Origin of the sequence: Streptomyces sp. NPDC051987 (assembly GCF_040680735.1) — a bacterium.
Classification (GTDB): domain Bacteria; phylum Actinomycetota; class Actinomycetes; order Streptomycetales; family Streptomycetaceae; genus Streptomyces.
Window position 1 is genome coordinate 48,104 of the sequence record NZ_JBFAXI010000023.1, and the last position, 57,002, is coordinate 105,105.

50 protein-coding genes and 1 pseudogene (1 of these 51 cut by a window edge) are annotated in these 57,002 nt (G+C 71.2%); 22 read left to right on the top strand and 29 right to left on the bottom strand.

Features of this window, described 5'->3' with window-relative positions; all coding sequences use genetic code 11:
* The first annotated feature begins 362 nt into the window (after positions 1–362).
* From AB0M11_RS15195 to AB0M11_RS15205, 3 genes are read left to right on the top strand one after another with little or no spacing between them, the layout of a single operon-like run.
* On the top strand, positions 363–749 hold the full coding sequence (locus AB0M11_RS15195; protein ID WP_365705340.1) for a hypothetical protein: 387 nt from the start codon (positions 363–365) through the stop codon (positions 747–749).
* 55 nt (positions 750–804) lie between these two features.
* Positions 805–2,445 (top strand): DUF262 domain-containing protein, encoded by a 1,641-nt coding sequence (locus AB0M11_RS15200; protein WP_365705342.1) that lies wholly within the window; start codon positions 805–807, stop codon positions 2,443–2,445.
* Positions 2,435–3,634 (top strand): type II toxin-antitoxin system HipA family toxin, encoded by a 1,200-nt coding sequence (locus AB0M11_RS15205; RefSeq protein WP_365705344.1) that lies wholly within the window; start codon positions 2,435–2,437, stop codon positions 3,632–3,634. Before AB0M11_RS15200 ends, AB0M11_RS15205 begins: the two co-directional genes overlap by 11 nt.
* An 88-nt stretch (positions 3,635–3,722) precedes the next feature.
* On the opposite strand, the gene AB0M11_RS15210 is transcribed toward AB0M11_RS15205, so the two are convergent.
* Positions 3,723–5,795 carry a carbohydrate-binding module family 20 domain-containing protein gene (locus AB0M11_RS15210; protein WP_365705346.1) on the bottom strand — a complete coding sequence of 691 codons (2,073 nt, stop codon included), beginning with the start codon at positions 5,793–5,795 and terminating at the stop codon, positions 3,723–3,725.
* 201 nt (positions 5,796–5,996) lie between these two features.
* Between AB0M11_RS15210 and pulA the strand changes: the two genes are divergently transcribed.
* The 3 genes from pulA (at position 5,997) to AB0M11_RS15225 (ending at position 13,665) form a co-directional block, all read left to right on the top strand.
* Complete coding sequence (gene pulA, locus AB0M11_RS15215) at positions 5,997–11,369, top strand: pullulanase-type alpha-1,6-glucosidase (protein WP_365705348.1); 5,373 nt, start codon at positions 5,997–5,999, stop codon at positions 11,367–11,369.
* Between the two features lie 79 nt (positions 11,370–11,448).
* On the top strand, positions 11,449–13,122 hold the full coding sequence (locus AB0M11_RS15220) for a fused response regulator/phosphatase (RefSeq protein WP_365705350.1): 1,674 nt from the start codon (positions 11,449–11,451) through the stop codon (positions 13,120–13,122).
* A gap of 186 nt (positions 13,123–13,308) precedes the next feature.
* A complete protein-coding gene (locus AB0M11_RS15225) occupies positions 13,309–13,665 on the top strand; it encodes an isomerase (RefSeq protein ID WP_365705352.1) in 357 nt (118 codons plus the stop codon).
* A 144-nt stretch (positions 13,666–13,809) separates the two neighbouring features.
* Here the strand turns inward: AB0M11_RS15225 and AB0M11_RS15230 are convergent, their stop codons facing one another.
* Both AB0M11_RS15230 and AB0M11_RS15235 read right to left on the bottom strand, forming a co-directional pair.
* A complete protein-coding gene (locus AB0M11_RS15230) occupies positions 13,810–14,499 on the bottom strand; it encodes a TetR/AcrR family transcriptional regulator (RefSeq protein WP_365705354.1) in 690 nt (229 codons plus the stop codon).
* A gap of 243 nt (positions 14,500–14,742) precedes the next feature.
* On the bottom strand, positions 14,743–16,668 hold the full coding sequence (locus AB0M11_RS15235; protein ID WP_365705356.1) for a hypothetical protein: 1,926 nt from the start codon (positions 16,666–16,668) through the stop codon (positions 14,743–14,745).
* Between the two features lie 154 nt (positions 16,669–16,822).
* On the opposite strand from AB0M11_RS15235, the gene AB0M11_RS15240 reads away from it, so the two are divergent.
* Positions 16,823–17,230: a hypothetical protein gene (locus AB0M11_RS15240; protein WP_365705358.1), complete on the top strand. Its 408-nt coding sequence runs from the start codon at positions 16,823–16,825 to the stop codon at positions 17,228–17,230.
* Between the two features lie 103 nt (positions 17,231–17,333).
* Here the strand turns inward: AB0M11_RS15240 and AB0M11_RS15245 are convergent, their stop codons facing one another.
* From AB0M11_RS15245 to AB0M11_RS15290, 10 genes and pseudogenes are all read right to left on the bottom strand, one after another.
* Positions 17,334–18,884 carry a DUF1996 domain-containing protein gene (locus tag AB0M11_RS15245; RefSeq protein ID WP_365705360.1) on the bottom strand — a complete coding sequence of 517 codons (1,551 nt, stop codon included), beginning with the start codon at positions 18,882–18,884 and terminating at the stop codon, positions 17,334–17,336.
* Positions 18,885–19,057: 173 nt separating this feature from the next.
* The gene (locus AB0M11_RS15250) at positions 19,058–19,708 is read right to left on the bottom strand and encodes a response regulator transcription factor (protein ID WP_365705362.1); all 651 of its coding nucleotides are present in this window, start codon (positions 19,706–19,708) and stop codon (positions 19,058–19,060) included.
* Positions 19,693–20,973 (bottom strand): histidine kinase, encoded by a 1,281-nt coding sequence (locus tag AB0M11_RS15255; protein ID WP_365705363.1) that lies wholly within the window; start codon positions 20,971–20,973, stop codon positions 19,693–19,695. The genes AB0M11_RS15250 and AB0M11_RS15255 overlap by 16 nt, the downstream gene beginning before the upstream one ends.
* A gap of 191 nt (positions 20,974–21,164) precedes the next feature.
* Positions 21,165–22,175, bottom strand: a complete 1,011-nt coding sequence (locus AB0M11_RS15260; protein ID WP_365705365.1) for an NAD-dependent epimerase/dehydratase family protein — start codon at positions 22,173–22,175, stop codon at positions 21,165–21,167.
* 276 nt (positions 22,176–22,451) lie between these two features.
* A complete protein-coding gene (locus AB0M11_RS15265; RefSeq protein WP_365705367.1) occupies positions 22,452–23,045 on the bottom strand; it encodes a winged helix-turn-helix domain-containing protein in 594 nt (197 codons plus the stop codon).
* Positions 23,046–23,374: 329 nt separating this feature from the next.
* Positions 23,375–23,737 (bottom strand): annotated as a pseudogene (locus AB0M11_RS15270) (hypothetical protein); the annotation flags it as partial.
* The gene (locus AB0M11_RS15275; RefSeq protein WP_365705369.1) at positions 23,719–23,853 is read right to left on the bottom strand and encodes a hypothetical protein; all 135 of its coding nucleotides are present in this window, start codon (positions 23,851–23,853) and stop codon (positions 23,719–23,721) included. The gene AB0M11_RS15275 and the pseudogene AB0M11_RS15270, both read right to left, overlap by 19 nt.
* A gap of 99 nt (positions 23,854–23,952) precedes the next feature.
* Positions 23,953–24,984 (bottom strand): glutamine synthetase, encoded by a 1,032-nt coding sequence (gene glnII, locus AB0M11_RS15280; RefSeq protein ID WP_365705371.1) that lies wholly within the window; start codon positions 24,982–24,984, stop codon positions 23,953–23,955.
* Between the two features lie 286 nt (positions 24,985–25,270).
* Positions 25,271–25,984 carry a hypothetical protein gene (locus tag AB0M11_RS15285; RefSeq protein WP_365705373.1) on the bottom strand — a complete coding sequence of 238 codons (714 nt, stop codon included), beginning with the start codon at positions 25,982–25,984 and terminating at the stop codon, positions 25,271–25,273.
* A 117-nt stretch (positions 25,985–26,101) separates the two neighbouring features.
* Positions 26,102–26,470 carry an arsenate reductase family protein gene (locus AB0M11_RS15290; protein ID WP_365705375.1) on the bottom strand — a complete coding sequence of 123 codons (369 nt, stop codon included), beginning with the start codon at positions 26,468–26,470 and terminating at the stop codon, positions 26,102–26,104.
* A gap of 230 nt (positions 26,471–26,700) precedes the next feature.
* On the opposite strand from AB0M11_RS15290, the gene AB0M11_RS15295 reads away from it, so the two are divergent.
* From AB0M11_RS15295 to AB0M11_RS15305, 3 genes are all read left to right on the top strand, one after another.
* The gene (locus AB0M11_RS15295) at positions 26,701–27,015 is read left to right on the top strand and encodes a hypothetical protein (protein WP_365705377.1); all 315 of its coding nucleotides are present in this window, start codon (positions 26,701–26,703) and stop codon (positions 27,013–27,015) included.
* A 280-nt stretch (positions 27,016–27,295) separates the two neighbouring features.
* Complete coding sequence (locus AB0M11_RS15300; RefSeq protein ID WP_365705379.1) at positions 27,296–28,636, top strand: DUF2252 domain-containing protein; 1,341 nt, start codon at positions 27,296–27,298, stop codon at positions 28,634–28,636.
* 197 nt (positions 28,637–28,833) lie between these two features.
* The gene (locus AB0M11_RS15305) at positions 28,834–29,118 is read left to right on the top strand and encodes a hypothetical protein (RefSeq protein WP_365705381.1); all 285 of its coding nucleotides are present in this window, start codon (positions 28,834–28,836) and stop codon (positions 29,116–29,118) included.
* A gap of 21 nt (positions 29,119–29,139) precedes the next feature.
* On the opposite strand, the gene AB0M11_RS15310 is transcribed toward AB0M11_RS15305, so the two are convergent.
* The 4 genes from AB0M11_RS15310 to glnA all read right to left on the bottom strand — a co-directional run bounded on the left by AB0M11_RS15310 (position 29,140) and on the right by glnA (position 32,568).
* Positions 29,140–29,724, bottom strand: a complete 585-nt coding sequence (locus AB0M11_RS15310) for a hypothetical protein (RefSeq protein WP_365705438.1) — start codon at positions 29,722–29,724, stop codon at positions 29,140–29,142.
* 2 nt (positions 29,725–29,726) lie between these two features.
* A complete protein-coding gene (htpX, locus tag AB0M11_RS15315; protein ID WP_365705383.1) occupies positions 29,727–30,647 on the bottom strand; it encodes a zinc metalloprotease HtpX in 921 nt (306 codons plus the stop codon).
* Between the two features lie 152 nt (positions 30,648–30,799).
* Entirely contained in the window at positions 30,800–31,057 is a 258-nt protein-coding gene (locus AB0M11_RS15320; protein WP_365705385.1) for a hypothetical protein, read from the bottom strand.
* 101 nt (positions 31,058–31,158) lie between these two features.
* Positions 31,159–32,568, bottom strand: a complete 1,410-nt coding sequence (gene glnA / locus AB0M11_RS15325; protein WP_365705387.1) for a type I glutamate--ammonia ligase — start codon at positions 32,566–32,568, stop codon at positions 31,159–31,161.
* Between the two features lie 211 nt (positions 32,569–32,779).
* On the opposite strand from glnA, the gene AB0M11_RS15330 reads away from it, so the two are divergent.
* Complete coding sequence (locus AB0M11_RS15330) at positions 32,780–33,247, top strand: RDD family protein (protein ID WP_365705389.1); 468 nt, start codon at positions 32,780–32,782, stop codon at positions 33,245–33,247.
* Between the two features lie 139 nt (positions 33,248–33,386).
* Here AB0M11_RS15330 and AB0M11_RS15335 read toward each other — a convergent pair whose 3' ends face one another.
* Positions 33,387–35,027: an FAD-dependent monooxygenase gene (locus AB0M11_RS15335; protein ID WP_365705391.1), complete on the bottom strand. Its 1,641-nt coding sequence runs from the start codon at positions 35,025–35,027 to the stop codon at positions 33,387–33,389.
* 213 nt (positions 35,028–35,240) lie between these two features.
* On the opposite strand from AB0M11_RS15335, the gene AB0M11_RS15340 reads away from it, so the two are divergent.
* Genes AB0M11_RS15340 through AB0M11_RS15370 form a run of 7 tightly spaced genes read left to right on the top strand, consistent with a single transcriptional unit; the run spans position 35,241 to position 40,409 of the window.
* Positions 35,241–36,311 (top strand): SchA/CurD-like domain-containing protein, encoded by a 1,071-nt coding sequence (locus AB0M11_RS15340; protein WP_365705393.1) that lies wholly within the window; start codon positions 35,241–35,243, stop codon positions 36,309–36,311.
* A gap of 39 nt (positions 36,312–36,350) precedes the next feature.
* Positions 36,351–36,764, top strand: a complete 414-nt coding sequence (locus AB0M11_RS15345) for a cupin domain-containing protein (protein ID WP_365705395.1) — start codon at positions 36,351–36,353, stop codon at positions 36,762–36,764.
* The gene (locus tag AB0M11_RS15350) at positions 36,761–38,029 is read left to right on the top strand and encodes a beta-ketoacyl-[acyl-carrier-protein] synthase family protein (protein ID WP_365705397.1); all 1,269 of its coding nucleotides are present in this window, start codon (positions 36,761–36,763) and stop codon (positions 38,027–38,029) included. The genes AB0M11_RS15345 and AB0M11_RS15350 overlap by 4 nt, the downstream gene beginning before the upstream one ends.
* Positions 38,026–39,270, top strand: coding sequence for a ketosynthase chain-length factor (locus AB0M11_RS15355; RefSeq protein WP_365705399.1), 1,245 nt, complete (start codon positions 38,026–38,028; stop codon positions 39,268–39,270). Before AB0M11_RS15350 ends, AB0M11_RS15355 begins: the two co-directional genes overlap by 4 nt.
* Before the next feature lie 43 nt (positions 39,271–39,313).
* Positions 39,314–39,565: an acyl carrier protein gene (locus AB0M11_RS15360; protein ID WP_089101200.1), complete on the top strand. Its 252-nt coding sequence runs from the start codon at positions 39,314–39,316 to the stop codon at positions 39,563–39,565.
* A gap of 1 nt (position 39,566) precedes the next feature.
* Complete coding sequence (locus tag AB0M11_RS15365; RefSeq protein ID WP_365705401.1) at positions 39,567–40,046, top strand: SRPBCC family protein; 480 nt, start codon at positions 39,567–39,569, stop codon at positions 40,044–40,046.
* 30 nt (positions 40,047–40,076) lie between these two features.
* Positions 40,077–40,409 carry a TcmI family type II polyketide cyclase gene (locus AB0M11_RS15370; RefSeq protein WP_365705403.1) on the top strand — a complete coding sequence of 111 codons (333 nt, stop codon included), beginning with the start codon at positions 40,077–40,079 and terminating at the stop codon, positions 40,407–40,409.
* 81 nt (positions 40,410–40,490) lie between these two features.
* Here the strand turns inward: AB0M11_RS15370 and AB0M11_RS15375 are convergent, their stop codons facing one another.
* The 6 genes from AB0M11_RS15375 to lipB all read right to left on the bottom strand — a co-directional run bounded on the left by AB0M11_RS15375 (position 40,491) and on the right by lipB (position 45,990).
* Entirely contained in the window at positions 40,491–41,555 is a 1,065-nt protein-coding gene (locus AB0M11_RS15375) for a methyltransferase (RefSeq protein WP_365705405.1), read from the bottom strand.
* Positions 41,556–41,596: 41 nt separating this feature from the next.
* The gene (locus AB0M11_RS15380) at positions 41,597–42,679 is read right to left on the bottom strand and encodes a right-handed parallel beta-helix repeat-containing protein (protein ID WP_365705407.1); all 1,083 of its coding nucleotides are present in this window, start codon (positions 42,677–42,679) and stop codon (positions 41,597–41,599) included.
* A gap of 198 nt (positions 42,680–42,877) precedes the next feature.
* Positions 42,878–43,579: a DUF4191 domain-containing protein gene (locus tag AB0M11_RS15385; RefSeq protein ID WP_365705409.1), complete on the bottom strand. Its 702-nt coding sequence runs from the start codon at positions 43,577–43,579 to the stop codon at positions 42,878–42,880.
* Positions 43,580–43,648: 69 nt separating this feature from the next.
* On the bottom strand, positions 43,649–43,846 hold the full coding sequence (locus AB0M11_RS15390) for a hypothetical protein (protein ID WP_181806529.1): 198 nt from the start codon (positions 43,844–43,846) through the stop codon (positions 43,649–43,651).
* Between the two features lie 247 nt (positions 43,847–44,093).
* A complete protein-coding gene (lipA, locus tag AB0M11_RS15395; protein WP_365705411.1) occupies positions 44,094–45,059 on the bottom strand; it encodes a lipoyl synthase in 966 nt (321 codons plus the stop codon).
* Between the two features lie 127 nt (positions 45,060–45,186).
* Positions 45,187–45,990, bottom strand: a complete 804-nt coding sequence (gene lipB, locus AB0M11_RS15400; RefSeq protein WP_365705413.1) for a lipoyl(octanoyl) transferase LipB — start codon at positions 45,988–45,990, stop codon at positions 45,187–45,189.
* A gap of 255 nt (positions 45,991–46,245) precedes the next feature.
* On the opposite strand from lipB, the gene AB0M11_RS15405 reads away from it, so the two are divergent.
* Positions 46,246–47,724, top strand: coding sequence for a regulator (locus AB0M11_RS15405; RefSeq protein ID WP_365705415.1), 1,479 nt, complete (start codon positions 46,246–46,248; stop codon positions 47,722–47,724).
* A 260-nt stretch (positions 47,725–47,984) separates the two neighbouring features.
* Here AB0M11_RS15405 and AB0M11_RS15410 read toward each other — a convergent pair whose 3' ends face one another.
* A complete protein-coding gene (locus AB0M11_RS15410; protein WP_365705418.1) occupies positions 47,985–49,346 on the bottom strand; it encodes an NAD(P)/FAD-dependent oxidoreductase in 1,362 nt (453 codons plus the stop codon).
* 160 nt (positions 49,347–49,506) lie between these two features.
* Positions 49,507–50,400, bottom strand: coding sequence for a TIGR01777 family oxidoreductase (locus AB0M11_RS15415; RefSeq protein WP_365705420.1), 894 nt, complete (start codon positions 50,398–50,400; stop codon positions 49,507–49,509).
* A gap of 72 nt (positions 50,401–50,472) precedes the next feature.
* Between AB0M11_RS15415 and AB0M11_RS15420 the strand changes: the two genes are divergently transcribed.
* Positions 50,473–50,961, top strand: coding sequence for a GNAT family N-acetyltransferase (locus tag AB0M11_RS15420; RefSeq protein WP_365705422.1), 489 nt, complete (start codon positions 50,473–50,475; stop codon positions 50,959–50,961).
* Between the two features lie 3 nt (positions 50,962–50,964).
* Here AB0M11_RS15420 and AB0M11_RS15425 read toward each other — a convergent pair whose 3' ends face one another.
* A complete protein-coding gene (locus AB0M11_RS15425) occupies positions 50,965–52,149 on the bottom strand; it encodes a MarP family serine protease (protein ID WP_365705424.1) in 1,185 nt (394 codons plus the stop codon).
* 190 nt (positions 52,150–52,339) lie between these two features.
* On the opposite strand from AB0M11_RS15425, the gene AB0M11_RS15430 reads away from it, so the two are divergent.
* Positions 52,340–53,161, top strand: a complete 822-nt coding sequence (locus AB0M11_RS15430; protein WP_365705426.1) for a peptidoglycan recognition protein — start codon at positions 52,340–52,342, stop codon at positions 53,159–53,161.
* Positions 53,162–53,263: 102 nt separating this feature from the next.
* Positions 53,264–53,524: a hypothetical protein gene (locus AB0M11_RS15435; RefSeq protein WP_365705428.1), complete on the top strand. Its 261-nt coding sequence runs from the start codon at positions 53,264–53,266 to the stop codon at positions 53,522–53,524.
* Positions 53,525–53,552: 28 nt separating this feature from the next.
* Here AB0M11_RS15435 and AB0M11_RS15440 read toward each other — a convergent pair whose 3' ends face one another.
* Together AB0M11_RS15440 and aceE are read right to left on the bottom strand one after the other, a co-directional pair.
* Positions 53,553–54,071 (bottom strand): DUF4240 domain-containing protein, encoded by a 519-nt coding sequence (locus AB0M11_RS15440; RefSeq protein WP_365705440.1) that lies wholly within the window; start codon positions 54,069–54,071, stop codon positions 53,553–53,555.
* 237 nt (positions 54,072–54,308) lie between these two features.
* A protein-coding gene (aceE, locus tag AB0M11_RS15445) for a pyruvate dehydrogenase (acetyl-transferring), homodimeric type (protein WP_365705430.1) crosses the window boundary here: on the bottom strand, positions 54,309–57,002 show its 3' portion. It continues 9 nt past the right edge of the window; the window shows 2,694 of its 2,703 coding nt (coding positions 10–2,703); its start codon lies beyond the right edge, outside the window — the gene reads right to left on this strand; it ends in the stop codon at positions 54,309–54,311.

Here is a 57,002-nt window from a genome sequence, read left to right on the forward strand (position 1 = left end):
GGGCGGGTGGGGGGGGGGGGGGGGGGGCAGGGTGGGGTGTCTTCGGGGTGCCCTGCCGGGTTTCGTGGCCCCCCCCGCCGCGCGGGGGGGGGGCCCCCCCCCCGGCCCCCGCGCCGGCTGTGTGTGCCGTACACAAAGTCAGATGCGGGATTCACTGGAAATGTTCGGAGCCGACTGTAGGAATATTTCTGCTCGGCCGCTGGGGTAGTGGGTGCGTTCAAGGGCAGAGGCTTGGCAGTGGTGCTCCCCTGAGCATGAGCGTTTCGCGTTGGGGCGCGCTCTTTTCGGTGGACATGTCTGACACTCGTCAGGTAGCTTCGACTGTGACAGTATTGCAAGTGAGAGTCGAGCCTGGAGGGTGAGTGACGCGCACCATCAGGGTTGATGACGAGGTCTTCGCCAAGCTCCAGGGACTGGCCGAACCCTTGGTCGACACACCGAACAGCACGCTGCGAAGACTTCTCGGCCTTGACGAACCCGCGTCGGGCGCCGCGGGTGGCGGACGCGGCGTGTTGAGTCCGATGCTGGCGGACGGCAGGCTGAGCGTGGGGCAGCGCTTGGTGTGGCGTCGACGCAACCTCGGCCAGGTGCATCAGGTGACCGTAACGGCCGACGGTGGCCTGCGTTTGGAGGACGGTGTCGTCCATGCCACCCCCTCGGCGGCCGCCACGGCGCTGGCCGGCAACCCGCAGAACGGGTGGAAGGTGTTCACTACCGAGAGTGGTACGCCGCTGGGGGACCTGCGGTGACCGCCTCCGCCCGAAGGCTGTCGGCCCGCGATCGGAATGCTCCAGGAGGTGGATCATGGCCGGAGTGACCCAGCCGAAGGTGAGCCGAGTCGCTCTGCCTGAACTCGTTACCTGGGCTCAGAGCGGTCGCATCCGGGTGCCGCAGTTCCAGCGGTCGTACCGTTGGGACGCGGAGGATGCCGAACGATTGTTCGATAGCGTTTTCCGTGGGTATCCGATCGGCAACCTCCTGATGTGGCGTAAGCCCGCACCTGCCGCCGAGATCTCCTTGGGGGAACTCCGGTTCAAGGCGCCTGAACGCTCCGACGCGTTGTGGGTCGTTGACGGTCAGCAGCGGCTCACCACGTTGATCGGTGCGCTCACCGCGTCTGAAAACACAGTGGACCGTCGCTTCCGCATCTTCTATGACCTGAGAGACAAGAAGTTCGTGTCCGCGACCCACTCGAAACAGCCGGCGGACCACTGGCTTCCTGTCTGGGTTGCGGGAGACAATCGACGTCTTCTGGCCTGGCAGCGCGAGCGAAACTGGCTGACCGACGAGGACTTCGATCTCTGCGACGCTGTCGCCACCGCCATCCGTACCTACGAGATCCCTACATACGAGATCGAGGGGGACGACGAGCAGGCGCTGCGGGAGATCTTCGACCGGATGAACACCTTCGGGAAGACGTTGAAGCGAGCGGAAATCTTCCAGGCCTTGCACTCTGCTCCTCTCGATGTCCAGCCGTCCAACCTCGAAGCCCTTCGCGAACGACTGCGTGCCCTGGAATTTGGTGACTTCACTTCCCAGATACTGATGCAGAGCGTTATGGCCCTGCGCGGCGGAAAGGTGGATCGTGACTTCCGGCAGGAGTTCAAGGACGACGAGGACTTGCACTCGGCTTTCTCTGCCACCGAGAAAGCCCTGCGCCTGGTTGTGGACTTCCTCAAGGGGGATGCGGGCATTCCTCACCTGAGGCTTCTGCCGTACGCGCTTTTCGTGCCTGTCCTGGCCCGTTTCACCCATCTCTTCGGCCGCCCCACGGGCCGGGCCGCCGAGCTTCTGCGCCGCTGGATCTGGCGCGGCTCGGCGGTCGGTGCGGCGCCGCAGGGCAACACCGTCGCGCTGCGGCGCAACGCGAGTGCGATTGAGAACGACCCCGTGGCCAGTGCGGCCAGGCTCCTTGAGCTTCTACCGCCAGGCGGTGACCAGTGGCAACCTGATCTCAGCCAGACTGCGCTGAACCGTGCGCAGGCAAAGATCAACGTGCTGGGGCTGTTGTCCGCCCACCCTGTACTGTTGATCGACGTCCCGGACATGGAGGGCAGCCTTCACCTCAAGGGCACACGGATCGAACGGACGCGGCTGCTCGCCGAGGTACTTGATTCAGGCAGCTCGCCACTGTCCCCCGTGGTCGGGCTCTCCGACCGGAGCGTCAGCAATCGGATGGTGCACCCCGGCCTGGCGGGATCCGAAGCCGCGCCGCTGTTCCCGTTCGCCCATCCGGAGGAGCTGCGCTCCCACTGTGTCGACGACCAGTGCATGAACTTCCTTCTCTCGGGCGATCTGGACGAGTTCCTGCGCCGCAGATCAGAAGTGGTCCGACAGGTGATCGCCGGCCACGTCCAGAAGATGGCCCTGTGGGGTTTCTCCGACGGCCCAGCGCCAGAGAACCTTTTCTCCGAAGATCTGTGGGGAGACCCTGATGCAGCCTGATGTGACCGCCTCGGTTTTCTTGAATGAACGGCAAGTCGGAATTCTCGGGTATCACAAGGGAAATACCTGGTTCGATTACACCGATCTCAGCCCTGACCACCCGGTGCTGGGTCAGGGTTTCGAGCAGGACCCGCTTAAGCGGCGTTCCGGTAGCGGCAGCGTGCCGGAATGGTTCGCTAACCTGCTTCCAGAGGTGGGCAGCGGGCTGCGGCAGTTGGTGGCCACTGAACTGGACAAGCGACGCCTTCATGACTTTGCGCTGCTGTGCCACCTCGGTGAAGACCTTCCCGGAGCGGTGCGTGTGGTTCCCGACGCTTCACTTGACGGGCTGCCCGATCATGAATCGGTGGATGAATGCAGCCACGACCACGCGCTACGTTTCTCGTTGGCCGGTGTGCAGCCTAAGTTCTCCATGCGCCACGAGGGCAAGGCCCTTGTACTCCCGGCCACCGGCAGTGGTGGTGACTGGATCGTCAAGCTGCCCGACCAGCGTTTCCCCGATGTGCCGGCCAATGAGTTCGCCATGCTGGAGTGGGCGCGTGCGGCCGGTATCGACGTGCCTGAGGCCCAGTTGGCCACGGGCCGCGATCTGCGTAATCTCCCGGAGGATGCCATCGAACCGGGCGCCTACGCCTTGGCGGTGCGCCGGTTCGACCGCACCGAGAGCGGACGGATCCACCAGGAGGACTTTGCGCAGGTTCGGGAAGTGTCGGCCGACTCGAAATACAGTAAGGCTACTTATGAAGGGATCGGCCGAGTAATCAGGGCCGTATGTCCGTCCGAGGACGCCCTCGAGTATGTGAAGCGCCTCGTCGCCATCATTGTCATGGGGAATGCGGACGCTCATCTAAAGAACTGGACTCTGCGCTATCCAAGCGGCAAGCGTGCCCGGCTCTCACCTGCCTACGACCTGGTCTGTGTCACTGCCTACCCGAAGACGAAGGCTGACCCGAACCTTGCGTTCCCCTTGGGCGGCACCGTCAGATCGGAACTGATCACGCCCGAGCACTTCCGGAAGCTTGCTGTGGCGCTTCGACTGTCCGAGAGTCAGGTGCTCGCCCTGGTCCAGGAAACGGTCGAGCGACTGGCTTCGTCATGGTTCATGGTGAAGCGGGAATGCCCTGTCCCGGGCTTTGTCGCCGACACCGTCGAACAGCGACTCAAAGACCTTCCCCTGGTGCACAGTTGATCCGTCCGGTCGTCCGTGCGCTGACGCGAGGAGGCCCGGTCGCCCCACCGCGCTCATGAGGGACCGGGCCTCGCTCGAGGGAGGGCTGTCACTTCCAGGTGTCGCTCGTCGTGTAGCCGGACGAGGTCCCCGTCGTGTACGACCGGTTCGTGCCCGACTCCCAGGTCACGTTCCCGGAGCTGTCCTTTTTGATGAATTTATAGGTGAATGTCGTGTTCTTCGGGACGATCACCAGCTTGCTCCATGTCGGGTACGACTCCGAGGACAGCGGGATCGCGTCGCCGGTGTTCCAGGAGCCGAGGGAGGCGAGGGAGCCGACGACGTAGACGTTGGTGCCGTAGGTGGTGGTGGCGTACTCGTTGAAGGTGACGTCGGTGGCGTCGGCGTTCGCCACGTTCCAGGAGTTGTCGAGGGAGACCGCCGACGTGGTGGTGGCCGCCGACCTGTTGGCGTTGGACTCCCAGGTCACGTTGCCCGAGCTGTCCTTCTTTATGTATTTGTACGTGAAGGACGTGTTGATCGGCACGTTCACCGCGCCCGACCAGATCGGGTATCCGGTGGACGAGAGCGGGACCGCCTTGGAGGTGTCCCAGGCGCCCAGCGCGTCGATGGAGCCGACCACGTAGACGGTGGTGCCGCTCGTGGTGGGCGCGTACTCGTCGAAGGTCGCGGTCACCGTGGAGGTGGCGCCGCCGCTGCCGCCGCCGTCGCAGCCGACCGTGCAGGTGTAGGAGGAGTTGTAGAAGGCGACGGCGTCCTTCGCAGGGATCGTGATGCTCGCGTTGCCGCCGGAGACGGTGACCGTGGAGGCGCCGCCGTCGATCACGTCGGAGTACGTGCCGTCGGCCATGCCCGTCGCGAAGGTGTAGGTGGCCGCCGACGAGCCGTTGTTGAGGGCGAAGAAGCCGGCGCCGCTCCGGCCGAAGCCGATGACGTTCGACGACATGGTCTGCCAGTCGGAGACGGCCGCGCTGCCGGCCGCGTTGTGCCAGGCGACCATGCCGACGACGGCGGTGTCGCGGTCGAGGCAGTTCCAGCCGTTCGAACAGTCCGTGTCGGTGACGAAGCCCGCGGAGTTCGGCGGGGCCTGGTCGCTCTGGGTCCACTGCCAGCTGGAGTAGACGGTCGGCGTCGACCACTTGTAGGCGAGCTGGAAGAGGTTGGCGAGCTTGTAGCTGTCGCCGTCCTTGTAGCTCATGTCCAGGCCGTTGCGCTCGGTGTCGTGGTTGGTCACGAAGGACACCGAGTTGGCGGCGGGCAGGATGCCGGACGAGGACAGGGACGACAGGTCGCTCACGTTGCCCTGGAAGGCCGACTTCATCCTGCTCGCGTAGGTGAAGTCCAGGACGTCACCGGAGCCGTAGTAGTCGCTGGGCTGCGGGGTCGACCCCGGGTAGACCTCGTCGAAGACGTACGGCGCCGCGCCGGAGGTCGTGGTGTTCAGCTTGGCGACGATGGCCGCCAGGTCGGTGGCCGGGATGTGCTTGGCCGAGTCGACGCGGAAGCCGTCGACGCCCAGCGCGATCTGCTTGTTGAGGAACGCCGCGAGGCCCGAACGGACGTTTTCGGCGCCGGTCCTGAGGTCGGGCAGGCCCAGCAGTTCGCAGTTCTGGACCTGGGTGAGGTTGGAGTAGTCCTGGATGGTCAGGTCGGAGGTGGGGCAGTCGGCGGAGGTGTGGTAGTCGCTCGGGTCCCAGTCCGGGGTGTCGTACTTGCTGGTGAGGGTGGTGCCGGCATAGCCGGTGCCGGTCTGCGCGGCCGTGTGGTTGATGACCGCGTCGGTGTAGACCTTCACGCCGGCCGCGTGGCAGGCGGAGATCATCGACGCGAACTGCGCGGCCGTCCCGAAGCGGCTGTTCAGGGTGTACGAGTAGGGCTGGTAGACGTCCCACCAGTAGGAGCTGGACTGCTTGAGGGACTCGGAGGGCGGGGCGACCTGCACCGCGCCGTACCCGGCCGGTCCGAGCACGTTCGTGCACTCGGACGCGATCGACTTCCAGTTCCATTCCCAGAGGTTGGCTATCACGTCGCCCTTGGCGGTGGTGTCGGCCTGGGCGGGGGAGGCCGGGAGGGCGATCAGGCCCGCGAGCGCCAGGGCGCCCGCGGCCACGGCGCCGGCCGTGCGCCGGAAGACACCCGGGGGGCGGTGTCCGGTGGTCATGTGCGGCTCCGAAACGAGATCCGATACGAACGGGACAGGTTTCAACAACTCGTGAGCGTGAGGGAGTTGAGACAGGCCGTCAATACGCCTCGTGAAAGTTCTTGCTGTGAGTTTCAAGCCTCTTGCTGTAAACCTTTCGTTGGCGATACGGTCGCGCGGGGTCGGACCCAAGAGAGCCGCTATCGCTAGGAGTTCATGCCGGTGATACATGTCAGACGGGTCGCGGCCGTCGCCGTCGCCGCCCTCGCCGCCGCGCTGGTGCAGCCGCTCGCCGCACACGCCGCAGCCCCGCCCGCGCCGCCGTCGGACGCGCGGCTCGCCGCCGAGCCCGCCCGGCACGACGACACCCGCGAGCAGTTCTACTTCGTCATGCCGGACCGTTTCGCCAACGGAGACAGGAGCAACGACAAGGGCGGCCTCACCGGCTCCCGGCTCTCCACCGGCTACGACCCCACCGACAAGGGCTTCTACCAGGGCGGCGACCTCAAGGGCCTGACCAAGCGCCTCGACTACATCAAGGGGCTCGGCACCACCGCCATCTGGATGGCGCCGATCTTCAAGAACAAGCCCGTGCAGGGGACCGGGAGCAACGCCTCGGCCGGCTACCACGGGTACTGGATCACCGACTTCACCCAGGTCGACCCGCACTTCGGCACCAACAAGGACCTTCAGACCCTCATCTCCAAGGCGCACGCCAAGGGCATGAAGGTCTTCTTCGACGTCATCACCAACCACACCGCCGACGTCGTCGACTACCGGGAGAAGTCCTACGACTACCTCTCCAAGGGCGCCTTCCCCTACCTGACCAAGGACGGGCGGCCCTTCGACGACGCCGACTACGCGGACGGGAAGAAGAGGTTCCCGGCCGTCTCCGCCGCCTCCTTCCCGCGCACGCCGACCGTGACGAGCGCCGGCAAGGTGCCGTCGTGGCTCGACGACCCGACGATGTACCACAACCGGGGCGATTCCACGTTCGCCGGCGAGTCCGCGACCTACGGCGACTTCTCGGGCCTGGACGACCTGTGGACCGAACGGCCCGAGGTCGTGCACGGCATGGAGAGGATCTACGAGCGGTGGGTGAAGGACTTCGCCATCGACGGCTTCCGGATCGACACCGTCAAGAACGTCAACATGGAGTTCTGGACCCAGTGGGCGACCGCGCTCGACAGGTACGCGTCGCAGCACGGCCGTAAGAACTTCTTCATGTTCGGCGAGACCTACTCCGCGGACACCTCCGTCACCTCGCCGTACGTCACCCAGGGGCGGCTGGACGCGACCCTGGACTTCCCGTTCCAGGACGCGGCCCGCTCCTACGCGTCCCAGGGCGGCAGCGCGCGGAAGCTGGCGGCCGTCTTCGGCGACGACTACAAGTACACGACCGACAAGGCGAACGCCTACGAAGAGGTCACCTTCCTCGGCAACCACGACATGGGCCGGATCGGGTACTTCCTGAAGCAGGACAACCCGAAGGCCACGGACGCGCAGCTGCTCGCCAAGGACAGGCTCGCCGACGAGGTGATGTTCCTCAGCCGGGGCAACCCGGTCGTCTACTACGGCGACGAGCAGGGCTTCACCGGCTCCGGCGGCGACAAGGACGCCCGGCAGACGATGTTCGCGTCGAAGGTCGCCGACTACCTGGACGACGACGAGATCGGCACCGACCGCACCGCGGCCAGTGACTCCTACGACACGAGTGCACCGCTCTACCGGCAGATCAGCGCTCTCGGAAAGCTCCGCAAGGACAACCCGGCCCTCGCCGACGGCGTCCAGACCGAGCGCTACGCGGCCGACGGCGCCGGCGTCTACGCGTTCACCCGGACGGACGCGAAGACCGGCCAGGAGTACGTGGTCGCCTTCAACAACGCCGACACCGCCAGGACGGCGACCTTCGCCACCGGCTCCGCCGGCATGCGCTACCGGGCGATCTACGGCACCCACGGCACCCTGACGTCCGGTACGGACAACGGCGTCACCGTCACCGTCCCCGCCGAGTCCGCCGTCGTCTACAAGGCGGCCGGCCCCCTCGCCAGGCCCGCCACCACCCCGGCGATCACCCTACGGGCCCCCGCCGCCGGCGCCACCGGCACCGTCGACCTCACCGCGGACGTCACCGGGGGACAGCTGAACCGGGTCGTCTTCGCCGCCCAGGTCGGCGACGGCAGGTGGACCACCCTCGGCTCCGCCGACCACGCCCCCTACCAGGTCACCCAGACCCTCGCCAAGGACGTCCCGGCCGGCACCGCCCTGCGCTACAAGGCGGTCGTGATCGACTCCGCCGGGCACACGAGCAGCGCGCTCGCCGAGAGCACCAGCGGCACCCCGCCCGCCGCCGAGACGCCCACCGCCTCCTCCCGCGACCACGTGGTCGTCCACTACAAGCGCACCGACGGCGACTACGCCGACTGGGGCCTGTACGCCTGGGGCGACCTCGCCGACGGCGAGGCGACCACCTGGCCGGCGAGCCACCCCTTCATCGGCCGGGACGCGTATGGCGCCTTCGCCTACGTCAAGCTGAAGCCCGGCGCGTCGAACGTCGGCTTCCTGGTCATCGACAAGGACGGCACCAAGGACGTCTCCGCCGACCGCTCCATCGACGTCACCAGGACGGGCGAGGTCTGGATCGAGCAGGGGAAGGCGGACGTCCTCACCACGAGGCCCTCCGATGCCTACCCCGCGCAGGACACCACCAAGGCGGTCATCCACTACCACCGCGCCGACGGGGACTACGACGGCTGGGGCCTGCACGTCTGGACGGGCGCCGCGAACCCCACCGACTGGTCGAACCCGCTCGAGCCGGTGAAGACTGACGCCTATGGCGCGGTCTTCGAGGTACCGCTCACCGAGGGTGCCACCAGCCTCAGCTACATCATCCACAAGGGCGACGAGAAGGACCTCGCCGCCGACCAGTCACTCGACCTCAAGGCCGACGGCTACGAGGTGTGGCTGTTGAACGGCCAGGAGGAGTACCTGCTCCCGCAGCCCGCCGGCAGCGCGGCCGCGCTCGACCTGACCACCTCCAAGGCGGTCTGGATCGACCGGGACACGGTCGCCTGGGACGGCGTCGACGGTGCCGCCTCGACCCAGCTGCTCTCCTCCCACGACGGTTCGATCGCCGTCAAGGACGGGACGCTGACCAGCGACGACGAGCGGTGGCTGCGGCTGACGAAGACCACCCTCACCGACGCCCAGAAGGCCAGGTTCCCCTACCTGAAGGACTACACGGCCTGGTCGGTCGACCCGCGCGACCGCGGCCGGGTGCGCGAGGCGCTCGGCGGACAGCTCGTCGCCTCCCAGCGGGCCGCCAACGGCGCCGTACTGGCCGCGACCGGCGTGCAGCTCGCCGGGGTCCTCGACGACGTGTACGCCAAGGCCACGACGGCGCACCTCGGCCCGGTCTTCCACCACGGAAAGCCCACGCTCTCCGTCTGGGCGCCGACCGCGCAGAATGTCGCCCTCGAACTCGACGGCTCCCTGAAGACGATGCACCGCGACGCCGTCACCGGCGTCTGGTCCGTCACCGGCCCCGCCTCCTGGAAGAACAAGCCCTACCGGTACGTCGTCAAGGTCTGGGCGCCCAGCGTCCGGAAGATCGTCACCAACAAGGTCACCGATCCCTACTCCGTCGCCCTCACCGCCGACTCCCGGCGCAGCCTCGTCGTCGACCTGAACGACAGGTCGCTCGCGCCGAACGGCTGGTCGACGTACACCAAGCCCAGGGCCGTACCGATGAAGGACGCCCAGATCCAGGAGCTGCACGTCCGGGACTTCTCGGTGGCGGACGCCACCGTCCCGGCCGCCGACCGGGGCACGTACCTCGCCTTCGCCGACAGGAACAGCGACGGCTCCAGGCACCTCAGGGCCCTCGCCAGGGCCGGGACCTCGTACGTCCACCTCCTCCCGGTCTTCGACTTCGCCACCGTGCCCGAGACGAAGGCCGACCAGGCGAGCCCCGGCTGTGACCTCGCCTCCTACCCGGCCGACTCGGAGCAGCAGCAGGAGTGCGTCGCCGCGGTGGCCGCGAAGGACGCCTACAACTGGGGTTACGACCCGTACCACTTCACGGTCCCGGAGGGCTCGTACGCCACCGACCCGGACGGCACCGCGCGTACCGTCCAGTTCCGGAAGATGGTCAAGTCGCTCAACGACGACGGGCTGCGGGTCGTCATGGACGTCGTCTACAACCACACCGCGGCCAGTGGCCAGGCGGACACCAGCGTCCTCGACCGGATCGTGCCCGGCTACTACCAGCGGCTGCTCGCCGACGGCAGCGTCGCCGACAGCACCTGCTGCGCCAACACCGCGCCCGAGAACGCCATGATGGGCAAGCTGGTGGTGGACTCGATCGTCACCTGGGCCAGGGAGTACAAGGTCGACGGGTTCCGCTTCGACCTGATGGGCCACCACCCGAAGGCCAACATCCTCGCGGTCCGCAAGGCCCTGGACGCACTGACCCTGAAGAAGGACGGCGTCGACGGCAGGAAGATCATCCTGTACGGGGAGGGCTGGAACTTCGGCGAGGTCGCCAACGACGCCCGGTTCGTGCAGGCCACGCAGCAGAACATGGCCGGCACCGGCATCGCCACCTTCTCCGACCGCGCCCGGGACGCCGTGCGCGGCGGCAGCCCCTTCGACGACGACCCCGGCATCCAGGGCTTCGCGTCCGGCCTCTACACCGACCCCAACGCCTCCACGGCCAACGGCACCCCGGCCGAGCAGAGGGCCCGGCTGCTGCACTACCAGGACCTGATCAAGGTCGGCCTGACCGGCAACCTCGCGAAGTACCGGTTCACCGGCAGCGACGGCAAGGAGGTCACCGGCGCCGAGATCGACTACAACGGCTCGCCCGCCGGGTACGCCGACGCGCCCGGCGACGCCCTCGCCTATGTCGACGCGCACGACAACGAGTCGCTGTTCGACGCGCTGACGTACAAGCTGCCGGCCGGCACCTCCGCGTCCGACCGGGCCCGGATGCAGGTCCTGGCGATGGCCACGGCCGCCCTCTCGCAGGGGCCCTCGCTCTCCCAGGCCGGCACCGACCTGCTGCGCTCCAAGTCCCTGGACCGCAACTCCTTCGACAGCGGCGACTGGTTCAACGCCGTCCACTGGAACTGCGCCGACGGCAACGGCTTCGGCCGCGGGCTGCCCATGGCCGCCGACAACCGGTCCAAGTGGTCCTACGCCAAGCCGCTGCTGACCTCGGTGAAGGTCGGGTGCGCGCAGATCGACGGGGCCTCGGCCGCCTACCGGGACCTGCTGAGGATCCGTACGACCGACAGGGCGTTCTCGCTCGGCACGGTCGCGCGGGTCCAGTCCGAGCTCTCCTTCCCGCTGTCGGGGAAGGACGAGACGCCCGGTGTGATCACCATGGAGCTCGGTGACCTGGTCGTCGTGTTCAACGCGAGCCCCGAGCGGCAGGAGCAGCGGGTGGACGCCCTGGCCGGGACCGGCTACCGGCTGCACCCGGTGCAGGCGTCGGGCGCGGACCCGGTCGTGAGGACGGCTTTGTACGCGCGGGAAACGGGTACTTTCGTGGTTCCGGGACGCACGGTGGCGGTGTTCTCCCGGACGACGTGACCGCGGCCTTACTGTGGTGGGGCAGGCCCGGGACCGGGCACTGCCCCACCGGTGTTGTCCAGGGGTTGGGGCTGGGGAAATGGACGCCAACGGCAAGCTGACAGACACGACCGTGCTGGTCGTGGACGACGAACCCGCGAGCCGGTACACGCTGGGCACCGTCCTGCGCCGGGCGGGTCACCAGGTCGTCGCGGTCGCCGACGGCCGGCAGGCGCTCAGCGAACTCGACGTACGGCTGCGCAAGGGCACCCTGCCCGACGTGGCCCTGATCGACGTCGGCCTGCCGGACATGAGCGGCTTCGAGCTGTGCCGCCGGCTCAAGGAGCGGCCGCACCTGGCCGGTCTGCCCGTCGTCCACTTCTCCACCCTCCGCGTCGCCCCCGAGGACCGCTGCCCGGGTCTGGACATGGGGGCCGAGGCGTACCTGACGGTCCCCGCGGAGCCGGACGAGCTCGAGGCGGCGGTCCGGGCCGCGGTGCGCGCGGCCCGGCTGCGCGCCGACGACCAGGCACTGGTGCGACGGCTGAAACTGCTGTCGGAGACGATCGTCACCATCCAGTCGGCGCGCTCCCTGCACGAGCTGGCCACCGCCGCCGCGGACGGCGCCGCCCGCCTCCTCGGCTGCCCCGCCGCCGTCTTCGTCCTCGACCAGGACGACGAGCTGTACCGCGGCCTGAGCCGGGAGCGCACCTCCCTCGCCCTCCCGGACGAGGACGCCCACCGGGAGGTGGCCGGCCTGCTGCGACGGCTCGCCCGGGGCCAGTCCGGGGTCCGCATCACCACCGTGCCGGCGCCGCTGTGGCCCACCGGGTTCTTCCGGCCCGGCGTGCAGCACGACGCCCGGCTGACGCTGGTCCTCACCCAGGACGGCAAGGTCCCGGTGTGCCTGGCCACCCCCACCCGCGGGCAGCGCAGGGTCGACCCGGAGAACGAGGCGCTGCTGGCCCAGCTGGCCCAGGCCACCGCGCTCGCCGCCGAGCCCCTGCTCATGTACCAGGTGGAGCGGCATGTCGCGCTCACCCTCCAGCACAGCTTCCTGCCCCGCCCGCACCAGCTGCCCGACCTGCCGGGCGTCGACATAGCGGTGCGCTACGAGCCCGCCTCCCAGGAGACCGAGATCGGCGGGGACTTCTACGCCGCCCTGCGGGTCCGCGACGGGGTGCTCACCGCGGTCGGGGACGTCGTCGGGCACTCGCTGGACGCGGCCACCGTCATGGTCGAACTGCGGCACGCGCTGCGCGCGTACTGCCTCACCGAGAGCGACCCGGCCGCCCTCGCCGAACGGCTCGACCAGGTGCTGCAGCACTACCACGCCGAGGTCACGGCGACCGTCTGCCTGGCCCTGATCGACCCGGTGACCGGGCGCACCCGCATCGCCAACGCCGGCCACATCCCGCCGCTGATACTGGGCGAGGACGGCAGTGCCGAGTACGTCAAGGCGGCCGGCCCGCTGCTCGGGGTGGGCCTGCCCCACCCGCCGCCGACCGAGCTGGTCCTCGAACCCACCGACCGGCTTCTCATGGTCACCGACGGCCTGATCGAGACCCGAGGCACCGACCTCGCGGTCTCGATGGAACATCTGCGCGCCGCGGCCGGCGGTGCCCTGCCCGGCGTGGAGGCCCTGTGCGACACCCTCCTCGCCTGCTTCGGCCGCGACCGCGAGGACGACGTCGCCCTGCTGGCGCTGAGCCTGGCGCACCAGAGAGCTGAACCGGGCGCTCAACTCGCCGCTAAATCAACGCAATTGAGTTGACGGATCAAGTAGGCCGGCGGGCGTTGCCGCGCAATCGAGCGTGACTGGGCGAAAGCGCGCGCAATCGGGCAGGCCCCGTGACCGCACCCGCTCTCCCCGCGTCGGACGCCTCAGCCTCCGCCCACCGCTTCGGTCGCCCCGAATGAGACCTAGGCTGGGCCCCCGTTACGTAGAACAGGAGTGCCCATGCCGCAGATCACCGTCGACTACACCGCCACCGCGGAGCCCGCCTTCGACCGGGCCGGCTTCGCCCGGGCCCTGCACCGCGCCGTGGTCGACATCGCGGCCGCCAAGCCCGAGGCCTGCAAGACCCTGTTCCGCGCCGCCGACGAGACCGTCTTCGGCCACGGCACCGACGGGGCGCATGTCATCGTCCACGTGACCTTCGGGCTGCTGGCCGGCCGCACCGACGAGACGAAGGCGAGGCTGACCGAGACCACCCTGGAGCTGCTGCGGGAGCACCTGAAGCCGGAGGGGTCCGTCCTGCACGCCTCGGCGGAGGTGCGGGACCTGGATCCCTCGTACCGGAAGTACGAGGGCTAGCTCGCGGTTCCCCGCACCCCCTGAAGGTGTGCTCACCGTATCGCCCCGCTTTCAGGGGCGCGGGGAACTGCGCGACCAGCCCCCACCGCGCCGCAGCCGGACGACGGCCCCGGCGCCCCCGTACCGGGGCGGGGGGGGCCTGTCCTAGCCCGCCAGGGCGATCAGCCGCGCGGCCAGGTCGGCGAACGGGCCGTCGGTCGGTTCGTTCTCGACCATGCGCTTCACCAGCGCGGTCATCTCCTCGTCGTACGCCGCGCTCACCGCGGTCAGCGCCGCGAAGTCGTGGACGAGCTGGATCTCCAGCTCGGCGCGCGGGATGCGCCGCCCGTCCAGCCAGATCAGGGCCGTCGACTCGGTGAGCGAGATCCAGGAGCGGATGACCAGTTCCAGGCGGGCCGGGGCCTCGGTGACCTGGAGGTGGGCGAGGATCTGCTCGTAGGCGGCCTGCCGTACGGAGTCGATGAGCGCGTTGGTCGCCGAGGAGCCGACCGCCGGGCCGCCGCGCATCAACGCCGCGAAACCGGGCCCGTGTTCGTCGACGAAGTCGAAGAACCGGCGCATCACGCGCAGCAGTCTGGCCCCGAGCGGGCCCTCGTGCGGCTCGTTGAACCGGCTTGCGAGATCCTCCGAGGCCCGCTTCAACGCCGCCTCGTACAGGCTGAGTTTGCCGGGGAAGTAGTGGTAGACGAGCGGCCGCGAGATGCCCGCGGCCGAGGCTATCTCGTCGATGGAGACCTCGTCGGGCGAGCGACGGCTGAACAGTTCGAGGGCGACGCCGATCAACTGCTGCCGCCGCTCCTCGACTCCCATCCTGCGGCGTACCCCGGTTGTCATGCGAACACCTTACCGATCGGATCCGGCCTCCCACGGCCCTCACACCGCACGGGCGTTCACAGATCACGTACCAGCCGCCCGCTTCACGCCCGGGACCACGGATCAGCACCGAGGCGGCACGCTCCGTATCCGTCTGCGCAGCTCACCCCGGGTGTTCCAGGTTTCCGTCGCGCACGCGCCGCCGGACGTTCTCCCCGCCGTGACGGCGATCGACCCCGGGGTTCCGTCCCGGCGGCGCCGACCTCACCGCAACCCGCTGATCTCGCTGCCGTCCTGCAGCGTCGCCGTCAACTCGGCCTGCGCCCCCTGTTTCGCCGCGGCCACCAGCTGCGTCCCCCGCGCCGAGGCCGTGACCCCGCCGGTCGCCCGGATCGACGCGGTGTCGCGGCTGCCCGCGGCCAGCAGGTACCACTGGCCGCCGCCGGACTTCCACAACACCCCGGCGAGCACGTGCGGATCGCGCGGACCGCAGGCCGTCACGTCGGCCCCCTTCGCGGCGACCGCCCCGTACCGGCTGCCCGGTGTCCGGAACTGGGCCAGCGACAGGGTCCCGTCACCCCGCCAGGTCTCGGCACGCGTGCACACCCACGACCCGGTGCCGCCCGTGTCCGGCAGCTGCTGCTCGGCGAACGCCCAGGCGTTGACACTGCGCACTCCCGCCGACCGCTGGGCGGCCAGCGAGCAGGCGAACGGCGCCCAGTCGCGCAGCGCCTTCGCCTCCGGGGCGTCACCGCTCTCGCCGGGCCGCCCGGAGGTGAGCCGGGCCGGCACCAGTTCGCCCAGGTCGGTCGCGAGGTGCGCCCCCTGCGCGTCGGTCAGCTGGAGCACGTTCCACGTCGTGCACGCCCCCTGCCCCAGCGCCGAACTGGCCAGCGGGCCGGTCACCCCGTCGGCCAGCCCCAGGTCCATCGCCCCCGCGGTCGGGTTCATCAGGTCCCGTTCGGCCGCCTTGGTCACCCAGGGAGCGGTCAGATAGCGGACGTTGCCGTCGGCACGGCCGAGCACCAGGGCACTCGCCTCCGCGCCGGTCGCGCCGTCGACCCGGGCGAAGTCCAGGGCCGCGCCCTCGGTGCCGTCCTTCGGCTCGGCGTAGCGGGCGATGCGCAGGCCGTCGTAGAAGATCACCACCCGGGCGCTGTCGACCACGCCCGCGTACAGCAGCTGGGGCGGTCCCGCCGGGCCGCCGGTCTGGGTGCCCGGGGTCGCCGAGACGCGGACGGTGGCGCCGGGCCGGGCCCAGACGGCGAGGGCGCGGCGCAGCAGCGCGCTGTCGCCGGTGAGGGCGCCGCGGGCCGGCCAGACGGAGAAGTCGGTGCGCGCGGCGGTCTCCCAGGCGGTCGCCGGGACCTTTGTCAGCCGGGCCGGGTCCAGGGCGGCCTGGGCGGCCGGGTTCTGCGCGTACACCGGGGCGGCCGCGCCGTCGGCGCCCCAGCCGCCGGCCGGCAGCACGACCAGCGCCCCGCAGACCGCGAGGGCGGCAGCGGCGGCGAGGGCGGCCTTGGTGTGCCGGCGGCGGCGCATCAGATCGGTGGGCCGGGCCTGCAGCGAACAGGGGTCGAACTCGGGGGAGTCGAGCAGGGGGTACTGCGCCGGGACGCCGTTCGCCTCGGCGAGCGCGCCCTCCGGGTGCTCGACGCCGACCGCCCGGAGGATCCTGCGGACGTCGCCGTCGGGGAGCTGTTCGAGGCCGCGCAGCGCGTAGGCGGCGCGGGCCGGGCCGGAGAGGGCGGCGAGCCGCTGGTCCAGGGCGAGTTCGTCGGCGCCGCCGGAGCGCGGGAAGAGCCTGAGGCCCCACACCTGGGGGAGCAGCGGCGGCAGCTGGGCGCGCCGGGGCCACGCGGTGAGCCGCAGTGGCCGGCCGGCCTCCAGCGCCGCCCGCACCACTTCGAGGCGGACCAGCGAGTACCCGGGATCGGTCTTCCGGCCGCCCGACTGGGCCGGGACCACCGGGGCCTGCCGGCGGCCCCGGGGCAGGGCGTGCTGGACCAGGGAGTGCGCGGTCAGGACGCGGCGGCCGCGCGGCAGGCCCGCCGGCAGCACCAGGTAGGCGAGCCGGACCAGCCGCGGGTAGTGCTCGACGAGCGCGGCCTCGGCCTGCTCGATGTCGACGGCCGGATGCGGGGCTCGGGCGGAGGCCGCGTGACGCGGGGCTACATCCTGTGACTGCACGTCCTGAAGAACGAGCGAACCGTTGGTAGGTCACCGCCACCCAGGTGACAGCGCGGTGCCCGCACGATATGAGTGCTTCGCGGTCCGCAGCCGTATCGAAGGGGACGGGCCCCTGTACAGGCACCCGGGGCCGGCAACGCGACCGGAGGAACAGATGAGGTTGACCCGACCGATGCTCGCCGTGGCGGGCGCCGCGGCCGCACTGGCGCTGGCGGGCTGCGGATCCGGCGACGGCAAGGCGGAGGCGAAGATCCCGGTCACCGCGACCGGCAGCCTGGAGAGCCTGGCCGCCAAGGTGAAGTGCACGCCGGACATGCAGATCGACACCGACGAGGTCCGCCAGGCCATCTGCAAGGTCTCCGCCGGCAAGTTCGTCTTCGCCACCTTCGCCACCGACCGCGGCCAGCGCGAGTGGATCAACGACGCGAAGGACTACGGCGGGTTCTACCTCGTCGGCCGCAAGTGGGTCGCCGTCGGCACCGACAAGCTGGTCAAGTCGCTGCAGACCACGCTGGGCGGCGAGGAGGAGATCGGGGTCGACCACAGCAAGCACACCAGCTGAGGTCCGCTCGGCCGCGGTGCGCGGCACACACGGAAGCGGGCGGTGGGAGACTCCCACCGCCCGCTTCGTGCTACCGGCCGCGCTGCGGCCGGCTAGCTGTCGCTCACTGGCACTTGCGGCCGGTGTTGATGCAGTTGGCGATCGTGTTCGCCAGGTTGTTCTTGGTGACGCTGATGAAGTCGTCGTGGTCGGTGGCCGCCTTGTGCAGCTGCTCCGGGAAACCGTCCACGGCGTAGGCGTTCTTCACCTGGCCGTTCACGATGGACGGCTGGGCCAGGTTGTAGACCAGACGCATCGTCAGCTGCGGGATCGCCTTGAAGCCGTTCCCGCAGACACCGCTCGCGGGGTCCGCGAAGGCCACGTGCGTACGGTGGTTGGCGCTGTCGATGTTCTTGCCGTCCCAGCAGCTCTGGAAGGCGAAGGTACGCACCACCTGGCTGCCCTTCGGGCAGATCGGGTACTGCGTGGTCAGCTGGACCTTGTTCTCGAAGCCGGTGCAGCTCCAGTGCGCGTTGGCGTTGGCCAGACCGTTGGTCGTGGTCTTGGCGTCACCGGTGATGATGCGCAGGAACTGGGGCATCGCGACGACCTTGCTGGCCGGGCTGCCGACGTACTTGATCTGCGCCTGGACCGGCGTGATGATCTTGCCGACGTTGCCTTCCTTGCCACCGCCGAGCGCGTTCGCGTCGAACTCCTTCGAACCGTCCTGCTCACGCACGACCGGCCAGTAGTAGGCCGAGAGGTCACTCTGGTTCTGGCAGCTGGAGGGGGCGGCCAGCAGCGAGTCGTTCGTGGAGAACGCGTTGACCTTCTGGTTGCCGACGTAGTCGTGCTCGTGGTGCGCGCCGTTGGTCACGCCGGGCGCCACGATGACGTTGTCGGTGTTGTGGTTCTTGTTCTGGTTCGTGCCACAGCGGGTGACGAAGGAACCGGTCGAGGCGTTGGCGGACTTCTGCGGCTTGGCCTGGACGTTCGGCGCGACCTTCGTGATGTCCACGAAGTCCGCCGCGGTCGGGCCGTTGCCGGCCTGACCGCCGATGCCGACGTCCACCGGGGTGCTGGCACTGGCGCTCGGGGCGGCGCCGCCGGCCTGGCCGTTGTTCTGGCCGCCGTTGTTGTTGTTCTGACCACCGTTGTTGTTCTGGCCGCCGTTGTTGTTGCCCTGGCCGGCGGTGGTCTGGTTGGCGGTCTGCGTGGTGCAGGCGGCGAGCTGCGCCAGCGAGTTGTCGAACTGGCCGCCGACCCGGGTGATGTCGATCCGGATCCGGTCGATCGTGGCCGCCCGCTTCTCCTTGAGGGGGCCGACGATCGCGTTCTGCACGAAGTTGGCGTCACCCGCCTGCGCCTGACGCGTGGAGGCGAGCCGGGAGTAGGCCTCGGTGATCTGCTTGTCGAGGTTCGCCAGCTCCGTCGCGACCCCCTGCTTGGCCTTGTCGGGCACGTTCGTCAGCTTCTGGCCGACGTCGGGGCAGGAGATGGTCGCCACCGTCGCGGCGGCGGCCTTCGTGTAGTTCTGCGCCGAGTTGTTCGACTCGTGAGCCGAAGCGTTCATCTGCGCATAGAGCAGCCCGCCCCCGCCGAGTGCGACAGCCGCCGATGCGGCTATGACCTTGACGGTCAGCGGCGAGCGGCGTTTGCGTATGTTGCGTCCCATGGAACTCCTCAGACCTTCCTTGCGGGGCGGCATCGAGGCGCCCGACAGGAGTGAAGCGGCGTCCATTCATACGCACCCTGTCCCAGGCGTGTTCAGCCGCCTCACAAATTCATCAGAGATTTGTTACGCACTTGGGCCACAACTGCCGTTTGAGCAGGGAACTTACTGGAAAATCAGCGATCGCGGTCAAGGTGCGCGAGCACCGCGAGGACGCGCCGATTGTCATCGTCCGACACCTCGAGTCCCAGTTTGGTGAAGATGTTGGAGGTGTGTTTGGCGATGGCCCGTTCCGTGACGACGAGCTGCCCGGCGATCGCCGCGTTCGAGCGGCCCTGCGCCATCAGCTCCAGCACCTCCCGCTCGCGCGGTGTCAAGCCGCCCAGCGGCCGGTCGTCGGCCCGCCGGGCCAGCAGCTGCTGGATCACCTGAGGGTCCATGGCCGTACCGCCCGCCGCGACCCGCCGTACGGCGTCCACGAACTGCTCCGCGTCGAGCACCCGGTCCTTCAGCAGGTACCCCACCCCGCCGCTGCCGTCGGCCAGCAACTCCCGCGCGTACAGCCGCTCCACGTGCTGGGAGAGCACCAGCACCGGCAGCCCCGGCCGGTCCCGCCGCGCCCTGAGCGCGCACTGCAGTCCCTCGTCGGTGTGCGTGGGCGGCAGACGTACGTCCACCACGGCCACGTCCGGGTCCAACTCGGCGAGAGCACGCGCGAGTTCGGGGCCGGACTCGACGGCGGCGGCGATCTCGAAGCCGTAGGCCTCCAGCAGCCGGACGAGTCCGTCGCGCAGCAGGAACAGGTCCTCGGCTAGGACAACACGCACGGAATCTCCATGGTGACCATGGTGGGACCGCCCGCGGGGCTGCTGACGGCCAGGACGCCGTCGAATGTACCCAGTCGCCGCTCCACCCCGGCAAGACCCGAGCCCGCGCCGACCACCGCCCCGCCCCTGCCGTGGTCCGTGACCGAGATCCGCAGCATGCCGCCGCCGTCCGTCACGTGGTGCAGGTCCACCCAGATCCGGTCGGCGCCGGAGTGCTTGACCGCGTTGGTCAGCACCTCGCTCACCGCGAAGTACGCGGCCGACTCCACCGGCGCGTCCGCCCGTCCGGACAGCTCCACGGTCACCTCCGTCGGCACCGGCAGCCGCAGCGCCAGCGCCCGTACGGCGTCGCCGAGGCCACGCTCGGCCAGCACCGGCGGGTGGATGCCCCGGACCAGGTCCCGCAGCTCGCCCAGGGCCTCCACGGAGGCCCGCCGGGTCTGCGCGAGCAGTTCCCGCGCCCGCGCCGGATCCTTGTCCAGCAGCATCTCCACGGTCCCGAGGTCCATGCCCATCGCGACCAGCCGGGCCTGCGCCCCGTCGTGCAGATCCCGTTCGATCCGGCGCAGCTCGGCCGCCGAGGTGTCCACGGCGTCCTTCCGGCTCTCCGTCAGCACCCTTACTCGCTGGACGAGTTCACCTCGGCCGGGGTCGAGGACGGCGCGGGTCAGCCGGAAGTGGGCGACGAGCAGACGCGGGCACAGGTACCAGGCGCCGACCAGCAGGACGGCGGCGGTGGCGGCGGCCCCGAACGCGGTGGACAGGCCGGAGACCGGCACGAAGCCGTACCAGTAGGTGCCGCCGTCGGCGAGCACCCGCCACAGCCCGGCGGCCACCGCGAACCCCTCGAACGGGTAGAACAGCAGGACCGCGGGCAGCAGCGCGGTCACGAACCCGGCCGTCATGTCCACGAACAGCCACAGCACGTCCCGCCCGACCTGCGGGTCCCGCAGCATCCCGAAGGTCCTGGCCCACGGGTTGGCGTCCGCCGGCAGCGGCCGGTACGCCGACCGGATCCGCACCCCGCACCACTCGTACGCGAGGCGTCGCCGCACGTCCGCCACCCGCCGCGTCCCGTCCAGGACCCAGGGGGTCGTGACGATGCCGGCGCCGATCGGGATCAGCGCGACCGAGATCGCGGTCAGGGCGAAGCAGAGGACGGAGACCGGCAGGATCACCAGTGCCAGCACCAGCCCCCGCACGGCGGCGAGCAGCACCTCCCGGGCCCGCTCGCGCGGGCCGCCACTGTTCGTGTTCGTCGTCATGGCCGTCAGTCTGTCCGACCCCACGGACCCCGGTCACTGGTCCGAAGCCCCCGGTCAGGGGGTGGTGCCAGATACACCTCGGGGACGTCGAACGCCTCCGGGGAGCAACGCCCCGAAGGGGCGCGGGGCGGTGCCGGGCATGCGGCTCCGCCGCCCGAGTGCGCCCAGCTCCCCAGCGACCCGCACCCGGCTCACGACCCGTCCCCCGCAAGCCCGAGCACCCGCGCCTCGACAACAGGGTCCAGCCCCACGGACGGCCGGTCCTCACGCGCCGGCGCCACCCCGCCGATCTCCTGGAGCCGGCGCCACGTGTCGGCCACCGTCTCCTCGGCGGGCCGGCACACCAGGCCCGTCGCCAGGGCCCGGGAGATGTCGATCCCGTACATGCAGTCGTACAGCTCGCTGCCCGGCGGCAGCCACACCGGGAGCTGCGTCCACGGCTCGATCCCGGCGGCCAGGATCGACTCCGGTGCCGTCCAGCGCAGTTCGGCGTGCGAGCCGGTCACCCGGCGGCAGGTGTCGAGGAGTTCGCCCATCGTGGTGTGCCCGGTCGGCCCGACCAGGTTGTACGGCCCCGAAAGGCCCCGCTCGACCGCGCCGAGGGTCCACTCGGCGAGGTCCCGGGCGTCCACGTACTGGAGGGCGAGGTCCCGCGGGCCCGGTGCGAGGACCGGGCCGCCGCGCGCGATCCGGTTCAGCCACCAGGGCAGCCTGCCCACGTTCTCGTACGGCCCGAGGATCTGTCCGGCGCGTACGAGGACCGAGCCCTCCGGGCCGAAGGACTCGACGGCGGCCAGCTCACCGCCCCGTTTGTCCTGCGCGTACTCGGTCTGCTCCGCGTCCGCGGCGGCGCCCGTCACCACGGCGGTGTCCTCGGTGTGACCGGCCGGGCGCGGCCACTCGTACACCGAGCAGCTCGACACGTACACATACCGGCCGAGACGGCCCCGCAGCAGGCGCGCGGTGTCCCGCACCGCCCGGGGCGCCGCCGACCAGGTGTCGACGACCGCGTCCCACTCGGTGCCGTCCGCGAGCGCGGCGAGACCCTCGGGTGCGGTGCGGTCGCCCCGCAGCGACCGCGCCCCCGGCGGGGGTTGCCGGTGCCCCCGGTTGAACACGGTCACCGGCCAGCCGCGCCCGAGCGCCGCCTCGACGACGGCGCGCCCCACGAACTCCGTACCACCCAGCACAAGAAGTCTCATGCCGATGATCGTGCCCGGCCCCGCCGCCCCACGGAACGCGGATCTGCCGGCAGCGGAACGCCCCCGCCGACGGCGGGCCCGACCGTCCCGGGCCGCCGTGACGGCCCCGCCACCACGGCGGCAGCGACCACGGCCGGCCGACCCGCTCGCCGCCGACCGAGCCGGCCGGTCCGGTGGGCGGCCGTCGGCCCGGTGGACGGGTCGGGGGCCGCCCCCTCGACCGACGAATCCGGTCGCCACCGACCACAGCAGCCGGTCCGGCCGGGCGCCGACGGGTCAGCGGCCTGTCGGCGGGGTGTACTTGTATCCGACGCGGCGCACCGTCTGGATCGCCCGACGGTGTTCCGCGCCCAGCTTGCGGCGCAGGCGGGCGACGTGGACGTCGACCGTGCGGCCGTCGCCGACATGGCCGTAGCCCCAGACCGTGGTGACCAACTGGTCCCGGGTGTGCACCCGGTTCGGATGCGCGACCAGATGCGCGAGCAGCTCGAACTCCAGGTAGGTGAGGTCGAGTTCACGTCCGTCGACCTGCGCGGTGCGCTGGACGCTGTCGACGGTCACGAGCGGCTCGCCGACGGCGGCCGGAGCCGCGCCGGGCGCCGCGCCGGCGTCCACCGGCCGGTCCGGGACCGCGACCGGCAGGAACGGCGGCTGCTGGTCCGCCGGGACCAGCACCAGGTAGCCGATCATCGGCGGCTGGCCCGGCAGGGTGGGCAGGGTGTGCTGCGGCGCGGGCAGCCAGGTGGCGCCGGGCGGCAGCAGGTCCGCCATGTCCACGACCTCGTCCCGGTCGACGGCACGCAGCCGGTGCCGGGGAGCGGGGGAGGCGGCGAGGGCGGGAGCGGGGGAGAGGGAACGAGTGGTCGCCATGAGACGTCAGCTCTTTCGCGCGAGGAGTTCGTCGGTCGGGACGGCGGCCGCGATTCGTGGTCGGGCGCGCCGGGGACGTACTGCGTTCCGCGCTGGCCGAAGGCCGGGGTATACGGCTTTAGAGGGCCCGCGCGTTCATCGCGCGACAACACACCCGGTCGAAGTCGTGGTGCTGACGGGAAGGCCAGAACGGCTCGAGGTCATGGCGACCCGTCGCGGTGTGGTTCTGGAAGCTGGCCATGCGCATATTGAAGCAGACACAGCCTGGAAACAGGACCCTTCTCTCACTGGTCGGACGCCTCCCGGACCCGGCACCGACCCCGCCGCCCTCACCCCACCAGGCGTTTGTGCCAGGTCAGCGGAGTGAGCTCGATCGCCTTGTCCGGATTGCCGTCCCACACTGCGGACAATCCGGCGTCCACGAGCGCGGCGACGACCGCACGGCCGATGGCCTTGGTGGTGTCGGCGGAGCCGTAGAAGCCGCCGTAGGAGAGACTCAGACCCCGGCCTTCGGCCGCGCCGCGCGTGCCCTGGTGGTGGAAGAAGACGAAACCCCGCGTCCGGTCCGCGTCCCGCGCCTCGGCGCCTGTCTCGCTCAGCCCGCAGGAACGGCAGCACGTGAAGTCCTGGCGGGCCACGATCCCTTCGCGCTCCAGGGCCGCGAACGCCCGCGTCAGCCGGTCCGGGTCGGTGAGACGGCGCCGCCGAGTCCGCGCACGGCCTCCCGCAGTTCCTCGGGCGCACACCACACGTACGTCTGCCCGCTCTCCGTCCAGGCGTTGACGGCGAGCACCTCGTCGATCTCCATGCCGCCGATGGCACACGCCACTGACAACGCGGCCCCGGGCAGCCGGAAGGGGCGCCCACCGCCGGACGGTGGACGCCCCTTCGAGGAGCCGGACGCGGATCAGACCTGGCCGGCCTTGTCCAGGGCGGTGCAGCAGGTGTCGACGATCAGCCGGGTCACGACGTACGGGTCGACGTTGGCGTTCGGGCGGCGGTCCTCGATGTAGCCCTTGCCGTCCTTCTCGACCTGCCACGGGATGCGCACCGAGGCACCGCGGTTGGAGACGCCGTAGGAGTACTTGTCCCACGGGGCGGTCTCGTGCAGACCGGTCAGGCGGTCGTCGATGCCGGCGCCGTAGTTCTTGACGTGGTCGAGCGGCTTGGATCCCTCGCCGAGCGACTCGCAGGCGGTGATGATCGCGTCGTAGCCCTCGCGCATCGCCTTGGTGGAGAAGTTGGTGTGCGCGCCGGCGCCGTTCCAGTCGCCCTTGACCGGCTTGGGGTCGAGGGTGGCGGAGACGCCGAAGTCCTCGGCGGTGCGGTAGAGCAGCCAGCGGGCCACCCACAGGTGGTCGGAGACCTCCAGCGGGGAGACCGGACCGACCTGGAACTCCCACTGGCCGGGCATGACCTCGGCGTTGATGCCGGAGATCGCGAGACCCGCCTTGAGGCAGTTGTCCAGGTGCGCCTCGACGATCTCGCGGCCGAAGATCTCGTCGGCGCCGACACCGCAGTAGTAGCCGCCCTGGGGGGCCGGGAAGCCGCCCTCGGGGAAGCCCAGCGGACGGGAGCCGTCGAAGAAGGTGTACTCCTGCTCGATGCCGAAGATCGGCTCCTGGGAGGCGAACTTCTCGGCGACCTCGACCAGCGCGGCGCGCGTGTTGGAGGAGTGCGGCGTGAAGTCGATGTCCAGGACCTCGCACAGCACGAGGACGTCGTCGCCGCCGCGGATCGGGTCCGGACAGGTGAAGACCGGCTTCAGCACACGGTCCGAGGAGTGCCCCTCGGCCTGGTTCGTGGACGACCCGTCGAAGCCCCAGATCGGCAGCGCGTCGAGACCGGCGGGGGCGCCCGCTATGATCTTCGTCTTCGAACGCAGCTTGGCCGTCGGCTCGGTGCCGTCGATCCAGATGTACTCAGCCTTGAAGGTCACGGGCCACATCCTTCGGGGTGGGTCGGGCGCACTTGCGGGTGCAGTGGCGCTACGGCACTGGGGCGCCTCGGTGTTGCCCGGCAGCCTGTCAACAGGCGATTTCCCGATCATTGCTCGGATGTGAACCCGGTGTTACCTGGTCGTTCTGTGGTGCGACTCACGTTGTGCGGGGCGGGTGACCGGGGTACGGAGCCCATTTCGGGCGCCGCGCCGGATGCCCGCGCGGCGGTCGCCGGCTCTCCCTCCGTGAGAGCCGGCGACCGCGCCTCGGGCCGTTGTGGGGCGGTCAGCCGACCTTCTCGATCAGCGCTCGCCGGATCAGGAATTTGCCGGGTTCACGGACCTGTTCGAACGCCGCGTTGTTGAGCAGCACGCAACTGCCGGAGACCGAGGTGACCTTCACCGTCGTGGACTTGTTGTTGTCCAGGTTGGTGACCTTCAGCGTGGTTCCGGCCGGGAACTGGTTGCTGGAGGCGGCCGGCGCGCCGGCCTCACCGGAGAGCGTGACGGTCGAGCCCTTGCAGACCTGCTGCCCGGAGGCGGCGGCGCCCCCGGTGTTGCCGGTGTTGCCGGTCGCAGCGCTCTGTGTGGGCGCGGCCGTGGCGGTCTGGCCGGTCTGGCCCGTCTGTCCGCTCTGGCCCGTCTGCGTCCCGTTCGCCGCCTGGGAGCCCTGAGCCGACTCCCCAACGACGCAACCGGACGCCTTCTGCTGGACCTTGATCTGTGCGATGACCGCCTCGCGGTTGGCGATCCGGGCCGCCGACTGGGCGTCCGGGTTCGCCTGTTGCCCGGCGATGAACTTCTGGTTGTTGCCGAGGGCCGTGGCCAGCCCCGAGCAGACGGTCGAGTCCGCGGCCGACGACAGTGTCTTCGCGTTCGGCGAGGACTGCGCGGCGTTCGAGGTGGTCGCCAGGACGAAGGCCCCGCCACCGGCGACGGCTGCGGCGCCGACCAGCAGTGCGACGGTCTTCCTGGCGCCGAGAGTTCTCCTACGCGACATGCGCGCCTCCTGAAAGGTGGGGAACGTACGCCGCTATGTACGAGATGCCGAACGTCGTTACTCAGCGGTTACCCGCGTCCCTGAAGTAACGTGCGTCACGTTGGAGTTGAGCGCTGTTCAGCTCTTGCTTCTGGCCAGCGCGTCCTGTACGGCTTCGGGGGTGCGGCCGACGACCGCCGTGCCGTCGTCCGCGGTGATGATCGGCCGCTGGATGAGCTCGGGGTGTTCGGCGAGGGCCGCGATCCACCGGTCGCGCGCGCTCGCGTCCCGCGCCCACTCCCGCAGTCCGAGATCCCTGGCGGCCGCCTCCTGGGTGCGGGTGATGTCCCAGGGTTCGAGGCCGAGCCGTTCCAGTACGGCCCTGATCTCGTCCTCGGTCGGTACGTCCTCCAGGTAGCGGCGGACGGTGTAGTCGGCCCCCTCGGCGTCGAGCAGGCTGAGCGCGCCGCGGCACTTCGAGCAGGCGGGGTTGATCCAGATCTCCATGCGGGAGACGGTACGCGAGCCGTCTCCGAGGGGCGTCCTGTTCGAATTTTGGGGGTGTGGTGAGGGCCCCTCAGGTATCTCCCGTCCCGCCTGAAAAACCCATCTCCACCTGGCCGTTCGACGTATCCGTGGACTGTCCCGTTGTCAGTGCCGGCCGGTACACTGGGAGCAGTGTTCGAGAGAGTCGCCGGGGCGTCCGGCGGCGCTCCGACCGCGACAGGAGGATGCCTGTGCCCGCTGCCGCACTGAAGCCGAAGTCCCTGCCGACCCAGTCCACCGCGAAGCGCGCGGTGCTGTTCGACTCGCCGTACACGCCGGTGGAGAAGCGCCCGCTGCCGGCCGGGCGGCCACGCGAGTGGTACGTCACGCACAACCGCCGTCTGAAGGCCATGCGCCTCGCCATCGCCCTGCTCGACTCCGGTGTCCATCTGCCGGGGCAGGCACGGAACGAGACGATACGGAGTACGGCCGAGAGCATCGGTGTGCATCCGCCGTCGGACACGACGTGCCACATGGTGCGGGCCCTGATGCGTTATTCGCGGTGAGCCGGTGGTGCCGGGTGCCGTCCGTTCGCGGCGGCGCCCGGCGCTTTCCACCTGGGGGCTGCCGCCCCCAGACCCCCGCACCGGGGGGTGCGGCCCTCGTGCGCCGGCTGCGGGCCGGTGGGGGCCGACCGCGCAGTTCCCCGCGCCCCTTGCGGCCCCCAGCCGCGAGCGCCGCTGGCCGTCACCCGTTTGCCGGACTCGGCATGCGCGCGGCCCGCCTCCTCGCATTCACTGCGATCAGCAGGAGACGGAGGGAGCAGCCGACTGAGGGGAGCGCCGGATGACCACACCCGCCGACCGTGCCGCCCACGGCAAGGCCGCCCGCAAGCGGGCCCCCCGTTCGACCCACGCCGGCTGGCTGCCCTCCGTCGACCGCCCCGACCCGGTCGGCATACTCGAGCGGCAGGGCCGCGACCGGCTGCCCGAGCTGCTGCCCATCCGCTACGGCAGGATGGCCGCCTCGCCCTTCGCCTTCCTGCGCGGCGCGGCCGCCGTGATGGCCGCCGACCTCGCCGCCCGGCCGCACACCGGGCTCACCGTGCAGCTCTGCGGGGATGCGCACCTGCTGAACTTCGGGCTCTACGCCTCCCCGGAACGGTCCCTGCTCTTCGACCTGAACGACTTCGACGAGACGTTTCCCGGGCCCTTCGAGTGGGACGTCAAACGGCTCGCCGCCTCCGTCGCCGTCGCCGCCCGCGAGAACGGGCACAGCGATCCGCAGGCCCGCGCCGCCGCCGGGGCGGCCGTGACCGGGTACCGGACCGCCATGCGGCGGCTGGCGGGGCTCGGGGAACTCGCCGTCTGGTACGAGCGTGTCGACGCCGGCGGTCTGACGGCCCTGGTCCGCTCCGGGCGCCGCCGGCGCCGGGTCGAGGACACCCTGACCCGGGCCCGGCGCCGCACCAGCCTGCACGCGCTCGGCCGGCTCACCGAGACCGTCGGCGGACAGCGCCGCATCATCCACGACCCGCCGCTCCTCGAACCCGCCGGAGCCTCCGACATGGCCGCCCTGCGCAAGATCTTCAGTGACTACCGCTCCACCCTCGCCGAGGAGCGCCGGCTCCTCCTCGACCGCTACCGCTTCGTCGACGCGGCCCGCAAGGTCGTCGGCGTCGGCAGTGTCGGCACCCGCTGCTTCATCGTGCTGCTCGCCGGCCGGGACGCCGACGACCCCCTGTTCCTGCAGATCAAGGAGGCCCGGCCGTCCGTACTGGAGCAGTACCTGCCGAGCGGGCCGTACGCCCACCCCGGCCACCGGGTCGTCGCCGGGCAGCGGCTGCTCCAGGCCGCGGCGGACATCTTCCTCGGCTGGCTGACCGGTCCCCAGGGCCGCGCCTACTACTGGCGCCAGCTGCGGGACATGAAGGGCTCCCTGGAGGTGGGCGCGATGGACCCGACAGGCCTGCGCGTGTACGCGGCCCTGTGCGGGACGACCCTGGCCCGCGCCCACGCCCGCTCCGGCGACCGCATCGCCATCGCCGCCTACCTGGGCGGCAGCGACACCTTCGACCGCGCGATCACCGACTTCGCGCTCGCCTACGCCGACCAGACCGCCGTCGACCACGCCGCCCTGGTCGCGGCCGTCACGGCGGGCGTGCTGACGGCGGCCCCGGGGATCTAAAAACGGGATGCACGCCCGGTGACCGGCTCCCTACGCTGGAGAGGCGTTGCGGAGTGGTCCACCACCGCTTTGTGAAGGGCGGGCCGCGCCCCGGGGAGACCGGACTACACTGCCGCGCACCGACGGACGGCCGCCCGTCCCCCCGCGTGCCGTCGGCTCCGTCGCCCGCTCACCCACCCACGCCACGGAGGCCCGTCATGGGCACCATCGTCCTCTCCGGAACCGTCGTCCTGGTCATCCTCGGATTCGGCAACCACAACTGGTGGCTCGCCGCCGTCGCCCTGCTCTTCGTGTACGTGCAGTACGGGCGGGGCTCGTCGTCGGCCTCCTCGTCGGGCGGTACGTCCGGCGGGGGAGGGGGTGTGGCCGGCGACTACAAGACCTACCGCGACCGCCGTGACCAGCAGGCCAAGTGGGAGCGCCGCTACCGCCGCGAGCGCCCCCTGGAGTTCCGGCGCCAGCAGAACGAGAAGGGGAAGTAGCCGACGGGTGCCCCCGGCCGGTCAGAGGCCGGGGGCACCCCAGACCGGGAACCAGCGGCTGAGGTCCTGCTCGATCCGCAGGTCGCTCGCGAGCGCCGCCTTCACCTGCAACTCCAGCGCGCTGTCCCGCCGCTGCCCGGAACCGGCCAGCGGCGCGAAGGGGTAGAAGGTCCCCCGCTTGTAGAGGTAGACGAGCGCGAGTCTGCGCCCGCGCTCGTCCTCGAAGGCGGCCAGGGAGCAGAGCAGCTGCGGGCCGAAGCCGTTGACCTCCATCGAGCTGTTCACCGCGTGCAGGTCGTTGACCAGCTGCGGAAGCTGGTCGGGGGAGCGCTGCGAGACCAGCCAGGAGTACCCGTAGTCGTCCTGCCGCAGCTCCACCGGCGCCCCGCCGCGGTCCGCGTCCGCGTCGAGCAGGGCCTGGACCTCCCGGTGGGTCTGCTCGAAGGCCGCGCCCTCCACGGTGGCGAAGCACACCGCGCCCCTGCCGGTGGGTCTGAATCCGGCCGCCGCCTCCAGCGTCACCGCCGCCGAGGGCAGCGCGAACAACTGGTCGAGATCCGGCGCGACCGGCTTCGTACGGCCCAGCAGGATGTCCAGGAACCCCATGCTCACCCGGCCTTCCCGGGCGGCGCCGCCTCACCCAGCTCCGCCGAGATCCGCCCCAGCTGCTCAAGCCGCTGCTCCAGGGTCGGGTGGGTGGAGAAGATGCGCTCGATGCCGGGCTCCTTGCCGGTCGCCGGGGTGAAGTAGAACGCGTTGAACGCCTGGGCCGTGCGCAGGTCCTTGGTCGGGATCCGGGCGATGTCACCGGAGACCTTGGTGAGCGCCGACGCCAGCGCCGAGGGCCGGCCGGTCAGCTGGGCCGCGGCCCGGTCGGCGGCCAGCTCCCGGTACCGGGACAGCGCTCTGATCAGCAGGAAGCTGATCGCGTACACGGCCGCGGAGACCCCGATGACCGCGGCGAACACGGCGGCCGTGTTCTGGTCGCGGCGGCCGCCGCCGAAGAGCTGGGAGTAGAACGCGAACCGCACGATCAGCCCGGCGATGACCCCCAGGAAGGACGCGATCGTGATCACGGCGACGTCCTTGTGCGCCACGTGGGACAGCTCGTGCGCCAGCACGCCCTCCAGCTCGGCGGGCTCCAGCCGCCGCAGCAGCCCGGTGGTCACGCACACCACGGCGTGCTCGGGATTGCGCCCGGTCGCGAACGCGTTCGGCATGTCCATGTCGGACACGGCGACCACCGGCTTCGGCATGTCGGCGATGGCGCACAGCCGGTCCACCACCGCGTGCAGCTCCGGATACTCCTCCCGTTCCACGACCCGGCCGCGCATGGCGAACAGCGCGATCCGGTCGGAGAACCAGAACTGGGCCACGAACATCGCGCCCACCAGCACGACGACCAGCAGCCACGATTTCAGCAGCACGATCAACGCGGCAACGAAGCCGACGTACAACAACCCGAGCAGGAACAGCGTGACCGTCATCCGTACGGTCAGCCGCCGGTCGCTCCGGAAGCGGCTCTGCATCTCGCCTCACCCCGCAGTCAGGCACTCGTCCCGCTGTCCAGTGTGCACCTGCGGGGAGCCATGGAACGGTTCCGAACGTCCCTAGTAGCGGCAAAAGGTCCCTGTGAAGCGCCGCCCGGCACCAGCTCCGTAGCGCCCATGGCGAGTGGCCGCTAGTAAGGCGACCGCGTCTGTGCGTACCCCAGCAGCAGGATCACCGCCGCCACACAGCCGAGCACGATCGCCGTCGACACCCACGACGACCGCCGCGGCCCCACCGGATCGGGGTCCGCCCGGAACGGCGCCGGTTCCGGGGGGTTCTCCTTCCAGCGCGCGGCCAGCATCCGCGCCCGCGCGGACGGCTCCTTGTGCTCCGCCTCGGCGGCCCACCTGAAGTCGAACTCGTGCTCCTCGTCGCCCTGTTGGGACACCCCGAACCCCCGTCTCGAACATCCGTACCCGGGCACGATACGACGGCGCCCCCGCCCTGAGAAACAGGGGCGGGGGCGCCGGGGGCCGGAAACGACGTCCGTCACACGTCGAAGTACAGCTCGAACTCGTGCGGGTGCGGGCGCAGCTGCAGCGGGGCGATCTCGTTGGTGCGCTTGAAGTCGATCCACGTCTCGATCAGGTCGGGCGTGAAGACGTCACCGGCGAGCAGGAACTCGTGGTCGCGCTCCAGGGAGTCGAGGACGGCCGGGAGGGAGGTCGGGACCTGGGCGACGCCCGCGTGCTCCTCGGGAGCCAGCTCGTAGAGGTCCTTGTCGATCGGCTCGGCCGGCTCGATCTTGTTCTTGATGCCGTCCAGACCCGCCAGGAGCAGGGCCGAGAAGGCCAGGTACGGGTTGCCGGAGGAGTCGGGCGCGCGGAATTCGACGCGCTTGGCCTTCGGGTTCGAACCCGTGATCGGGATACGCATCGCGGCGGAGCGGTTGCGCTGCGAGTACACCAGGTTGATCGGCGCCTCGAAGCCCGGCACCAGGCGGTGGTACGAGTTCACCGTCGGGTTGGTGAAGGCCAGCAGCGACGGGGCGTGCTTCAGGATGCCGCCGATGTAGTAGCGGGCGGTGTCCGACAGGCCCGCGTAACCGGCCTCGTCGTAGAACAGCGGGTCGCCGTTGGCCCACAGCGACTGGTGCACGTGCATGCCCGAGCCGTTGTCACCGAAGATCGGCTTCGGCATGAAGGTCGCGGTCTTGCCGTTGCGCCAGGCCACGTTCTTCACGATGTACTTGAAGAGCTGCAGGTCGTCGGCGGCGGCGAGCAGCGTGTTGAACTTGTAGTTGATCTCCGCCTGGCCGGCGGTGCCCACCTCGTGGTGCTGGCGCTCGACCTTCAGGCCGGCCTTCTCCAGCTCCAGGGAGATCTCGGCGCGCAGGTCGGCGAAGTGGTCGACCGGCGGGACCGGGAAGTAGCCGCCCTTGTAGCGGACCTTGTAACCACGGTTGTCCTCCAGGGCGCCGGTGTTCCAGGCACCCGCCTCGGAGTCGATGTGGTAGAAGGACTCGTTCGCCGAGGTGGCGAAGCGGACCGAGTCGAAGACGTAGAACTCGGCCTCGGGGCCGAAGTACGCGGTGTCGGCGATACCGGTCGACGCCAGGTACGCCTCCGCCTTCTTCGCCACGTTGCGCGGGTCACGGGAGTACTGCTCGCCCGTGATCGGGTCGTGGATGAAGAAGTTGATGTTGAGCGTCTTGTCGCGGCGGAAGGGGTCCACCCGGGCCGTCGACAGGTCGGCGCGCAGTGCCATGTCGGACTCGTGGATCGCCTGGAATCCACGGATCGACGATCCGTCGAAGGCGAGCTCCTCGTCCGGGTCGAACGCCTCGACGGGCACCGTGAAGTGCTGCATGACGCCCGGCAGGTCGCAGAAACGGACGTCGACGAACTTGACGTCCTCGTCCGCGATGAACTTCTTGGCCTCGTCGGCGTTCTGGAACATCCAGCTCCTCCTACTCCCGGCCGTTCCCGTGCCGGGGTGGTAGTTCGTTCGTGCGGCCAGTGCGGTGGCACACGCTGTCCTCGACCCTAGGGACGGGTGATTTCTCGGGCGTGACCCATTTGTTTCGCTGAAGTTAACCGGCCTCGGTTCCACCGTAGCCCGTGGTACCCCGCCGACCCAGGGGCCGGGCGGGGCCCAGTACCGTGGACGGGTGGACAACAGGCAAGCAATCGGATCGTGGCTCTCCGGGCCCCGCGCGGCCATGGAAGAGGCCGGTGCGGAGTTCGGGTACCGGGGTGAGCAGCTGGGTCTGCCGGAGGAGGGGCCCGGCTCCATCGCCCGTCCCGGGCGGCGGCTCGGGGCGCTGGCCGTGGACTGGGCGCTGTGCGTCTTGATCGCATACGGCCTGATCACGCACGGCTACACCCCGGCGACGAGCAACTGGGCCCTCCTCATCTTCTTCGTCCTCGGGGTCCTCACCGTGGGCACGATCGGCTTCACGCCGGGCAAGCGGCTGTTCCGGCTGCGGGTGGTCGGCGTCGGGACGGGCCGGGTGCAGCCGCTGCGCGCACTGGCCCGCACGGTGCTGCTGTGCCTCGCCATCCCGGCGCTGGTCTGGGACCGGGACGGCAGGGGGCTGCACGACCGGCTGGCGAAGACCGTCGAGGTCCGCATGTAGCTGCGGCGCCGTGGGGCCTGGCCGCGCCCGCGCGGCGGAGCCGCATACCGGGTACAGCCCCGCACCCCTGAAGGGGCGCTTCAGCTCGCGTCGGCGCCGGCAAGCGACCCCCACCCCCTCGCCCGGCCACAACCCCGGCTCACCTCCTCCGCAGCACCCGCGCCAGCACCTCCCGCAGCTCTCCCTCCGGGTCGGGTACGCCTCCCTCCGACCGCCACGCCACGAACCCGTCGGGACGGACCAGCACCGCCCCGTCCGCCGTCGTACCGTGCGCCGCCGCCCAGTCGCCGCCCTCCGCGTCGTACACAAGATCGCCCCCCGGCCCGACGCGGTACGTGTCCAGCCGCAGCCGCTCCGTGTCCGCGATCCGCCGGGCGGCCGCGTGCCACGCCGCGCCCTGCACCGAGCCCGCGTCGCTCAGCAGCACCATCGACCGCTCGTACAGGTCGAGCGTGGAGACCCGCTCGGCCTCCCGGCGCAGCCACAGGTGCGGGGCCCGGCTGCCCGGCTGACCGGTGAGGTTCATCCCGTTGGGCACCAGCGGCTGGTCCGGGTCGGCCCCGAGGACCGCGCCCTTCGGGTAGCGGTAGCCGAGCACGATGTTGAGGATGCCGCCGCGCCGGTCGGCGCCCACGCCGGGGGCCGGCGCGAAGCCGGGGTGGCTGTGCTCGACGGAGCGGGCGGACGCGCGGGCGCTGGTGGCGAGGGCGATCGGGCGGCGCTCGGCGTCGTACGACTCCAGCAGGCCCGGCCCGGCCCAGCCGTCGAGGACCGCCGCCAGCTTCCAAGCCAGGTTGTGGGCGTCCTGGATGCCGGTGTTGGAGCCGAAGGCGCCCGTCGGTGACATCTCGTGCGCGGAGTCGCCGGCCAGGAAGACCCGCCGGTCGGCGTAGCGTTCCGCGACCCGTTCGGCCGCCCGCCAGGAGGCCCGGCCGGTGATCTCGACGTCGAGGTCGGGGACGCCGACGGCCCGCCGGATGTGCCGGGTGAGCCGTTCCTCCGTGAACTCGTCGAGGGTCTCGCCCCGTTCGGGGTGCCAGGGGGCGTGGAAGACCCAGTGCTCCTTGTTGTCGACGGGGAGGAGGGCGCCGTCCGCCTCCGGGTCGGTGAGGTAGCAGCAGATGAAGCGGCGGTCGCCGACCGTGCCCGCCAGCAGCTTGGAGCGGAAGGTGACGCTGACGTTCGCGAACAGGTCGCCGGGACCCGTCTGGCCGATGCCGAGCCGGCCGCGGACCGGGGAACGCGGGCCGTCGGCCGCGACCAGGTAGTCCGCCCGGACGGTGTACATCCGGTCGGAGTCACGGTCGCGGACGTACGCCGTCACTCCTTCGGGGTCCTGGTCGAAGGACTCCATCTCGTGGAAGTAGCGCAGCTCCCCGGTGAGCGACTCGGCCGCCCGGCGGAGCACCGGTTCGAGGTCGTTCTGGCTGCACAGGCACCAACCCGTAGGGCTGAACCTCGCGAGTCCGCCGCCCGGGTCGATCTCCTTGAACAGCCATTCCCCGGCGTCGCCGACCAGCGTCGGGGTCTGCAGGATGCCGTGGTTGTCGGCGAGGAGGCAGGCGGCGGCCTTGATGTCCGGCTCGATGCCCGCCCTCCGGAACAGCTCCATCGTCCGCACGTTGTTGCCCCGGCCGCGTGGGTGGATCGAGGTCCCGGAGTGTCTCTCGACGAGCAGGTGGCGGACGCCCAGTCGGCCCAGGAAGAGGGACATGGACAGGCCCACGAGGGAGCCGCCCACCACGAGGACGGGGACCTGGTGATCGGTTTTCTGGTGCATCGGGCACTCCAGGGGCGGGTGTTGCTGCGGCAGGTGCGTTGCAACGTCCATGCCCCGTCCGGGCCCCTTCGGGAGTGGTTCCGCGTCCTCAATCACCCACCTGGTTCACGCGAGTCGCGCGCCAGGGAGGACCGGCACAGGATCAAGAAGCGCTGACGCCGCGTCATCGGCGAAGGCGCAGGCCGCTGCCCCCGCGAAGGAGATGTGCGAAGCATGACGACGATCTCGGACAAGGTTTCGGAAAAGCCGACACGAACGACCCGCCCGGTGTCGACACGGGTCTCCCAGTCCGTCTTCGACGGCTCCCGGCTCCGGGTCGTTCTGCTGGTGGACGTCTACGACGGCGCGCAGCAGCAGTTCCTGGAGGCCTACGAGCAGCTGTGCAGCCAGGTCGCCCAGGTGCCCGGCCACGTCAGCGACCAGCTCTGCCAGTCGATCGAGAACCCCTCGCAGTGGCTGATCACCAGCGAGTGGGAGAGCGCCCCGCCGTTCCTCGCCTGGGTGAACAGCGAGGAGCACGTGGAGATGGTCAAGCCGCTGCACAACTGCGTCCGCGACACCCGCTCGCTCCGCTTCCACGTCGTGCGGGAGACCGGCGGCCCGTCGGCGGACGCGGTCCGCGTGCTGCAGGCCAACCCCCGGATGGGCGACGGCGTGATCCGCCACGCGCTCACCTTCACGGTCCGGCCCGGCAGCGAGGCCGAGGTCGCGAGGATCCTCGCGGACTACGCCTCGCCCGAGGCGAAGGTGGACGACTCCACCCGGCTCTGCCGCACCTCCCTGTTCATGCACGGCAACCGGGTGGTGCGGGCCATCGAGGTGCGCGGCGACCTGATGGCCGCCCTGCGCCACGTCGCCCGGCAGCCCGAGGTGCGGGCCGTCGAGGAGGCCATCAACCCCTACCTGGAGCAGGAGCGCGACCTCAACGACCAGGAGTCCGCACGGGTGTTCTTCACCCGGGCGGCGCTGCCGGCCGTGCACCACGTCAGCGCCGACCAGCCCGCCGAGGGCGAGCGGCACGCGCTCTACTACCCGGCCCGCCCCGGCTGCGGCATGCGGCTCGCGGAGCTGCTCGCGCAGCAGGACGAGGCCGCGGCCGAGGACCCGGCGAGCGCGATGCTGCACAGCACGGTCTTCCAGCGCGACGACGTCGTCGTCCGCCTGGTCGAGCAGCGGCCCGGCACGCCCGTGGACGTCGCCCCGGCCCACGCGCTGACCGCCCTGCTGGACGGCGACGCGGTGCGGATGCAGCTGATCACCGACCGCCGCTCGCCGGACGCCTGACCCTTCACCGTCGCATCACCCCCACGGAGGAACGCAGACATGCAGCCCATTCCGAAGATCGTGGACCTCTGCGAGGTCGAGCCCAACACCCGGCGCGGCGGCGATCTGCGCGCCATGCTCACCCCGGCCACGGTGGGTTCCACCAGCGGGTTCATGGGTGTGGCCATCGTGCAGCCGGGCGACCGTATCGCCGAGCACTACCACCCGTACTCCGAGGAGTTCGTCTACGTCGTCTGCGGCGACATGGAGGTCGACCTGGACGGCGAACCGCACCCGCTGCGGCCCGAGCAGGGGCTGATGATCCCCATCAACATGAAGCACCGCTTCCGCAACGTGGGCGACGTCGAGGCCCGGATCGTCTTCCACCTCGGTCCGCTGGCCCCGCGCCCGAGCCTCGGTCACGTCGACACCGAGGAGACGGAAGCCGTCGCCGTGGGGCAGGTCCGGTCGTGACCCGGCGCGTGGCGGTTACGGGCATAGGCATCGTGGCTCCGGGGGGTGTGGGCGTACCGGCGTTCTGGGATCTGCTCGCCTCGGGCCGGACCGCGACGCGCGGCATCACCTTCTTCGACCCCTCGGGCCTCAGGTCGCGGATCGCCGCCGAGTGCGACTTCGACCCGGCGGCGCACGGCCTGGACGCCGAGGAGATCGAGCGGGCGGACCGTTACATACAGTTCGCCCTGGTCGCCGGTGACGAGGCGGTCCGGGACTCCGGGCTCGACCTCGGCCGGGAGGACCCCTGGCGGGTCGGGGTCTCCCTGGGTACGGCGGTCGGTGGCACCACCCGCCTGGAGCACGACTACGTCCTGGTGAGCGGCGCGGGCCGGCGCTGGGACGTGGACCACCGGCAGGCGCAGCCCCAGCTGCACCGGGCGTTCTCCCCGAGCACCCTGGCCTCCGCGGTGGCGGAACGTTTCGGCGCCCAGGGTCCGGTGCAGACCGTCTCCACCGGCTGCACCTCGGGCCTGGACGCCGTCGGGTACGCCTTCCACACCGTCCAGGAGGGCCGCGCCGACATCTGCATCGCCGGCGCCTCGGACTCCCCGATCTCACCCATCACCATGGCCTGCTTCGACGCGATCAAGGCCACCTCCCCGAACAACGACGACCCCGAGCACGCCTCCCGCCCCTTCGACAACCGCCGGGACGGGTTCGTGATGGGCGAGGGCGGCGCCGTGCTCGTCCTGGAGGAGGAGGAACACGCCAAGGCCCGCGGGGCGCACATCTACTGCCGGCTCGACGGCTACGCCACCTTCGGCAACGCCTACCACATGACCGGCCTCACCAGCGAGGGCCTGGAGATGGCCCGCGCCATCGAGACCGCCCTGGACCACGCCCGCCTCGACCCCACCGCCATCGACTACGTCAACGCGCACGGCTCCGGCACCCGGCAGAACGACCGCCACGAGACCGCCGCCGTGAAGAAGGCGCTCGGACAGCACGCGTACTCGACGCCCATGAGCTCCATCAAGTCCATGGTGGGCCACTCGCTCGGCGCCATCGGCGCGATCGAGGTCGTCGCCTGTGTGCTCGCCCTGGCCCACCAGGTCGTCCCGCCCACCGCGAACTACGAGACCCCCGACCCCGAGTGCGACCTCGACTACGTGCCGCGGGTCGCCCGCGAACGCAGTCTCGGCGGCGTCCTGTCCGTGGGCAGCGGGTTCGGCGGCTTCCAGTCCGCGGTGATCCTGACCCGGCAGAGAGGACGGACACCATGAGCGAACCCCCTTCTCGGCGGGCGGCCGTCACCGGCATCGGTGTCGTCGCGCCCAACGGAACCAGCACCGAGACCTTCTGGAAATCCGTCCAGGAGGGCCGCATCGTCCTCGACAAGGTGACCCGCGAGGGCTGTGAGCACCTGCCCATGAAGGTGGCCGGAGAGGTCCGCGACTTCGACCCGGCGGCCGCCGTCGAGGAACGCCTCATCGTCCAGACCGACCGCTTCACGCACTTCGCGATGGCCGCGGCCGACCTGGCGCTCGACGACGCCCGGCTCGGCCGCGGCGACACCGACGGCTCGCCGTTCGACGTCGGCGTGGTCACCGCGGCCGGGTCCGGCGGCGGCGAGTTCGGCCAGCGCGAACTCCAGCAGCTGTGGGGCAAGGGCAGCCGGTTCGTCGGCCCCTACCAGTCCATCGCCTGGTTCTACGCGGCCAGCACCGGCCAGATCTCCATCCGGCGCGGCTTCAAGGGGCCCTGCTCGGTGGTCGCCGCCGACGAGGCCGGCGGGCTGGACGCCCTCGCCCACGCCGCCCGCGCGGTCCGCCGCGGTACGGACGTCATCGTGGCCGGCTCCACCGAGGCGCCGATAGCTCCGTACTCGGTGGTCTGCCAGCTCGGCTACGAGGAGCTCAGCCGGGAGACCGACCCGGCCCGCGCCTACCGCCCGTTCACCGAGCAGGCCTGCGGGTTCGTACCGGCCGAGGGCGGCGCCATGCTCGTCGTGGAGGACACCGGCTCGGCCCGCAGACGCGGACTGCCGGTCCGGGCCACCCTCGACGGCCACGCGTCCACCTTCACCGGGGCCTCGCGCTGGGCCGAGTCCCGGGCCGGGCTCGCCCAGGCGATCCGCGGGGCACTGGCCGAGGCCGGCTGCGCCCCCGAGGAGGTCGACGTGGTCTTCGCCGACGCCCTCGGGGTGCCGGCGGCAGACCGGGCGGAGGCGCTGGCCATCACCGACGCCCTCGGCGCCCACGGCAGGCGGGTGCCGGTCACCGCCCCCAAGACCGGCATCGGCCGGGGCTACTGCGCCGCCCCCGTCCTGGACACCGCCGCCGCGGTGCTGGCGATGGAACACGGCCTGATCCCGCCGACCCCGGGCGTCTTCGACATCTGCCACGACCTCGACCTCGTGACCGGCAGCGCCCGTGCCGCGCGGCCACGCACGGCACTGGTGCTCAGCCGGGGCCTCATGGGGTCGAACTCGGCGCTCGTGCTGCGCCACGGCGCGGCCGGGTGAGTCGAACACACCAGCTGCCCAGCAGCGAAGCAAAGGAGTTGCTATGAGCATCACCGTGGACGAACTGTCCGAACTCATGAAGAAGGCCGCCGGCGTCACCGTCTCCCCGGCCGACCTCCAGGACCGGGCCGACAGCGGCTTCGACGTCCTCGGCGTCGACTCCCTCGGCCTGCTCGGCATCGTCGGCGAGCTGGAGAACCGGCACGGCGTGCCCATGCCGGTGGACGCCGAGCGGTGCAAGACGCCCCGCCAGTTCCTCGACCTCGTCAACAGCGCCATGCCCGCGGGAGCCTGACATGACCGGACACACCCAGAACGAGATCACCATCGCCGCCCCCGTCGACCTGGTCTGGGACATGACCAACGACGTGGCCAACTGGCCCCAGCTGTTCAGCGAGTACGCCAGCGCCGAGATCCTTGCGGAGGAGGGGAACAAGGTCACCTTCCGGCTGACCATGCACCCCGACGAGAACGGCAAGGTGTGGAGCTGGGTCTCCGAGCGCGAGGCGGACCGGCGCAACCTCCGCGTCAAGGCCCGCCGGGTCGAGACCGGCCCGTTCGCCCACATGGACATCCTCTGGCAGTACGAGGAGGTGCCCGCCGGCACGCGCATGGTCTGGACCCAGGACTTCGCGATGAAGCCGGAGGCCCCCGTCGACGACGACTGGATGACCGACAACATCAACAAGAACTCCAAGATCCAGATGGCCCTGATCCGGGACAAGATCGAGAAGGCCGCCACCGGCCGGCGCCCCGACCCGGCCCTCGCCGACTGAGCCGGCCGGCCGACAGGAACGGAGACACACGTGCACCAGGCCCTGATCGTCGCCCGTATGGCACCGGGCTCCGCGCCCGACATCGCGAAGGTGTTCGCGGAGTCCGACCGGGGAGAGCTGCCGCACCTCGTCGGGGTGGTCCGGCGCAGCCTCTTCCAGTTCGGCGATGTGTACATGCACCTCGTCGAGTCGGAGCGCGAGCCGGGACCGGCCATCGCCAAGGTCACCTCGCACCCCGAGTTCCGGGGCATCAGCGAACGTCTCTCGGCGTACGTCAGCGCGTACGACCCGGAGACCTGGCGTTCCCCGAAGGACGCCATGGCCCAGCGCTTCTACCTCTGGGAGCGCGACGGCGGCGCGTGACCCCGCGCAGCGCCGTACGCCGACGGTGCCGGACCCGCGCACGACGCGGGCCCGGCACCGGCGTGTGCCGGGGGTGCCGCCTCAGGCGGGCACCGTGCAGTCGAAGGCGTGCAGGTACGGGTTGACCGGCCGGATGTCGTCGACGCTCAGCCCCGCGTCGGTCAGGCGGCGCACCATGGAGTCGGTGGTGTGCTTGGCCCCGCCGACGTTCAGGAGCAGCAGCAGGTCCATCGCCGTGCTGAACCGCATCGACGGCGTGTCGTCGACCAGGTTCTCGATCACCACGACCCGGGCGCCGGGACCGCCCGCCGCGATCACGTTGGCGAGCAGCCGCGCGGTGGACTCGTCGTCCCACTCCAGGATGTTCTTGATGACGTAGACGTCCGCGTCGACCGGCACGGCCTCCCGGATGTCACCGGGCACCACCCGCGCCCGGTCCGCGAGGTCCCCGCCCTCGCGCAGCCGGGGCAGCGCCTTCTCCACCACCTTGGGCAGGTCCAGCAGATAGCCCTTCATCGCCGGGTACTTGTCCAGCAGGCAGGCCACCACATGCCCCTGGCCGCCGCCGAGGTCGGCGACCGACCGGCTGCCGGACAGGTCGAGCAGCGCGGCGACCTCGCGGGCCGACTGCTCGCTGGAGGTGGTCATCGCCCGGTTGAAGACGTCCGCCGATTCCGGCGCGTCCTCGTTCAGGTAGACGAAGAACTCCTTGCCGTACAGGTCCTCGACGACGTTGCGGCCGCTGCGCACGGCCTCGTCGAGCCTGGGCCAGGCGTCCCAGGTCCACGGCTCGGTGCACCACAGGGCGATGTAGCGCAGGCTGTGCGGATCGTCCTCGCGCAGCAGCCGGGAGGTGTCGGTGTGGGCGAACGTCCCGTCCGGCCGCTCGGCGAAGACGCCGTAGCAGGACAGCGCGCGCAGCAGCCGGCGCAGCGGCTTGGGGTCGGTCCTCACCGCCGACGCCAGGGACTCCACGGTCATGGGGGCGTCCCCGAGCGCGTCGGCGACACGCAGCCGGGCGGCCGCGCGGACGGCGGCGGCACAGGCCGCCCCGAACACGAGCTCGCGCAGCCGCATCGACGGCGGCGGAGCGTCCTCCTCGGCCCCCTTCGCGGGCGTCCGGAGGTCGCGTGCTGGTGCGGTCATGTGCCGCCTTCCTTCCGTGTGGGGTGCGTAGGGCCGTCAGGTCAGCACAGACCTGCGGGCTTGGACTTCTTGCAGGTGTTCTGCTTGAAGGAGTTGCCGTGCTTGGCCGCCTCCTGGTTGACCAGGTCGGCGGGGGCGTTGCCGGACAGCTTGTTGCGGGTGATCTGGTTCTTGTCGCTGGTGACACCCACGAAGCTCTTGAAGACCACGACACCGCCCGACAGCGGGGACTTGCCGGAGTTCCCGGTGACCGTGTTCCCGGTGACCACGGTGTTCTCGGTGCCGGTCAGGACGATGCCGGAGCCCTGCAGGAAGGACAGGCGCGCGGTCTTCTTGCAGTACTTGTTGTTCTTCACGACCTGGTTGTCCGCGACGGTCAGGTGACCGGCCTTCGGCTTGTTCTCGTCGCCGACGACGAACACGCCCGCGCAGTTGCCGGTCACCGAGTTGTCCGAGACGGTGAGGTCGCGCAGCCGGCGGACGGTGACGCCGATCCGGTTGCCCTGCAGCAGGTTGTGCTCGACGACCGTGCCGTCGGTGTCGACGGCGCCCTTCTCCGCGGTGATCGAGTTGGCGAGGAAGATGCCCGCGTCGCCGTTGTCGCGGGCGACGTTGTTCCGGTAGGTGCTGTGGACCGCGCGCTCCTCGGCGATGCCCCACTGCCCGTTCTTCACGGCGGCCACGCCGTGCACGTGCAGGTTGGTCGTGCCGACGGCCATGACGCCGGTCCGGGAGAACCCGGTGACGGTCAGGTGGGCGATGGTCACGTCCTCGACGGGCTGCTTCTTCGCGCCGACCACGCAGATGCCGTTGCCCAGCGCGGCGCAGGACTTCTCGGTGGCCTTCTTCGCGGTGCTCTTGGCCTTCTTGGCCGGCTTGAGCACGGTGTCCGCGCCCATGCCGCGCAGGGTGAGGCCCGGCGTGGTCACCTTGACGCTCTCGTGGTAGGTGCCGGCCATCACCACCACCGTGTCGCCGGGTTCGGCGGCGTCGACCGCCTTCTGGATGGACTCACCCGGGTGCACGGTCAGCACACGGTGCGTCGCGGCCGCCGGAGCGGCACCGAGAAGAGAGCCGCACAGGGCGGCGCTGCACGCGAGGTATGTGATATGGCGTTTTGTCACATCGGGCAGATTACGAGCAGATGACCCGATAAACGGCAGGATGCTCCATTCGGTGGCGTGTCATGAGAGCCCTGCTTCGAGCGCCCTTAGGGGCGCTGGGGCCCCCGGCCGAAGGCTGGGAGAGGAACTGCGCCAGCAACCACGAAGGCGCGGCAGTCGCCACCGCGACCACCGCGCCCCGAACTCGTAGGCGAGCCTTTACCGCCCCCGAGGCCCACCCTTGGGCATCCGCATCCCCTTCGGCATCGGCCCCTTCGGCAACGGCATGTTGGACATCAGGTCCCCCATCGCCCGCAGCCGGTCGTTGGTGGTCGTCACCTGGGGCCCGGTCAGCACCCGAGGGAACTTCAGCATCGTGGTCCGCAGCTTCTTCAGCGGGACCTGGCCCTCGCCCGTGCCCACGATCACGTCGTGCACCGGCACGTCGGCCACGATCCGGGCCATCTTCTTCTTCTCGGCGGCCAGCAGGGTCTTCACCCGGTTCGGGTTGCCCTCGGCGACCAGGACGATGCCGGCCTTGCCGACCGCCCGGTGCACCACGTCCTGGCTGCGGTTCATCGCCACCGCCGGCGTCGTCGTCCAGCCCCGCCCGATGTTGTCCAGGACGGCGGCCGCGGCGCCCGGCTGGCCCTCCATCTGGCCGAAGGCCGCCCGCTCGGCCCGCCGGCCGAAGACGATCGCCGTCGCGAGGAAGGCGAGCAGCAGGCCCAGGATGCCCAGATAGACCGGATGGCCGATCAGGAAACCGATCACGAGGAAGACCGCGAGAGTGCCGAGACCGACACCGGCCAGCACCAGACCGATCGTCTTGTCGGCCTTGCGGGTCATCTTGTACGTCAGGACGATCTGCTTCAGTCGTCCGGCATTCGCAGCGTCCGCTGCGGGTTCCTTCCTCGCCATGCCCCGAAGTCTACGTGGCCCCGGGAGTGCCGACGACGGCAGAGTCCCGACAGGGCCGCGGAAGGGGCGTCAGGAGCGGCCGGCGGCCTGCTCGAGGAAGCGCTGGGCCTCGACCCGGTCCTTGGCGCGACGGCGGTCCTCCAGCACGGAGGTCCAGGCGTTCTGGCGTGCGGTGCGCTGGCCGCCGCTCATGAGGAGCGACTCGACGGCGCGCAGCGCGTCGGTGAAGGACGGGATCGCGGTGGCGCGAACGGGCGCGGCCTGCATGGTGGAGGTCCCCCCTCGAAGTGGGTGTACGTGCTGTGATACCAGGGTCACTGTTTGGTGTTACCAGGGCGTGACCGACCGGTCAAACGCCAATGAAACCTCGGTACGCGGCCCGCGAACGCCGACGCGGTCCTGACGGACGCCCTCATCAGCGAGGACGGTCAGGACCGCAGCCATTCGGTCATTACTGGTCAGTAGTAGTTTGTGCGTGAATTCACACGCTCGGCGGCGGGGCCGGGGCGGCCGGTCAGACCGCCTGCGCGGCGACGAACGCGCCCCGCTTCTCGACCGCCATCTGGTACAGACGGCCGGCCCGGTAGGAGGACCGCACCAGCGGGCCGGACATGACACCGGAGAAGCCGATCTGCTCGGCCTCCTCCTTCAGCTCCACGAACTCCTGCGGCTTGACCCAGCGCTCCACGGGGTGGTGCCGCACGCTCGGGCGCAGGTACTGCGTGATGGTGACCAGCTCGCAGCCGGCCTCGTGCAGCTGGCGCAGCGCGTCGCTGACCTCCTCGCGGGTCTCGCCCATGCCGAGGATGAGGTTGGACTTGGTGACCAGGCCGTGGTCGCGGGCGGCCGTGATGACCTTGAGCGAGCGCTCGTAGCGGAAGCCGGGGCGGATGCGCTTGAAGATCCGGGGGACCGTCTCGACGTTGTGCGCGAAGACCTCGGGGCGGGCCGAGAACACCTCGGCGAGCTGCTCCGGGACCGCGTTGAAGTCGGGGGCGAGCAGCTCGACCTTGGTGCGGCCGGCCTCGCGCCCGGCCGTCTGCGCGTGGATCTGCCGGACCGTCTCGGCGTACAGCCAGGCGCCGCCGTCCGCGAGGTCGTCGCGGGCGACGCCGGTGATGGTGGCGTAGTTCAGGTCCATGGTGACCACGGACTCGCCGACGCGGCGCGGCTCGTCCCGGTCCAGCGCCTCGGGCTTGCCGGTGTCGATCTGGCAGAAGTCGCAGCGCCGGGTGCACTGGTCGCCGCCGATGAGGAAGGTCGCCTCGCGGTCCTCCCAGCACTCGTAGATGTTCGGGCAGCCGGCTTCCTGGCAGACCGTGTGCAGGCCCTCGCTCTTCACGAGGTTCTGCATCTTCGTGTACTCGGGGCCCATTTTCGCCCGGGTCTTGATCCACTCGGGCTTGCGCTCGATGGGGGTCTGGCTGTTGCGGACCTCCAGGCGCAGCATCTTGCGTCCGTCGGGTGAGACTGCGGACACGACCGGCTCCCTAGCGATTGATTCTTCGGCGACCTTCAGGGTACGCCCGTTGATTTGAATGCCCGGCGTTGGTGCCGACCCCTCCCCGTGTGGGGCCTCCTTGTCCTCAAGTGCCGGGCGGGCCGGTTTATGCCGCCGGTGTCTTCTCGATCAGCCGCGGCCTGAGATCCGCGTTCTCCAGGACGTCCTTCAGGTGCCGTTCCACCACCGGCAGCACCTCCTCGACCGTCACGTCCCGGCCGAGTTCGCCGGCGAGGGAGGCGACGCCGGCGTCGCGGATGCCGCACGGGATGATCTTGTCGAACCACTTGTTGTCCGGGTTCACGTTGAACGAGAAGCCGTGCATGGTGACGCCCTTGGCGACCCGGATGCCGATCGCGGCGATCTTGCGGTCCTCGCGGCGCTGGCCGGCGTTGGAAGGGGCGTACTCCGGGCCGTTGAGGCGGGGGTCGAACTCGTCGTCCGTCAGGCGGGGGTCGAAGTCCAGGGAGAGCCCTCCGAGGGCCTGCGGCCGCTGCTCGACCGGGTCGCCGAGCACCCACACGCCGCTGCGCCCCTCGACCCGGGTGGTCTCCAGGCCGAACTCGGCGCAGACCCGGATCAGCGCCTCCTCCAGGCGGCGCACGTGCGCGACCACGTCCACCGGGCGCGGGAGCTTCTGGATCGGGTAGCCCACGAGCTGGCCCGGACCGTGCCAGGTGATCTTGCCGCCGCGGTCCACGTCGATGACCGGGGTGCCGTCGAGCGGCCGCTCGTTGTCCGCGGTGCGGCGGCCCGCCGTGTACACCGGGGGGTGTTCGAGCAGCAGGACCGTGTCGGGCACCTCGTCGGCGAACCGCGCCGCGTGCACCCGGCGCTGCTCGTCCCAGGCCTCCTGGTACTCGACGGCATCCGCGCCGAACCCCATGCGGACGAACCGCAACTCACTCACGGCAAGCGCCTCCCTCGGCGATCAGGCGATCAGTGCGTCAGGCACGTAACGCGCCCAAGCAACTGTACGTCCGTCCGTCGCGCGTCAGCCCCTGAGCTAATCCTCACACGATCGGATGAATGAACGTCGAGATGTGCGACCGACTGCTCACTCTCCGCTACATTCGCGCCGTCCATGAGCGCCAAAAGGGCTGCTCACCGGCAATCCGGGCACAAGCGACCGAGCTGACCCAGAAGGCAGGAGACCGCACCCCAGATGACCGACCGACCCGCGCAGCGCACCCCCAACCGCCAGCTCGCCGCGCTCATCGCAGAAGCGGGGTTCTCCAACGCGGGTCTGGCCCGTCGCGTCGACCAGCTCGGACTCGAACACGGGCTGGACCTCAGATACGACAAGACGTCGGTCACCCGGTGGCTGCGCGGGCAGCAGCCGCGGGGCACCACGCCCGCCCTGATCGCCGAGGTCTTCACCCGACGCCTCGGCCGCCGGCTCACCGCGCAGGACCTGGGCCTCGACGCATGCGCCCCGGTCTACGCCGGGCTGGAGTTCGCCGCCACCCCGGAGGAGGCGGTCGACATCGTCAGCGGGCTGTGGCGCAAGGACTCCGGCAGCCACGCCGAGCTCCGCAAGATCGCGTTCACCCCGGCCGGGCTGGTGGTGCCCAGCCGGGACTGGCTGATCGGCCGCGCCGACGACAGGGTGGCCCGCGGCGAGCCCGCGGCACCCGCGGTCGCGGCGGTCCGGGTGCCGGCGCAGCTGCGTCCCGCCGCGCCCAAGGCGGTGCCCCTGGCACCGGTGCGGCCGCGCGGGCAGGCCGAGCGCGGGCCCGGCCAGCGGGTGACCGGCGGCGACATCGCCGCGCTCCGCTCGGTCGGCGAACTGTTCCGGTCCCTCGACGACCAGTACGGCGGGGGGCACGCGCGGCAGGCCCTCGTCCGCTACCTGGAGCACGAGTGCGAGCCGATGCTGCGCGGCACGTACGGCGAGCAGACCGGCCGCAGGCTGTTCGGCGCGGCGGCCGACCTGACCCGGCTCGCGGGCTGGACGTCGTACGACATCGCCGCGCACGGCCTCGCCCAGCGCTACTTCGTCCAGTCGCTGCGGCTCGCCCAGGCGGCGGGGGACCGGGCCTACGGCTCCTACGTCCTCGTCACCATGAGCCGCCAGGCGGTCTACCTCGGCCACGGCCGGGAAGCCGTGCAACTGGCCAGGGTCGCCCAGCAGGGGGTGGGCACGAGCGCCCCACCGGTCGTCCAGGCCCTGCTGCACGCGGCCGAGGCCCGCGCGCACGGGGTCCTCGGCGAGGTGCGCGCGTGCACGGGCGCCCTGGTCCGTGCCGAACGCGCCCTGGAGACCGCCCGCCCCGGTGACGACGTCCCCCACTGGGCGCGGTTCTTCGACGAGGCGCAGCTGGCGGACGAGTTCGGCCACTGCCACCGGGACCTCCAGCAGTTCCGCGCGTCCGCGCAGCACGCCGAGCGCTCGCTCCAGCTCCGTGCGCCGTCCTACGCCCGCAGCCGCCTCTTCTGCCGCGTCGTCCTCGCCACGGCCCGCCTGGGCCTCGGCGAACTGGACCAGGCGTGCGCGCTGGGCGTGGAGGCGGCGGGGGCGGCGGCCGAGATGCGCTCGGTCCGCGCGACCGAGTACGTACGGGACTTCGAACGCCGGCTGGAGCCGTACAAGGACGCGGCGCCGGTGAAGGGGTACCGGGAGAAGGTCGCCGCCCTGACCTGACGGTCCGCTGCGGCTGCACCTTCCTTTCCGCCGCAATGGCGATCGGCCGCGACGGCGCTGTTCGGCGGTGCCGAGCCGGCCGTCGCCGGGCGCCGTTGCCGGTGCCGGTCGTCGGCCGGGTGTCGCGCCGTCGTGGCTGGTCGCGCAGTTCCCCGCGCCCCTTGCGGGGGCGCTGTGCGGCGCCCCCGTTTTTCCGCCGCGGCGCTGTGTCGCGTCGTCGTGGCTGGTCGCGCAGTTCCCCGCGGCCCTGCGGGGGCGCGTCATGCGGCTCGGCGTTGTGTGGGCTCTGCGGTGTTCAAGGAGGGGGATGCGCCGAGGTCGGTCAGGATGGCGGCGGTTGCTCGGTGGGCTGAATGGAGGGCCCCCTGGACTGTGCTGGTGTCCCGGTGGTCGCCGCAGACGTAGAGGCCGGCGAGGAGGCGGACGGGGCGGCGGAGGTCGTGCGGGGGGCGCATGGCGGGGATGGCCTCGGGGGTGTGGTGGACCGCGAGGGTCTCCCAGCGGCGCGTCGACGTGCCGTAGAGGCGCGAGAGGTGCATGCGGACGGCCGTGTCGATGTCCGCCGGGGGTGTACCGAGGACGGTCGAGGAGATCAGGGCGCGGCCCTGCGGGGCCCGGCTCGGGTCGACGTTGCTGACGACGGAGGTGTGGGAGACGGGGCCGCCCCGGTCGGCGTCCAGGAGGAGGGAGGTTCCGGTGGTGAGCGTCGACGGCTCGTCCGTCGTGTGGTGGACCACCGTCACCTGGTGGAAGTCCGGGACGCGGAGGCCGGGGAGGAGTTCGGCGGCGGCCCGCGCGTCCGTGGCGAGCAGCACGGCCCGGCAGCGGATCTGGCCGTGTTCGGCCGTCGTCACCGAGGTGGTGGAGACCGAGGTGACCCGTACGCCGGTGTGGACCGTGCCGGGCGGGAGGGCACGGGCCAGGAGGTCCGGGAGGACCTCGGCGCCGCCCTCCGGCACGCACAGCCGCCCGCTCGCGAAGGACCGCAAGGCGAGGTCCGCACACCGGCTGGACGTCGTGAGCTCGGGGTCGCACAGGAGGGCCGCGAGGAGCGGGCGCAGGAAGCCGTCGATCGTACGGGCCGGCACCCCGCGCTCCGCGAGCGCGTGCGCGGCGGGGAGTTCCGGGCGGGCGAGGATGCGTTCGACCGGGGTCGTGGCGATGCGGCCCAGCGCGGCGCCCAGGCGGGCCTGGTCGACCGCGCCGCCCATCGGCGCGGTGGACCGGGGCGGTGCCACCGGCGAGCCGCCGCCCCTGGGGGCGCTTGCCAGGGCGCGCACGGCATACAGTGCGCCCCTCGCGCTACCGCCGCCCGCCGGAGCGCCGGCCCTGTGCCTGCGCCCGTCGCGATGCAGCAGCACGCCGGGCGCGTACCTGCGCAGGACCAGGGCGTCCAGTCCCGGGGCCAGGCGCAGCTCCGGGTAGGACGTGGACAGGAGCTGGCCGATCCGGTCGAGCCGGAACCCGTCGACCTTCTCGGTCGACATCCGGCCGCCGGTGTAAGGGGCGGCCTCCAGGACCGCGGTCGTTACTCCTGCGCTGTTCAGCCGATGAGCCGCGGAGAGTCCGGCGATACCGGCTCCCACGATGACGACGTCCGCCTGGTACGCGGGCTCATGCACGAGGCCCCTCCTCGATTGCGCGTCCGGTGGAGACGTGATGCCCCCAACCCGCTGCGGGGATACCCGAGTTCGGGTCGAGGTTAGGGCGGTGATCGGTCCAGGACAGTCGCGCATGAACAGGGCACGGTCGCACGCCGGTCGCATACGGTCACAGGGGCCGTCAGGCCGCTCGGATCGCGTCCTCGATGCCCGGGAACGCGAAGGTGAACCCTGACTCCAGCAGGCGCTTCGGCACCACGCGTTGACTGCCGAGCACGTCCCCGGCCATCTCGCCGAGCGCCGCCCGGAGCACCGGGGAAGGCACCGGGAAGAGGGCCGGGCGGCGCAGCACCCGGGCCATCGCCGCAGTGATCTCGTTGTTGGTCAGCGGGTCGGGAGCGGTGAGATTGAACGGACCCGACAGACCCTCAGTCTCCATCAGGAACCTGAGCGCGGCCACCTCGTCGTGCAGCGCGATGAACGACCAGTACTGGCGGCCGTCGCCCAGCCGGCCGCCCAGTCCGGCCCTGAAGAGGGGGAACAGCCGGCCCCAGGCCCCGCCGTCCCGGGACACCACCAGGCCCGTGCGCGCGAACACCGTCCGCACGCCGGCCTCCCGCGCCGGGGCCGCCGCCGCCTCCCACTCCACGCACAGCGACGGCAGGAACCCGTCCCCGGGCGGCGCGTCCTCGTCCACGACGCGGTCGCCGGTGTCGCCGTAGATGCCCACCGCGCTGCCGCTCACGAACACCCGCGGCGGGTCCGGCAGCGCCGCCACGGCCTCGGCGAGCGCGGCCGTGCCGAGCACCCGGCTGTCCCGGATCTCCCGCTTGTAGGCGGGCGTCCAGCGCCGGTCGCCGATCCCGGCCCCGGCCAGGTTCACCACCACGTCGCAGCCGGCCAGCCCGGCGGTGTCCACGTACTGTCCCGACGGGTCCCAGCAGACCTCCCCGGCGCCGTGGGCCGCGCGCCGCACCAGGCGCACCACCTCGTGCCCGCCCGCCCGGAGGGACCGCACCAGGGCGCTGCCGATCAGGCCGGACGCGCCGGCCACCGCGATACGAGATCGTTCCATGCGTCCCAGCATGCCCCGTGCGCGGCGGAAAACCCGGTGGGCCCCGGTGTGCGGCCGTCCTAGGGTGACCGCATGCCAGAGCCGTACATACGCACCGCCCTGCCCGACGACGACGAGGAGCTCTCCGCCCTCGACCGCGCCACCTGGTCGCCGCGGCACGCGGTCCTGCCGCGTCCGCAGCCGCCGTACGACTCCTTCTTCGGCGAGCGCCACGCCCCCGAGGACACCCTGGTCGCCGAGCTCGACCGGCGCATCGTCGGCTATGTCCGGCTCGGCCTCGCCTACCGGCTCGCCTCCAACGCGCACGTCCGGCAGGTCCAGGGCCTCGCGGTAGCCGAGGAGGCCCGCGGCCGGGGCGTGGCGCGGGCCTTGCTGCGGGCGGCGATGGAGGAGGCCCGCCGCCGCGGCGCCCGCCGGATCCGGCTCGGCGTCCTCGGACACAACACCCCGGCGCGGCGGCTCTACGAGTCGGAGGGCTTCGCCGTCGAGGGCGTGCTGCCGGAAGAGTTCTTCCTGGACGGCGAGTACGTCGACGACGTGATCATGGGCCGGCCGCTGTGACGGTCAGGAACTGATCAGCTCGCCGGTGTCCACCGGCGTGGTGGCGCGCGCGCCGCGCGTGGCGTCCGGGGCCACCTCGTCGGCGGTCAGCACGTACCCCGTCTCGTCGTCCGACGTGGAGCGGGCGAACACCACGCCGTACACCCTGCCCCCCGTGGTCAGCAGCGGGCCGCCGGAGTTGCCGGGGCGGACCGTGGAGCGGATCGAGTAGATATCCCGGGTCACCGTGGCGTCGCCGTAGATGTTCTGGCCGGTGGCGGGCACCTTGTTCGCCACGGTGGCCGCCTGCAGGTTCAGGTCGCCGTCCTGCGGATAACCGGCCACCACCGCGGAGTTCCCGCGCGCCGCCGTGGTGTCGAACCGCAGCACCGGCGCCCGCAGGTGCGGCACGTACAGCACCGCCACGTCCCGGTCCGGGTCGAAGAGGACGACCTCCGCGTCGTACGACGGCCCGACCCCGCCGATCCGCACGCTCGGGTTGTCGATGCCGGCCACCACGTGGGCGTTGGTCATCACGTGCTCCGGCGCGAACACGAACCCGCTGCCCTCGCGGCCCTGGTTCCCGGAGGAACCCTCGATCTTGACCGTGCTGCGCTTGGCCGCGTCGGTGGCGGCCGCCGTGACGTTGTCCCCGGACGGCTTGGCCACCCGGGCCGTCGTCTCGTTCTCGAAGGGGTTGAAGACCTGCGGGAAACCCGCCTCGGTCAGCGCCGAGGTGGCCCGCGAGAACCAGGCAGGCGTGGTGTCCGGCATGGTGTCCTGCACCGCCCCGAGCAGTGTGGAGTCGCGGATCGCCGTCGTCACCGCGGGCGACGAGGAGGCACCCAGCACGCTCGCCGCCACCCAGGCCACGATCAGCACCGCCACCGAGTTGGCGGCCGCCCCGCCTATCCCGTCGGCCACCCGGAGCGGCCCCTGGTCCAGCTCCCGGCGCAGCCGCAGGGCCAGCCGCCCCGCCAGCTCGTGCCCCACCACCGCCGGCACCAGCACCGTCAGCACCGCGACCACCGTCGCCGTCGCCGTCGCGCGCGTGACCAGCTCCATCACCCACGGCAGCACCCACACGCCGATCACCGCGCCGCCCACGAACCCGGCCAGCGAGACGCAACCGGCCACCAGCCCGCGCCGGTAACCCGACGCCGCGTAGACGAGGACCACCAGTACGAGCACCAGGTCGAGCAGGTCCACGGAGCCGCCTTTCTCTCGGTGCCCTTAATACGGTCGGGACAGGTCCGGTGATCAGTTCGCCCGCGCGGCACCCTCGGGAACCGGCCACGCACACCTGTACCCCCTGAAACGCCCCGGACCAGGACGATGGTTCCACCAGGTGGCAGAGCACACATCGCGGGCGCGGCCGGCCGGTCCGAGAGTGGGAGCCATGCGTGTCTTCCCACGAGCGGGGCGGCGCACCAGGACCACCGCCCTGACGCTGCTCGGCTGCCTCCCGGGCCTCGCCGCCGTCCTCGCCCTGCTGCTGTGCGCCCAGGGCGCCGACCGTCCCGTCGCGATCCACCTCTCCGCGCCCGAGCCCGTCGGCCCCGTCCCCCGCCACCAGGCTCCCCGGCCACCCATCGTGCCGCGCTCGGCCTGGCTGACCGACACCGTCCGCCGCACCCAGCCGCCGCCCCGCTACGACGACAAGGTCGTCGCCGTCTTCGTCCACCACACCGACTCGCCCAACGGCTACTCCTGCGCCCAGGCGCCCGAGATCATCCGCCGCCTGTACACCGGCCAGACCGGCGACCGCGCCTGGGACGACATCGGCTACAACTTCCTCGTCGACCGGTGCGGCACCGTCTACGAGGGCCGCGCGGGCGGTGCCGACCGGGCCGTCACCGGCGCGCACACCCAGGGCTTCAACCACCGCACCGCCGGTATCGCCGCCCTCGGCACCTTCACCGCCGGGGTCCCCGTGCCGCGCGCCATGACCGACGCGATCGCCGCCGTCGCCGCCTGGAAACTCGGCCTGGCCGGCATCGACCCGCGCGGCAGCGCCCGACTGGTCTCCAGCAACGACCGCAGCCGCTACCGGGAGGGCGCGGTCGTCGCCCTCCCGGCGGTGGCCGGCCACCAGGACGGCTACATGACCAACTGCCCCGGAGCCGCCCTCATCGCCCGTCTCCCCGAGATCAGGACGGCCGCCGCCCGGCTCCAGGGCAGGCTCCCGGCGCTCCCGAAGGCGGTCACCCGATCTCCGTAGCGGGGGGAGGATGTCAAAGGAACGCCACAGGCGGCACGCAGGCCCTTCAGATCCCCGCGTCCTACGGTCAGGGACATCAGCAGCCGACCGGAGGTGGGGACCATGAAGAGCAGCCGTACCGAATCCCGTGCCGAAGCCCGTGCCGAGGCCCGCGCACAGGCCGCCGCGAAGGCCGGCCGGGCCAGGTCGTCCCGGGGGCCCTGGGCCGTGGTCTGCGCGGTCGTGACGGTCGTCCTCGGCCCGGCCGCGGTCACCGCGTCCGCCCTCGACCAGGCCAACGCGGCACCGATGCACCATGCGGTCAAGGCCGAGCAGACCCAGGCCTACCTCCCGTCCGACACCGCCCGCCGCCGCACCGCCTGACCTCCGTCGTCGGCGGCTGTCGGGGCGGCTACTCCTTGAAGCGGTCCCACAGTCTGGGGAACCGCTCGGCCAGCACCCGCGCGTTCTCGAAGTCGACCGGGGTGCCCTCCGGTTCGGACGGCGCGGGGGCGATCCCCAGGTCGGGCGCCACGGTCCCGGTGAGCTGCTCGTAGGCCTCGTCGGCCGCGTACCCGAGCTCCTCGCCGTCGCCGTCGACCTCCTCGTCGAAGTCGTCCAGCAGGTCCGCCAGCGCGTCCGGGTCGTGCAGGGCGCCCTCGAAGACCTCCCGGCCCTGGCCGATGAGCCAGCACCGGAAGAAGTCGAACGCGTCGTCGCTTGCCCCGTCCAGCAGCACCCAGGCCGCGCCCCACAGGTCCCAGCGGTAGGCGCGGTTGTAGCGGGCCTCGAAGTGACGGGCGAAGTCCAGGACCAGGTCCGGCTCCAGCTGGAGCAGCCGGTTCACCAGCAGGTCGGCCTGCTCCTCCGGGTCTCCCTCGGCGGCCTCGCGGGTGGCGTCGACCAGCTCCCAGAACTCCGTCTCGTCCATCACGGGTCCAGCATCGTGCCTGGGCGGCGGGGGCGCACGCGGAGTGGTGCGGATTGTTATCCGGCGTCCCCCCAGGAGTCCGGCGGCGGCGCCGGTGGCAGCGCCGACGGGGCGTCGGCAGGGTGTCGGCAGGGCGTCGGCGGCGCGTGCGGACACGCCGAACGGCCCCGGCGGAGGGGTCCGCCGGGGCCTTCGGGCGCGTTCAGGTGCGCCGGGCGCGCGCTGGGGCGTGCGGGCTCACAGCCCGTACTTCTCGCGCGCTTCCTTCACCGCGGTCGCCTTGACCTCGCCGCGCCGGGCCAGCTGCGCCAGTGCCGCCACGACGATCGACTCGGCGTCGACGCCGAAGTGACGGCGGGCCGCGTCACGGGTGTCGGAGAGACCGAAGCCGTCCGCGCCGAGGGAGGACCAGTCCTGCTCGACCCACTGCGCGATCTGGTCGGGGACCTGGCGCATGTAGTCGGAGACCGCGAGGACCGGACCGTCGGCGCCCTGGAGGGCCTGGCGGACGTACGGGACGCGCTCCTCGCCGCGCAGCAGGGCGGCGTCCGCCTCCATCGCGTCGCGGCGCAGCTCCGTCCAGGACGTCGCGGACCACACGTCGGCCGCCACGCCCCACTCCTCGGCGAGCAGCTGCTGCGCCTTCAGCGCCCAGTGGATCGCCGTACCGGAACCGAGCAGCTGGATGCGCGGGGCGTTGGCCGGGACGGTCACGCCCGCCGACTCCGCCGTGTTGAAGCGGTACAGGCCCTTGACGATGCCCTCGTCGACGCCGAGCCCGGCCGGCTTGGCGGGCTGCGGGAGCGGCTCGTTGTAGACGGTCAGGTAGTAGAAGACGTTCGGGTCCTCGCCCGGCGCCGACTCGCCGTACATCCGGCGCAGGCCGTCCTTGACGATCGTCGCGATCTCGTAGGCGAACGCCGGGTCGTACGACAGGGCGGCCGGGTTGGTCGCGGCGATCACCGGGGAGTGGCCGTCGGCGTGCTGGAGGCCCTCACCGGTCAGGGTGGTACGGCCGGCCGTCGCGCCGACCAGGAAGCCGCGGCCGAGCTGGTCGCCGAGCTGCCACATCTGGTCGGCCGTGCGCTGCCAGCCGAACATCGAGTAGAAGATGTAGAACGGGATCATCGCCTCGCCGTGCGTCGCGTACGCGGTGGACGCGGCGATGAAGTCGGCCATCGAACCGGCCTCGGTGATCCCCTCGTTGAGGATCTGGCCGTTCGTGGCCTCCTTGTAGTACATCAGCTGGTCACGGTCGACCGGCTCGTACGTCTGGCCCTTGGGGGAGTAGATGCCCAGCGAGGGGAACAGGCTCTCCATGCCGAAGGTGCGCGCCTCGTCCGGGACGATCGGCACCCAGCGCCTGCCCGTCTCCTTGTCCCGGACCAGGTCCTTGACGAGACGGACGAAGGCCATCGTCGTCGCCACGTTCTGCGAGCCGGAGCCCTTGTCGAAGGAGGCGAAGGCCTTGTCGGCGGGGGCGGGCAGCGGGGCCAGGGCGTGCGTACGGCGCGCCGGGGCCGGGCCGCCGAGGGCCGCGCGGCGCTCCTGGAGGTAACGGACCTCGGGGGAGTCGGCGCCGGGGTGGCCGTAGGGCACGACGCCGTCGGCGAAGGCGCTGTCCGCGATCGGCAGCTCCAGCAGGTCGCGCATCGTCTTGAACTCGTCCACCGTCAGCTTCTTCATCTGGTGGTTGGCGTTCTTCGACGCGAAGCCCTCGCCGAGGGTGTGGCCCTTGACCGTCTGGGCCAGGATCACGGTCGGCGCGCCCTTGAACTCGACGGCGGCCTTGTACGCGGCGTACACCTTGCGCGCCTCGTGACCGCCGCGCGAGAGGTGGAAGCACTCCAGGATCTTGTCGTCGCTCAGCAGCTTCGCCATCTCCGCGAGCGCGGGGTCCTTGCCGAAGAAGTCGGCGCGGATGTAGGCGGCGTCGCGGGTCTGGTACGTCTGGACCTGCGCGTCCGGTACCTCGCGCAGCCGTCGGACCAGAGCGCCGGTGGTGTCGAGCTGGAACAGCTCGTCCCAGGCCGTGCCCCACAGGGTCTTGATCACGTTCCAGCCGGCGCCGCGGAACTGGGCCTCCAGCTCCTGCACGATCTTGAAGTTGGCGCGCACCGGGCCGTCGAGACGCTGCAGGTTGCAGTTGATGACGAAGGTGAGATTGTCGAGACCCTCGCGGGAGGCGAGTGCGAGCGCCGCCGTCGACTCCGGCTCGTCCATCTCGCCGTCGCCGAGGAACGCCCAGACGTGGGACTGCGAGACGTCCTTGATGCCGCGCGCGGTCAGGTAGCGGTTGAAGCGGGCCTGGTAGATGGCCGAGAGCGGGCCGAGGCCCATGCTCACCGTCGGGAACTCCCACAGCCAGGGCAGGCGGCGGGGGTGCGGGTACGACGGGAGGCCGTTGCCGCCGGCCTCCTGGCGGAAGTTGTCGAGGTGCGCCTCGGTCAGGCGGCCGTCCAGGAAGGCGCGGGCGTAGATGCCGGGGGAGGCGTGGCCCTGGATGTAGAGCTGGTCACCGCTGCCGTCTCCCTCCTTGCCCTGGAAGAAGTGGTTGAAGCCGGTCTCGTAGAGCCAGGCGGCGGAGGCGAAGGTGGCGATGTGGCCGCCGACGCCGTGCTTGCTGCCCCGGGTGACCATCGCGGCCGCGTTCCAGCGGTTCCATGCGGTGATCCTCCGCTCCATCTCCTCGTCACCCGGGACGGGCGTCTCGGCGGCGGTGGGGATGGTGTTGAGGTAGTCCGTCTCCAGCAGCTTCGGCAGCGCGACGCCGCCCGCCTCGGCGCGCTCCAGGGTGCGCCGCATCAGGTACGCGGCGCGGTGCGGCCCGGCCTCCCTGGCCACGGCGTCCAGAGAGGCCTGCCATTCGGCGGTCTCCTCCGGATCCCGGTCCGGAAGCTGGTCGAGCGCGCTCGGCTGGATGGCCTGGGG

Coding starts and splice junctions, on each gene's coding strand:
- AB0M11_RS15245 (WP_365705360.1), bottom strand. CDS start 18,884: ATGGGACGCAACATACGCAAACGCCGCTCGCCGCTGACCGTCAAGGTC.
- AB0M11_RS15300 (WP_365705379.1), top strand. CDS start 27,296: ATGACCACACCCGCCGACCGTGCCGCCCACGGCAAGGCCGCCCGCAAG.
- AB0M11_RS15430 (WP_365705426.1), top strand. CDS start 52,340: ATGCGTGTCTTCCCACGAGCGGGGCGGCGCACCAGGACCACCGCCCTG.
- AB0M11_RS15285 (WP_365705373.1), bottom strand. CDS start 25,984: ATGTCGCGTAGGAGAACTCTCGGCGCCAGGAAGACCGTCGCACTGCTG.
- AB0M11_RS15220 (WP_365705350.1), top strand. CDS start 11,449: ATGGACGCCAACGGCAAGCTGACAGACACGACCGTGCTGGTCGTGGAC.
- AB0M11_RS15375 (WP_365705405.1), bottom strand. CDS start 41,555: ATGACCGCACCAGCACGCGACCTCCGGACGCCCGCGAAGGGGGCCGAG.
- AB0M11_RS15240 (WP_365705358.1), top strand. CDS start 16,823: ATGAGGTTGACCCGACCGATGCTCGCCGTGGCGGGCGCCGCGGCCGCA.
- AB0M11_RS15420 (WP_365705422.1), top strand. CDS start 50,473: ATGCCAGAGCCGTACATACGCACCGCCCTGCCCGACGACGACGAGGAG.
- AB0M11_RS15205 (WP_365705344.1), top strand. CDS start 2,435: ATGCAGCCTGATGTGACCGCCTCGGTTTTCTTGAATGAACGGCAAGTC.
- AB0M11_RS15390 (WP_181806529.1), bottom strand. CDS start 43,846: ATGCAGGCCGCGCCCGTTCGCGCCACCGCGATCCCGTCCTTCACCGAC.
- AB0M11_RS15360 (WP_089101200.1), top strand. CDS start 39,314: ATGAGCATCACCGTGGACGAACTGTCCGAACTCATGAAGAAGGCCGCC.
- AB0M11_RS15230 (WP_365705354.1), bottom strand. CDS start 14,499: ATGACAACCGGGGTACGCCGCAGGATGGGAGTCGAGGAGCGGCGGCAG.
- AB0M11_RS15385 (WP_365705409.1), bottom strand. CDS start 43,579: ATGGCGAGGAAGGAACCCGCAGCGGACGCTGCGAATGCCGGACGACTG.
- AB0M11_RS15265 (WP_365705367.1), bottom strand. CDS start 23,045: ATGGCGACCACTCGTTCCCTCTCCCCCGCTCCCGCCCTCGCCGCCTCC.
- glnA (WP_365705387.1), bottom strand. CDS start 32,568: ATGTTCCAGAACGCCGACGAGGCCAAGAAGTTCATCGCGGACGAGGAC.
- AB0M11_RS15415 (WP_365705420.1), bottom strand. CDS start 50,400: ATGGAACGATCTCGTATCGCGGTGGCCGGCGCGTCCGGCCTGATCGGC.
- AB0M11_RS15405 (WP_365705415.1), top strand. CDS start 46,246: ATGACCGACCGACCCGCGCAGCGCACCCCCAACCGCCAGCTCGCCGCG.
- AB0M11_RS15335 (WP_365705391.1), bottom strand. CDS start 35,027: ATGCACCAGAAAACCGATCACCAGGTCCCCGTCCTCGTGGTGGGCGGC.
- AB0M11_RS15275 (WP_365705369.1), bottom strand. CDS start 23,853: ATGGAGATCGACGAGGTGCTCGCCGTCAACGCCTGGACGGAGAGCGGG.
- AB0M11_RS15365 (WP_365705401.1), top strand. CDS start 39,567: ATGACCGGACACACCCAGAACGAGATCACCATCGCCGCCCCCGTCGAC.
- AB0M11_RS15305 (WP_365705381.1), top strand. CDS start 28,834: ATGGGCACCATCGTCCTCTCCGGAACCGTCGTCCTGGTCATCCTCGGA.
- AB0M11_RS15345 (WP_365705395.1), top strand. CDS start 36,351: ATGCAGCCCATTCCGAAGATCGTGGACCTCTGCGAGGTCGAGCCCAAC.
- AB0M11_RS15435 (WP_365705428.1), top strand. CDS start 53,264: ATGAAGAGCAGCCGTACCGAATCCCGTGCCGAAGCCCGTGCCGAGGCC.
- htpX (WP_365705383.1), bottom strand. CDS start 30,647: ATGCAGAGCCGCTTCCGGAGCGACCGGCGGCTGACCGTACGGATGACG.
- AB0M11_RS15255 (WP_365705363.1), bottom strand. CDS start 20,973: ATGACGACGAACACGAACAGTGGCGGCCCGCGCGAGCGGGCCCGGGAG.
- AB0M11_RS15210 (WP_365705346.1), bottom strand. CDS start 5,795: ATGACCACCGGACACCGCCCCCCGGGTGTCTTCCGGCGCACGGCCGGC.
- AB0M11_RS15260 (WP_365705365.1), bottom strand. CDS start 22,175: ATGAGACTTCTTGTGCTGGGTGGTACGGAGTTCGTGGGGCGCGCCGTC.
- AB0M11_RS15340 (WP_365705393.1), top strand. CDS start 35,241: ATGACGACGATCTCGGACAAGGTTTCGGAAAAGCCGACACGAACGACC.
- AB0M11_RS15440 (WP_365705440.1), bottom strand. CDS start 54,071: ATGGACGAGACGGAGTTCTGGGAGCTGGTCGACGCCACCCGCGAGGCC.
- AB0M11_RS15200 (WP_365705342.1), top strand. CDS start 805: ATGGCCGGAGTGACCCAGCCGAAGGTGAGCCGAGTCGCTCTGCCTGAA.
- AB0M11_RS15355 (WP_365705399.1), top strand. CDS start 38,026: ATGAGCGAACCCCCTTCTCGGCGGGCGGCCGTCACCGGCATCGGTGTC.
- AB0M11_RS15310 (WP_365705438.1), bottom strand. CDS start 29,724: ATGGGGTTCCTGGACATCCTGCTGGGCCGTACGAAGCCGGTCGCGCCG.
- AB0M11_RS15290 (WP_365705375.1), bottom strand. CDS start 26,470: ATGGAGATCTGGATCAACCCCGCCTGCTCGAAGTGCCGCGGCGCGCTC.
- AB0M11_RS15225 (WP_365705352.1), top strand. CDS start 13,309: ATGCCGCAGATCACCGTCGACTACACCGCCACCGCGGAGCCCGCCTTC.